The organism is Solidesulfovibrio sp. C21, assembly GCF_047785625.1.
In the GTDB taxonomy this organism is placed as follows: domain Bacteria; phylum Desulfobacterota; class Desulfovibrionia; order Desulfovibrionales; family Desulfovibrionaceae; genus Solidesulfovibrio.
Window position 1 is genome coordinate 1 of record NZ_JBLODY010000004.1, and the last position, 57,317, is coordinate 57,317.

Here is a 57,317-nt window from a genome sequence, read left to right on the forward strand (position 1 = left end):
TAATTTTTTCCCCCCGGCCCCCCCTTCCAAAGACTTTAACGGTTACTGTGGGATACTATCGCCACATCCGTAACCGATAAAAGTTTTGGGGAGGGGAGAGCGCGAGAGGGGAACCCTTTTTTCAAAAAGGGTTCCCCTCTCGCACCCTCTTTTCCCTCCCTTTTCTACAACTCCACCTGGACGCCAAGTTCCACCACGCGTCCCGGCGGCAGGCCGAAGTAGGCCGTGGCCGGGCGGGCGTTGCGGGACATGAGCGCGAAAAGCGACTTGCGAAAACCCGCCATCCGGGCCTTGCCCGTGGTGAGCAGGCTTTCGCGGCCGAGGAAAAACGTGGTGTCCGACGGCGGGTCGATGGGAATGCCCGTGGCCCGGGCCCGGGTCATGATCTTGGGGACGTCCGGGGTTTCCATGAAGCCGTAGCGGGCCAGGATGCGGAAAAAGCCCATGCCCAGTTCCTGGATTTCCAGCCGGTTGTCCTCGGGCACGTAGGGCGTGTCGGAGGCGGTGATGGTGAGGATGACCACGCTTTGGTGGAAGACCTTGTTGTGCTTGTAGTGGTGCAGCAGCGTCACGGGCGTGCCCTGGGGAGAGAGCGACATGAACACGGCGGTGCCCGGAACCCGCAGGGGCTCCTTGGCCGTCACCTCGCCGAGAAAGGTCCGAAGCGGCACTGTCGCGGCCAGAGATATCTGGCGTAGCGCCAGCCTGCCGTCGCGCCAGGTGGCCATGCACATGACCACCAAGGCGGCGATGACCAGCGGGAGCCAGCCGCCGTCGGCTATCTTGAGCAGGTTGGCCCCGAAAAAGGCCAGGTCGAAGACCAGAAAGACGAGAACCGGCGGCAGGACCCGCCAAAGGGGCTGGTTCCAGGTCCAGCGGGCCACGAAGAAATAGAGAACCGAGGTGATGCCCATGGTGGCCGTGACCGCGATGCCGTAGGCGGCGGCCAGGCGGCTGGATTCCTCGAAGGCCAGGGTCAGGCCGATGCAGGCCCACATGAGGGCGAAATTGACCTCGGGGATGTAGATCTGGCCTTCCATGGCGCTCGAGGTGTGCACGATGCGAAGCCTGGGGCACCAGCCGAGCTGGATGGCCTGCCGGGTCAGGGAAAAAACGCCGGATATGAGCGCCTGGGAGGCAATGACCGTGGCCACGGTGGACAGCGCGGCCATGGGGTAGAGCAGGACGTCGGGCACGAGGGTGTAAAACGGGTTGGCGGCATTGGCCGGATCGAGGAGCAGGCCGGCTCCCTGGCCGAAATAGTTGATGAGCAGGCAGGGGAAGACGATGACCAGCCAGGACAACTGGATGGGCCGACGGCCGAAATGGCCGAGGTCGGCGTAGAGCGCCTCGCCGCCGGTGATGCAAAGGACCACCGCGCCGAGGACCAGCACGCCGTGCAGCTGGTTGCGCTCGAAAAATTGGACGGCGTGCCAGGGATTGACGGCGGCCAGGACTTCCGGCGCGTTCAGGATTTCCTTGATGCCGAGGACGGCCAGGACCACGAACCACACCAGCATGACCGGACCGAAGATCTTGGCGATGCCGGCCGTGCCGTGGCGCTGGGCCATGAACAGGCCGAAAAGGATCACGCAGGTGATGGGCACGACCAGGGGCTGGGCGGCCGTTGTGGCCACGTTTAAGCCTTCCACGGCCGACAGCACGGAGATGGCCGGGGTGATGACGCCGTCGCCGTAGAGCAGCCCCGCGCCGCAAAGGGCCAGAAAGGTCAGCAAGGCCCGCACTTGCCGATGCCCCCGTTCCTTGGGCAGAAGCTCGCCCAGGGCGAAAATGCCGCCCTCGCCCTTGTTGTCGGCGGCCAGGATGAAGAGCACGTACTTGATGGTGATGACCATGGTCAGGGACCAGAAAAAAAGGGACAGCACGCCGAAGATGTTTTCCCGTGTCACGGCGATGGCGTGTATGCCGTAGAAGCACTCCTTCATGGCGTACAGCGGGCTTGTGCCGATGTCGCCGTACACCACGCCGAGCGCCCCGAAAGCCAGGACTGCGGTATGGGACAGGGGTTTGCCGGATTGCGGCCCGTGCTGGCTCATGCGGCCGGTCCTCGTCGTTGCCGGCTGGATGGCGGGAAAAACGCGTATGGCATGGAACTGGGGATCCTTGTTGCCGCAGTTGTTTGTCCGGCGGCGCGAATTCAGGAGCGTACGCCGAAGGTAACCTCAAGCCGTCGTGGCGGCAAGGTTGGTTCGGCGCGCGGGCGGACCATCTTGCCGCAAAACGGGCGGTTGGTGCACCCTGGCGCGCCGATGTTGCAAAAATGTCATTTGTGGCCGGAGGGGATGACGTCCCGGCCGGGACCGTCCAGGTACAGCAGGGTGGCGCCGCAGATGGCGCAGGGGAAAAGAAGGATGTTGAGCACCGGCACGAGCAGCGGCAGCCCGAAGCCGAGCAGGGTCAGGGGACGGGCGGCCATGGCCTTTAGCCGCACGGCGAAGCGGGGTTCGTCGCGGGCGTAGGCGAAATCGATGAACTCGAAGGCCAGCAGGGCCGCCGCGACCAGGGGCGCGAGGATCTGTCCGATGACGGGCACGAAGACGAGGAGCACGGGAACGGCGGCCACGAACACGGCCTGCTTGGCCTGCTCGAGCATCACCCGCCACCAGGGCAGGGTGTTTTCGTGGCTGGCCCCGTTGCCGCGCAGCTTGCGGACCATGCTCCCGGCGATGGCGTCGTAGATGGGCGAGGCCAGGATGGTGGCCACGACCATGAAGAGGAAATAGGACAGGACGAAGACCAGGGCGTAAAGCACCGCCTTGGCCACATGGACGTACAGCCAGTACAGCACGCCAAGCGCCTGGCCGGCGTCGACCGCCCGGGGCGACCAGATCAGGGCCAGCAGCTTGTCGTCATTGGCCGCGAAAACCCAGACACCGGCCGCGAACAGGACCAGGGTCAGGCCGAAGGGGATGGCCGTAAGGGCCAGGTAGCCTTTGTGGGCCAGGGCAAACCGGAAGCCTCGGGCATGGGCGAAGAGTCCCTTGGGAAAGGCGCTGAGCATGGCTGTGTTCTCCCTCTTGGTGGCATCGCGCATGGTCTGGGCATGGCCCGGGCACGTCCCGGCCGGGAGCCGCGCCGCGACCGGTTGCGCTGCGGTAAGCTATGGAAAACAATCAGTTGGGTGTATTGCGCTCAAGCTCGTCGGTTTCCTGCGGCGCTTCCTTGGCGGCAGGTTCCATCAGGCCCAGGGAGCCATGGCGTCCCTCGACTTCGTCGTCTGCGGCGGGGGTGATATTCGTTACTTGAAAAGGCATGCCCAGGGAATCCATATCGACATATCGCTTGGCTTCCTTATGGGCATGAGCCTCGTTATGGGCCAACACGACAACGTAATCCGTTTCGGATACGTCTTTTTTACGCCGAAACCAGCTATTTGTTACATGGACCTTGGTGGCGAAGTAGACACGGAATTTTTTCATGATGCGGGGATCTCCAAAAACGCTCGGAATAAGGGCGGTCAATGCCTGTTTCTTTCAGGCTCGTTCCGAGCTTCCAACAAAAATTATACTACGCCAATGTGCTCGTGGCGGCAAGCCTTTCCAGGGGCGTGCGGCGGCGGTCGGCCGGCTTGACCTCGTCGCATCCGTCCCACTAGCGTGCCGGATCGAGTGCAACCGTGACGGGAGGATAGCATGAAACGCATTGTTGCGGTGATGTTTTTTAATGTCCTGGTGATCGCCCTCGCGGCCGGGCCGGCCCGGTGCGCCGAGAAAAAAAACGAAGACGCCGGGGAGGTCCTTTTTGCCGCCAAACGGCTGGCCTGCGCCTTTACCCATGGGGTGGTGGCGGGATTCACGCCCCAGGGGTCGGTCAGTATCAAGCCGCCGCTCGATCCCAATGCCCCGGGCCTGAGTATCAACATCGTGGATCGCAAGGCCAAGCGGGTGGTGCTGGAGGAGGACGCCCTGGAAACGCCGGGCGTCTACATGACGAGCCCCGCGGGTCTGACCGCCATGGCGCGCTATCCCGACGGCGGCCTGACCGTGGTGACCGTCTATCCCCTGTATTCGGGGGCGTCGGACAATTTTCTCATGGTGGCCTCGCACCACGGCGCGGCCACCATGCCGCAGATGACCCAGCGCTACGGGTTGTGCCGGGTGGCCAGCGATGCGCCGTCCCCCGCGCCGACGCCGCCGCCCGCCGCCAAGGGGCACGGGGCGCATAAATGAACAGGCGCGGCGCGACGCTGCTGCTTGTCGCCTGTCTGCTCGCCCTGGCGTCGCCGGGGCTGGCCGATTACGACGACGCCTTGCGCGCTTTCGAGCGCGGCCAGGATGCCGTGGCCTTGCGCGAACTGGCCCCTCTGGTCAAGGCGGGCAGCCCTTCGGCGCTTTTTCTCTTGGGGGCGATGCGCGAGACGGGGCGCGGCGGAGCCAAGGACCCGGCCGGTGCGGCCAGGCTCTATCGCCAGGCGGCCGAGCGCGGCAACACGCCCGCCATGACCGCCCTGGGGCTGCTCTACTATCGGGGGGAAGGCGTTGCCCAAAGCGACGCCATGGCGTCGACGTATTTCCGGAAAGCGGCCGGCAAGGGCTCGGCCCGGGCGCTGTACCTGCTGGGGCTCATGCGGCTTTCCGGGCGCGGCGGACCGACGGCGGACGCGGTGGGGTATCTGCGCCGGGCGGTGCGGGCCGGCTCGCCCGAGGCGGCGGCCGTGCTCGGCGAGCTGCTGCTTGCCGGTCGGGGCGTGGTCGGAAATCCCGCCGCGGCCTACGCCATGGCCTTGGATGCCCTGGCCGGGGACCGGATCGATGCGGCCACGCGGGATCGTCTGACCGCCTTGGCCGAGCGCGCCGGAAAGGCCCTCGACCCGACCGTGGCCCTGCGCATCAAGGGCAAGGCCCGGGGACAGCAGGGGTCGCGCCGACGGGGACATGACGACGGGCCCGGGGGCGCGCCGGAAGGCCATGTGATCTCCGGCACGGGGTTTGTGGTCAGCCGGCTTGGCCATGTGCTGACCAACGCCCATGTGGCGGCGCACTGTCGTCGCCTCATGGCCGTGGTGGACGGCAGGCGCATGGCGGCGAGCCTGTTGCGGACGGATCCGGGCCATGACCTGGCCTTGCTGCGGCTGGCCGCATCCCCGCCCGAGGCGCTGGTTTTTCGCGAGGGCGACGCGCTCCCGGCCGGCACGCCCGTCTATGCCGCCGGGTATCCGGGGCGGGCGGCCCTCTCCGGCCGCCTGCGGGTCTCCGCTGGCCGGACCCGGGAACTGGCCCCGGGCGCGGGCCCGCGTCGGGAGCAGGCCGTGACGGCCGAGGTGTTGCCCGGCAACAGCGGCGGTCCGCTCCTCGACGCCGCCGGCCATGTGGCCGGCGTGGTGGCGGCCCGACGCGATACCGAAGGCGCGAGGCGATTGGCCGGGGACGCGCCGCCCGACATGGGATTCGTGGTGCCGCTGGGTGCGGTCAAGGTGTTTCTGGCCCGGGGGCAGGTGCCCATCGCCTCGGCCCCGTCGGCGCGAACCCTGGATGCGGCCGGGATCGCCCGGGCGGTATCCGGCAAGGTGGTGCCGCTTTTCTGTCAGACGGCCACCTCCGAACACGCGCCATAAAAAAGCCGGGGCCCGAAGGCCCCGGCCTGCGCCCGGTTTCCGATCGACCGCGTTTAGAACTTGTAGGTCAGGCCGCAGGCGACTTTCCAGGCGTCGCCCTCGCGGGACTTGGCGGCCAGACGGTGTCCCCAGACGCTGGTCTGGAACTGGCCGTGGGCCCAGCCGGTCTCGAGGACGGCGGCCAGGTTTTCATAGATCATGTACTTGGAGTCGAAGTTCACGCCCATGGCGAACTCGTTGGAGGTCAGGTCGCGTCCCATCTCGAAGTAGGGGTTGCTGCCCAGGGCCACGTTGACGGCGCGGATGGCCGCCGGGTTGTTGTTGCCGTGGATGTAGGTGTAGGTCAGGCGATGGGTCAGCTTCTCGATAAACGAGATGTTGTCCAGAGAAGCGCCGAGACCGTAGGCGCCGACCGGGTTCATGCCCATGTTCGAGTTCTTGGCCAGCACCTGGCTGTCGTCGAACAGGAAGCTGTTGCCGGGACCCCAGTTGCTGCGGATCTGCGGCATGCGTTCGGAGCCGTTGGAGTTGGAGTGATCCTCGCCGGTGGACCACCAGCCGAAGACCTTGGGCGTCAGGATATCCCAGCCGGTGTACTCGGCGCCGGCATCGAGGAACCAGCCCTCGCGCTTGCTCTTCTTGCGGTCGGACTGGGCGCCGGCGCCGTAGATCACGTCGGCGTAGAACTTCACCGGGTCAAGGGCGGTCACCTCGAACGCGCCGCCGGCCCACCAGTAGGCGTTCTGGTCGTTCTTCCACAGGGCCGGGGTCATGAAGGTGCCGGCGGAAACCAGGTTCTCGGCGAAGCTCTGCGAACTGAAGGTCGAGCTGCCGGCGGTGAAGTAGCCGGCGTTCTTGCCGGCCACGGTGATCACGCCCCACGGCGTGGCCTTGAAGCCGTCGAGGGTGATGGGCAGGGCCAGGAAGTAGGCGTCCAGCTCATCGGCCACCTGGGTGGTGGTGGTGTCGTAGGTGCGGTTGGTGTCGATCAGGCGGCCGAAGCCGGCGATCACGGCCAGGGTGTTGTCGATCAGCGGGGCCTTGACGGTCAGGGCGGCGATGCGGTCGCCGCCGAAGACCGGCGAGCCGTAGAACATGTTGCTGATCGGCAGGTCGATGTCCTGGAGGCCGGCGGTGATCTCGGCCGAGCAGCCCGGGAACTTGAATTGCAGGTAGGCCTGGTACACGGCGATGGCCACGGCCGGGTTGGCGGCGGTCAGGGTGCCGTGACCCCAGGTGTCCTCCACCTTGATGCCCAGTCTGAACTTCACGGCTTCATTGGCCACGAAGTCGGAACGCAGGCGGAAGCGTTCCCAGATCTCGAAGCGGTCTTCGGTCTTGGTGCCGGCGTGGGAGTAGGTCGGGGTGTTGGACGTCCAGGACGCGTTGTTCCAGCCGGTGTAGTTGTGTTCGGCGAAGAAGACGCCGTAGATGCGGGCGTCTCCGGTCATCTTCACCTCGGTGGACGCCTGGGCGCTGGCGAAGGCGCTCAGAGCGAACACCGCCGCAAGTGCGATGGTCCAAATGCGTTTCATGGTTCCTTCCTCCGGAAAAGCGGTTTTTATCGGAAAACCGTAGAGCGTATGAACCGGAAGATGGCGAGTCCTCCGGCGATCACGATTTTTGATTACAGGGTGTTTTGTGACTGTGCAATGGGGGTTCCGTATATATTGCTGGCAAAAGTTTAAAAATTTTTACTTGTTACTAAAAAGTAATGTTATAGTATGAATTATATCTCAAATGAAATAATCCACGCCGGACATTTGTCTTGCAGATGGATTTCGTGAGGGGATATGCAACAGGTCGGTACTATGAAATGTCCCATCTTTGGCGTCTGCCGGACTTGATTCCAATGCCGTTGCATCGTCTCCGGAAGAGACCGCAAATTCCCGCTCAAGCGTAAACGATGCAAAAAGATCGGCGGGGTGCTGCGGCGGAGATATTGGGAGGGACCGGCTTGTCGCGCCGCGTAGCAGTGGTGGAAATTCCTAAAAAAATACGCAATCCTTGAAATGAAAAGGCCGGGACCCAAAGGTCCCGGCCTTCGCGCCGGACGCCACGGACAAGGGGGCTAGAACTTGTAGTTCAAGCCGAAGGCGACCTTCCAGCTGTCGGCGCTGCGGGCGCGTTCGGCCAGGCGATGGCCCCAGACGCTGGTCTGGAATTGGCCGTGGGCCCAGCCGGTCTCCAGAACGGCGGCCAGGTTTTCGTAGATCATGTACTTGGAGTCGAGGTTGACGCCCATGACGTATTCCTCGGCCGTCAGGTCACGCCCCATCTGGAAGTAGGGGTTATCGCCGAGATAGGTGTTGAGGTAGCGTATGGCCTTGGCCGAGTTGGTGCCGCGCACGTAGGTGTAGGTCACGCGGCTGGTCAGCTTTTCCACGAAGGAAATGTTGTCGAGCGACGCGCCGATGCCCCAGTTGCCGACAGGGCTGACGCCCATGTTGGATTCCTTGCCGAGGATCTGGGTGTCGTCGAACAGGAAGCTGTTGCCCGCGCCCCAGCTGGAGTGGATGTAGGCCATGCGCTCGGAACCGTTGCGCGTGGAGCCGTCCTCGCCAGAGGACCACCAACCGAAGGCCTTGGGCGTCAGGACGTCCCAGCCGGTGTACTCCAGGCCGCCGTCGATGAACCAGCCTTCGCGCCTGTTCTTTTTGCGATCGGACTGGGCGCCGGCGCCGTAGATCACGTCGGCGTAGAGCTTGACCGGATCAAGGGCGGTCACCTCGAAGGAGCCGCCGATCCACCAGTAGGCGTTCTGGGCGTTCTTCCAACCGGCCGTCGTCACGAAGTCGCCGGCGGAAACCAGGTTCTGGCCGAAACCGGTGCTCCAGTAGTTGGCGTCGGCGCCGGCCACGCCCACCATGCCCCACGGGGTGACCTTGAAGCCGTCGACCGTGACGGGCAGGGCCAGGAAGTAGGCGTCGAACTCGTCGGCCACCTGGGTGGTGGTGGTGTCGTAGGTGCGGTTGGTGTCGATGGCGCGGCCGAAACCGGCGAGCAGCCCCAGGGTGTTGTCGATCAGCGGGGCCTTGATGGTCAGCGCGGCCATGCGGTCGCCGCCGAAGACCGGCGAAGTGTTAAACAGCGAGGAGTGGGGCAGGTCGAGGTCCTGCAACCCGGCGGTCACCTCGACGGCGCAGTTCGGCAACTTGAACTGCAGGTAGGCCTGGTACACGGAGATGGCCACGGCCGGGTTGGCGGCGGTCAGGGTGCCATGCCCCCAGGTGTCCTCCACCTTGATGCCGAGCCTGAACTTCACGGCCTCGTTGGCCACGAAGTCGGAGCGCAGGCGGAACCGTTCCCAAAGCTGAAAACGGTCTTCGGTTTTGGTTCCGGATTTGCTCCAGCTGGCCGGATTGGATCCGGACCAGGAGGCGGTATTCCAGCCCGTGAAGTTGTGATTGGCAAAATACACGCCGTAGATACGGGAGTCGCCCGTCATTTTGACTTCCGTCGTCGCGTTGGCCGCAGCCGCGGCCCCGAGCAACAGCGTGGCGAAGCACACCAGCAAGACAAGACGCTTCATGAATCCTTCCTCTTCGTTCATTCGTTGGCAATACATCCGGCGACAGTTCCGGCGGCGCGGAACATGACGCCCGTGTAATTCATTTTAGATCTGAAATGTTTGGATACGCTGTTATTTCAGGATATTGTCATATAAGTCATGAAACGGACAAGAAATTGTGACGGTTAGCGGGGGTATTGGAAGCGGCGGCATAAAAAAAGGCCGGGACCCGAAGGTCCCGGCCAAGGCGTCGGGAGGAGCGTGGCGTGGCTCGAACTAGAACTTGTAGGTCAGACCGAAAGCAACCTTCCAGGAATCGCCTTCGCGAGCCTGCTGGGCCAAGCGATGACCCCAGATGCTGGTCTTGAATTCGCCGTGGGACCAACCGGTCTCCATGACGGCGGCCAAGTTCTCGTAGATCATGTACTTGGTGTCGAAGTTGACCGCGACGAGGTACTCGTCCGTGGCCAGGTCACGACCCATCTGGTAGTAGGAGTTGGTGCCAAGGGCGTAGTTGAGAGTGCGGAGGGCCTTGGCGCTGTTGTTGCCATGCAGGTAGGTGAAGGTGAGGATGTGGGTCATCTTCTCGATGAACGAGATGTTGTTCAAAGAAGCGCCCAAGCCCCAGGCTCCGACGGGGTTGACACCCATGTTGGATTCCTTGCCGAGCTCCTGCGAATCGTCGAACAGGAAGCTGTTGCCCGGGCCCCAGTTGGGCAGCACGGTGGGCATACGCTCGGAACCGTTGCGGGTGGACTTGTCCTCACCGGTGGACCACCAGCCGAAGACCTGCGGGGTCAGCACGTCCCAACCGGTGTACTCGATGCCGAGGTCGATGAACCAACCCTGGCGCTTGGCGAACTTGCGGTCGTTTTCGGCACCGGCGCCGTAGATCACGTCGGCGTAGAAGTTGACCGGATCAAGAGCGGTCACCTCGAAGGTGCCGCCAGCCCACCAGTAGGCGTTCTGGTCGTTCTTCCAGCCGTTCAGGTAGGAACCGGCGGAAACCAAGTACTCGAGGAAGCCGGCGTCGCCGTAGTCGGCGTCCTTACCGGCAACACCGATGACGCCGTACGGGGTCACCTTGAAACCATCCACCGTGATGGGCAGGGCCAGCAGGTAGACGTCGAACTCGTCGGCCACCTGGGTGGTGGTGGTGTCGTAGGTGCGATTGGTGTCGATCATGCGGGCGAAGCCGGCGGTCACGGCCAGGGTGTCCTTGATCAGCGGGGCGGACACGACCAGGGCCGCGGCGCGGTCGCCGCCGAACACGACGGAGTCGTTGAAAAACGAGCTCGTCGGGAACGACAGGTCCTGCAGACCGGCAGTCACCTGGACATCGCAATCCGGCAGCTTGAACTGCAGGTAGGCCTGGTAGACGGAGATGGCGACGGCCGGGTTGGCGGCGGTCAGGGTGCCATGACCCCAGACGTCCTCCACCTTGATGCCCAGGCGGAACTTCACGGCCTCGTTGGCCACGAAGTCGGAGCGCAGACGAAAACGTTCCCAGATCTGGAAACGGTCTTCGGTCTGGGTGGCATTAGCATTCCAGCCAGTATAGTTGTGGTTGGCGAAAAAAACGCCGTAGACGCGGGCGTCACCGGTCATTTTGACCTCGGTGGCGGCCGAGGCGACACTGGCAATGCCCAGGATCAGGGCGGCCAGCGTGGCCAGGATGGCAAAACGCTTCATAAGATTCCTTCCTCCTCAAAGTTGCGCGTAAAACGCTGCGCGTTCCCGACGCCAGCGAAACGGGTGGCGTCCCGTCTCGATTTTTCAACTAAGTAAAGAATTACAAAATTGCAACAAGGAAAAGGCGGTTTTCGGACAAAAGTTTAAATTTTTTTACGCGCCGTGCCAGAAGTGCCACTCCCGACTGTAATTTTTAAATAAAAAAAAGGCCGGGGTCTTGCGACCCCGGCCTTGTGGCCGTTGGTGGGATGCCTTTGCGCTAGAACTTGTAGCTGAGCCCGAAAGCGATCTTGAGCGGGTCGCCGACGCGAGACCGTTCAGCCAGGCGATGGCCCCAGACGCTGGTCTGGAACTGGCCGTGAGCCCAACCGGCTTCCAGGACGGCGGCCAGGTTCTCGTAGATCTGGTACTTGGTGTCGAAGCCGACGCTGATGATGCTTTCCTCGGTGGTCAGGTCACGCCCCATGGTGAAGTAGGGGTTGCTGCCCATGTAGGTGTTCAGGTACCGGATGGCGCGCGCCGAGTTGTTGCCGCGCAGGTAGATGAAGCTCAACCGGTGCGTGAGTTTCTCGACGAACGTAATGTTGTCGAGGGCGGCGCCGAGGCCCATGGAACCGATGGGGTTGACGCCGAGGTTGCTGTCCTTGCTGAGTTCCTGCGAGCTGTCGAAGAGGAAGTTGTTGCCCGGACCCCAGTTGGACAGGATTGAAGGCATGCGCTCGGAACCGTTGCCGGTCGACTTGTCCTCACCGGTGGACCACCAGGCGAACACCTGCGGGGTGACGACATCCAGGCCGGTGTACTCGGCGCCGAAGTCGATGAACCAGCCCTGGCGCTGATCCTTCTTGCGGTCGCCCTGGTTGCCGGCGCCGTAGATCACGTCGGCGTAGAACTTCACCGGATCAAGGGCGGTCACCTCGAAGGAGCCGCCGGCCCACCAGTAGGGATTCTGGGCGTTGCGCATCCCGGTGGGGGTCAGGAAGGTGCCGGCAGACAGCAGGCTGTCGGCGTCGGTCGAGTTGGGACCGTAGGAACCGGCGGTGAAGTAGTCGGCCTCACGCCCGGCGACGGCGATGGCACCGTACGGGGTCACCTTGAAGCCCGGCACGGTGATGGGCAGGGCCAGCATGTACAGGTCCATCTCATCGGCCACCTGGGTGGTGGTGGTGTCATACGTCCGGTTGCTGTCCAGCATGCGGGCGTAGGCCGCGACGACCGAGAAGGTGTCCGGCACCACCGGCGCATTGATCACCAGGGCGGCGGCGCGGTCGCCGCCGAAGATCACCGAGTCGCTGAAGAAGGCGTTGGCCGGCAGGGAGAAGTCCTGCAGACCGGCGCTCACCTGGATGTCGCAATCCGGCAGCTTGAACTGCAGGTAGGCCTGGTAGACGGAAACGGCCGTGGTGGGGTTGGCGGCGGTGAAGGTGCCATGACCCCAAACATCCTCGACCTTGATGCCCAGACGGAATTTCACGGCCTCGTTGGCCACGAAATCGGTACGCAGGCGGAAGCGTTCCCAAATCTGGAACCGGTCCTCGGTCTGGGTGCCGGCGCCGGTGTAGCTGCCGGAATTGTTGTTCCAGCTGCCCGTGCTCCAACCCGTGAAGTTATGGTTTTGAAAATAGTTGCCATAAACGTACGCGTCGCCCGTCATCTTCACTTCGGTGGCGGCGGACGCGGCCACGACGCTGCCCGCCACAAGGGCGAACGCGATGGCCAACAGGCCTAAACGTTTCATAAATCCTTCCTCCTTTGCGGAAATGCGGTCCGCACCGAACGGCCTCCACGCTGGACCCGACTGGCGAAGCCGACTCTAGCGTGGCGCGTTGGAGGCTACGCCTAAGTTACAAAAGGGTGCAAGAAAGGGTGGATCGTTAACTTATTGAAATGATTGGGTACAATATTACAAATCGGTAACATGTTCTGAAGGGGCACCGCCGAAGTCACGCAATCGTAACTCGATTTCGGGAACGCCGGAAAAATAGGTGATCTTCGGCGAGTAGGCGATGCGCACCGTGGAGCCCTTCGACTGCGTGCCCACCTCGCCGGCCATGCCCCAGCCCTTGCCGCGCAGGGTGATGCCGGCTGCCGGGTCGCGCAGGGTCAGCGCGACATGGTTTTGCCCGAAGGGCCGCCTGGTGACCACCGACACCGGCGGCGAGGCGAAGACCGGCTCGGGGTTGCCGCAGCCGAAAGGCTCCATCAGCCCGATTTCCCGGATAAAGGTGGCCGTGACGCCGTCAAAGGCCAGCTCGGCGTCCACGGTCAGCGAGGGCGTCGGCGGGGTTCCTCCGAGGGCCTTGGCCGCCGCCTCGTCGAAGCGGCGGGTCAGGAGCGGCAGGTTGTCCGGTGTGATGGACAGGCCCGCCGCCTGCCGGTGGCCGCCGAAGGAGCGCAGCACGTCCTGGATTTCGGTCAAGAGGCCATGCAGGTCGCACTCCGGGATGGAACGGCCCGAGCCCTTGAGCACGCCCTTGGCCTCGTCGGCGGTGAGGATCAGCGTCGGGCGGTAGCGGCGCTCGGCCACCCGCGAGGCCACGATGCCGATGACCCCCTGGTGCCAGTGGGGGGCGAACAGGGTCAGGCCGTGGCCGTTCGGGCAGGCGTCGGCCTGGGCCAGCGCCTCGGCCAGGATGGCGTCCTCCTCGGCCCGGCGTCGGGTATTTTCCGCATCGAGGTCGGCGGCCAGCGGCCGGGCGACGTCGAGGTCCGGGGCGAGGAGCAGGTCGAGGGCCGTGTCGGGGCGGCCCATGCGGCCGGCGGCGTTGATGCGCGGGGCCAGGCCGAAGGTCACCTGGGACGCGCCGAGGGTCGCCTTGGGGTTATGGCCGCTGACTTCCTTTAGGGCATGGATGCCGGGTCGGCGCGCTTCGGCCAGAAGAAGCAGGCCGTTTTTGGCCAGGATGCGGTTGGGGCCGCGAAGGGGCACCACGTCGGCCAGGGTGCCGAGCGCCACCAGGTCGAGCAGGCGGCGCACGTCGCTTGGCTCGCCGGGCAAAAGGCGGTTCACGGCGGCGGCCAGGAAAAAGGCCACGCCCACCCCGGCCAGGTCGGTGCCCGGGCAGTCGGCCAGCTTGGGATCGACCACGGCGTCGGCCGGCGGCAGTTCGGGGCCGGGCAGGTGGTGGTCGGTGACGATGACGGCAAGGCCCAGTTCCTTGGCCCGGGCCACGGCCTCCACGCCGCCGATGCCGCAGTCCACGGTGACGAGGACCTGCGCGCCGTCGCGGGCGAGTTCCTCGATGCCGGGGATGTTGAGGCCGTAGCCTTCGGCCGCCCGTTCGGGCAGCCGCCACAAGGGGGCGTGGCCGCGCCCGCGCAGGAACTCCAGCAGCAGGGCCGTGGCCGTGATGCCATCCACGTCGTAATCGCCCCATACGGCCACTTTCTTGCCGTGGGCGAGGCTTTGGGCCAAAAGCGCGGCCGCCGCGTCCATGCCCGGAATCGTGCCGGGGTGCATGAGGCGGCGCAGGCCCGGGGACAGGTAGGCGTCCATGGTTTCGGCCGTGGTCAGGCCACGCGTGTAAAGCAGGGCGGCCAGGGTCGGGGAGACGCCGAGGGCGTCGGCCAGGACGTCGGCCGTCTGGGGCGCGACGTCGGCGGCGGGGAAAATCCAGCGTTTGGGCACGATCACTCCGAAGGGAAAGAAACAGGATGCCCGGGCGGACCCGGCAAGGCAAGTGGAACTCAGCCGATGGCCGCGGCCAGCAGTCCGGGGTTGCGCGCGGCTAGGGCCGAGGCGGTGGCCTCCCGGGCCGTGTCCGGCCGGAGCCCCACGCCGGGAGCCAGGGGGGAAATCAGGTCTCCGTCGGGCAAGGGCGCTCCCGCGCGCTCGTGCACACAGGCGTCGGCCAGGCTCAAAAGCCGGCAGGGTTCGGGGTTTTCCGGGGCGGCGTCCGGGGCATGGTGCCAGTTGACGGGCTCGGTGAGGCGTTGCGGCAGATTCCAGGACGCGAGCACCATGGCCCCGATCAGGCCATGGTCCAGGCCCCAGTGGCGCTCCTCGGCCTCGTGCCAGGGCAGGTCCTGGGCCGCGGCCAGCTGCGCCTCGGCCAGCCAGTCGCCCGGCCGGTACAGGGCGGTGATAAGCTTGCCGAGGTCATGGAGCAGGCCGGCGGTGAAGGCATCGTCTGGGTCCATGACGCCGCTTTCCCGGGCCAGTTCCATGGCCGCCACGGCCACGGACAGCTGGTGCTCGAGATAGGGGGAAAGCACAAAACCCGGGGGGAGGGGGCGGGCTGCGGCCAGCCCGCGCATGCCGAGCGCCAGCACCAGCCCGCGCACCTCGCGAAGCCCCAACACGGCCACGGCCCGGGCGACGTTGCCGACCTCGGCCTGCAACCCGTAAAACGCGGAATTGGCGAGCCCCAGCACCCGGGCCGAAAGCCCCTGGTCCTCGGCGATGGCGCAGGCGATGGCTTCGAGGGGCGAAGCGCCGTCTTCTTCGGTCAGGCGGAAAAGCCGGGTGAGCAGGGCGGGGGAGAAGGGCAGGTCATCGCGGACGGCGGGCAGTTCGAGTAAAAACCGCTGCGCCCGTTCCTGATTCATGAGGGGTCGTCCGCCGGGGTCTCGGCATCGGAGGCCTTGGGGGCGGAGGCTTTGGCGGCGGGGGCCTCGGCAAGGGGTTGCGACGGCAGGTCGCCCACCTTGGCCAGGCCCTTTTCCTCGAGAAAGGCGGCAAAGCGCCGCGATTCGCTGTGGTCGGGGTTTAGGGCCAGGGCTTTTTGCAGGTACTCCATGGTCCTGGCATAGTCTTTCTTGTCGAAGAAAGCCCGGGCAATGTTGAACATCAGGTTGTCGTCGCGGAGGGCCAGTTCCTCGGCCCGCTGGTAGTAGGTGAGCGCCTGGTCGAGCATCTTGTTTTTGCGCAGGTTGATGCCGAACTCGTTGAAGAGGTGTTTGTGGTCCTTGTCAAAGGCGGCGTCGAGGCGCACCAGGCGCTGAAAGATGTCGTCGGCCTTGTTGGCCTCGCCCCGGTCGAGGTAGGTGAGCCCCAGGCCGAAATTCGCCCGGATGTTCTCCTCGTCCACGGCCAGTGCCTGGCCGAATTCCAGCTCGGCGCTGAAGTTCTCGCCCTTTTCCCGGTGTCGCTCCCCTTTCTGGATGACCATGTTGAGTTCGCGCAGCCTCGGATAGACCGTGGACACGTAGAATTCCGGCTCCGGGGAAAATTTTTCCAGCAGCTCTTCCAGCCCGACGCGGCGCTTGGGGCCGGAAGGGACGTAATTCTTGTTGAGCGGCTGGATTTCCAGGGAACCGGCCGTGTCCTCCTCCACGAACCAGTACATCTTCTGGATGGTGCGGCGGGTGGTGGTGCCCGTGCCCACCTTTTGGATGGCCTGGGTGGAGAAGATGCCCTTGATGCGTTCGCGGGGCTTGCCGGCGGAATTCGCGGCCGGCGCGGCGCCCGGGGTGTGGTTATTGTGGCGTTGTTCGGTCATGGCGTTTGGGGCGATACGGCTGAAATTTTTTTCGATTTAACCGGAAAGAGCCCGCCTGGTCAACGCGCAATACGAAAAAGCAGGCGTCAGATGGCCGCCTCCCATTGGGCCAGCAGTTCGGGAATCAGGTGCGGATGACAGCGGGGCCGGCGGCGTTCGGCCATGTAAACGGCTCGCAGGTCGGCGTACGCCGTCTCCAGTTCGGCGTTTTCCACCCAGTAGTCGAAAAGCGGGGCCTGGGCGATTTCCTTGGACGCGGCGGCCAGCCTGCCCGCCACCATTTCCGGCGAATCCGTGCCCCGGCCGGACAGGCGGCGGGTCAGTTCGGCCCGGGAGGGCGGCAGGATGAAGACGTAGGCCCCTTGCCCGAGGCTTTGGCGCAGTTGGGCCGCGCCCTGGACGTCCACGTCGAAGAGCACGTCGCGGCCGGCGGCCAGGGCCTGGCGCACGGGGGCAAGGGGCGTGCCGTAGAAATTGCCGTGGACCTCGGCCCATTCGGCCAGTTTCCCGGCGTCGCGCCAGGCGGCGAAGTCCTCCCGGGAAAGGAAATGGTAGTGCACCCCGTCCACCTCGCCATGGCGCGGCGGACGGGTGGTGGCGGACACGGAAAAGGACAGGACGGGAAATTCGGTGCACAGCTTTTGGATCAGCGTGGATTTGCCCGCGCCGGACGGGGCGCAGATGACCATGAAAAGTCCCAGTCGCTTAGACGGCATTGGTGTCCTCCTCCACGGCGAAACGGGCGCCGAGCGTTTCGGCCTGGATGCCCGAGAGGATCACGTGGTTGGAATCGGTGATGATGATGGCGCGGGTCTTGCGGCCCTGGGTCGCGTCGATGAGGCGTTTTTCGGCCCGGGCGTCCTCGCGCAGGCGGCGCATGGGCGAGGACGCGGGGTTGACGATGGCCGTGACGCGTGACGCCGCGACATAGTTGCCGAAACCGATATTGAGCAGCGTTTGGCGCATGGCCTCCCCTCGGGCACAAAGATAACGGGCGACGGCCCCGCCGATTCGGGTGAGCATACCGGAAAACACGGGCAATGCCAAAGCCCGTGGCTTATTCCAGGTTTTGCACCTGTTCGCGGACCTTCTCCAGTTCGGCCTTGAAATCCACCACCAGCCGGCTGATGTCCAGGTTCTGGGCCTTGTTGCCGCAGGTGTTGATCTCGCGGAAGGCCTCCTGGATCAGGAAATCGAGCTTCTTGCCGATCTCGCCGCCCTCGCGCACGAGCCCCTCCAGCCGGTCCAGATGGCCGGCCAGGCGCGTCATCTCCTCGGAGACGTCGAGCTTGTCGGCCAAAATGGCCGTTTCCTGGAGGAGCCGGTCCTGGGTCGGCTCCACGCCGGCTTTTTCCAGCACGGCCGTGATCCGGGCCACGAGCTGGTCCAGCTTCTCGGCCTTGACCGCCGGGGTCAGGGCGTTGATGGACTCGCGCCAGGATTTGAGCGTGGCGAACCGGGCGAGCAGATCCTCGGCCAAGGCCGCGCCCTCCCTGCCCCGGGCGTCGTTGAAATCGGCCAGGGCCAGGCGCAGGCCGTCGGCCAGGGTGACGAACAGGTTCGGGTCCGGGTCCACGGTCTCTTCCTGCCACAAATGGGACAGGGAGAGCAGGCGGTTGAGGTCGGGCGCGTAGGGTACCTCGCGCTCCTTGGCCAAGGCGGCCAGTTCGTCGAGCATGGCCCCGGCCAGTCCCGTGTCGAGCCGGGCCTTCCACATATCCGTGCGCTTGGGCGTGAATTCCAGATGGATTTCCAGCCGGCCCCGGGCCACGGCCTCGCGCACCACTTTTTCCAGCGCCGGTTCGCTCGGGCGCAGGAACAGCGGCAGCCGCCACTTGAGGTCCAGAAAACGGCTGTTGACGGCGCGCACTTCCCATACCTGGGTGAAGGCGTCGGAATCCAAACGGCTTTTGCCATATCCGGTCATGCTGTTGGGCATGGAGGCTCCTTGCTTATGGTGTGCTCTTGGAAAATACGTCGGCATTTTTCAAGAGAAAAATCATGTGGATAGTGTCTTGTTCGTGAGGGCGTCCGCCCGGCCCTCCCGGAGGTCCCGGCGGTAGCGGCGGCGGATGTCGGTCAGTTGCGCCAGCATTTCCGGGGAAGCGTAGTCGGGAAATGTCCAGGGCAGGGTTTGCCAGGAGCCTGCCTGAAAGACAAGGGTCAGATCGCCGAAAATGCCGTCCCCGAGATAGATGCGGTGGGTGAAATTCTTGCCCGTGGCCAGGACCAGCCGTTCGTTGGTCACGAGTCCCGGGTCGAAGTTGACCCGGCGTCGGCCGTCGGCGCGGGCCAGCGCCCGTTCCAGGCCGTTGGTGAAACGCTTGGCCGCGCGCAGTTCCCCCTGGGGGAGAAGGTTGGCGAAGACCAGCATGCGCCGCGACAGCGGCCCGCCCATCTCGGCGTCGTAATACCCGGTGAAGGTGAAGGGGGCAGCCGGCGTGGCCATTTCCACCGGGCCGAAGCGGGCTTCCAAGGCCGGTCCGTAGTGCGGCCACAAGGCGTCGTGGTCGCTTGTCAGCACCGAGCAGACGAGCTTTCCCGGCAAGGGCTCGTGGGGCGTGCTCACGGCATCTCCCCATCCTTGATCGGGGCCACCAGCAACAGGTCGCCGTCGCGGCCGACCGGACGGGCGCGCACGAGCGCGCCAAGAGGGGCGGCGACCGCCGCCTCGAAGCGGCAATCGACATACTGGCCGCAGGTGCCGGCGGCCGGATCCTGGCGCTCCAGGGCCACGACGACCTCGGCTTCCCGGGCCAGCCGGGCGCGAAAGGCGTCTTTTTTGCCGGCGGCCAGTTCCCGCAGTTCCCTGGCCCGCTCGGTCTTGACCTGCTTGGGCAGCTGTCCGGGCATGGCCGCCGCCCGGGTGCCCGGCCGGCGGGAATAGGGAAAGACATGGGCGTAGGTCAGCGGCAGACGGGCGAGATAGTCCCTGGTGCGGCCGAAGGCGGCCTCGGATTCTCCCGGAAAACCGGTCAGCACGTCGCAGCCCAGGCCGAAGATCGGCCATTCCATACTTATTGCGTCCACAAAAGAGGACACCCGGTCCGCATCGTCCGGCCGGCGACCCATGGCGCCGAGAATTTCCGGATCGGCGCTTTGCAGGGAAATGTGCAGGTGCGGGCAGACCAACCGGGATGCGGTGAGGACGGCAAGCCCCGCGTCGGTCAGCATGGCCGGGTCGAGGGACCCCAGGCGCAGCCGCACCGTGTCGCCGCAGCGCGGGGCCAGGGCCTCGTCCAGGGCGGCGAGCAGGTCCCAGAAGGACGCCGGCGCATCCAGGTCGCGGCCGTAATGGCCGAGGTTGATGCCGGTCAGGCCGACTTCCCGGTGCCCGGCCTCGACCAGGCGCAGCACCTCGTCCCGGATGTCGGGGAAGGGGCGGGAAACCGAGGCTCCCCGGCCGGAAGGCACGATGCAGTAGGAACAACCGTGGGAGCAGCCGTCCTGGATTTTGACCAGCCCGCGCGCCCGGTCGTAGCCGGTGACGGCCAGATCGGGAAAAACCGCGTCGGCCCGGGGAGCGGGGTCGTCCGGGCCAAAGGGACGTCGGGCCAGACCAGCCTTGTCCGGGACGACGATGACGCCAAGCGCCGCAAAGGCGTCCGGCGCGACCACGGCGGCGCAGCCGGTGACCACGGCCCGGGCTCCCGGGCGCGCCTGTGGGTTGATCTGGCGGGCGAGATTGCGGGCCAGCCGGCGGCTTTCGGCCTCGGCCCGGGCGGTGACGGTGCAGGTGACCAGCACGGCCACATCGGCCGCCGCCGGGTCGTCCACGCGCGAAAGCCCCGCTTTTTCCCAGGCTTCGGCCAGGGCGCGGCTTTCGTATTGGTTCACCTTGCAGCCCAAGGTGGCAAGCGAGAAGTATTTGGTGTTGTCGGAAGGACGCGTTGGCATGTCCGGGCGCATAACAAAGCCGGTGGCCGCAGTCCATGGCGCCGGGGAACGGCTCTTGCTCTGGGGAGGGGCAAGGGGAAAAACGTTCCCCCGGGAGGACGCCATGCGCAAGCGATTGATAATAGCCTATGATATCTTTGTGTTGGCCGGTTTTGGCGCGTATATGGCCCTGACCGTGTGGCGCTTGCCGGAGGCGTTGCGCCACCGGCTTTTTACGGCTTCGATGGGTTTTTTGACCCAGTTGACTGGCATGCCGGGATAGTTGTGTATGGAAATTGTCCTGGAAAATGGATGAAAATGGAATCAATCCTGGTTGTGTCTTGAAAAGAGGACTATTTGTTCCACGTATTATACTGAATTTAATAATGAAATAGTTGGACCGCTTTTTGAAAGAGCGTGCGGCTAAGGAATAACAAAAGCCATGGCACGCACTTTCGACACCCCCGCGCTTTATGCACCGACCGTCTGCCCCGGAGGTGACGTCGCTCTTCCCTTGTCCTGGGGGGCCGGCATATTTTTCCGGACCCTCGTGGATCTGGGCACCGGCGACGTTGCCGGCATTGAATCCGTCGAGGCGCAAAACCCCTGGAAGGATCTGCTGGACCGTCGCCTTGACGGACCGATCGAATGGCTGGCCTCCCGGGACGCGGACCTGACCGGCCTCCAGGACGCGGCCGCCTATCTGGTGCGCTGCGATCTGACGCTGCAGCCGCGGCGAATCGCCGCCTCCCTTGGCCTCGACCCCGGGCGCGCCATTTTGATGTTCGACGTGGCCGGGCTTTACGGCGATCCGGGCCGGGCCCTGAATCTGCTGCTCGACTGCAAGCGGGCCGGGGCGCGCATCCTGCTCGACGGTTTCGACCTCGAGAACCCGCCGGCGCGTTTCATGGAGATGCTGCCGGCCGATATCCTGCGTGTGGCCCCCCGGCGCATGCCGTGGCACTGGGATACGGCCAAGCGTCGGGAGTTGCTGGCCTCGGTGCTGTCCTTCGCCGACAACCTGCTGATGGATGTGGCGGTCGAGGACGTGAGCTCCGGTGGACAGCGCCAGGAATACAAGCGCCTTGGCGTCCGCTATGCCCAGGGCTGCTGGCGCAAGGATATTGCAGGCAGTACACCCGAGCCTGTCCGGCGATAACCGACGCGCCGCAAACGTTTTGCCTCATCGGCTGCGATGGCTCACGACACGTCGCATCCAGCCAGACGCTATCTTGTAAGTTCTTGCCGGCCGAGGCAACCCATCCCGTAGCAGGCGTCTCCGGACGCGTGCCTTAGTGTATTGTTCAAATGTCGCTGGAGCGCATTTCAGCGTCTGTCTTTTTTTTTGCAGAGGCTGTGGTGTCGACAGAGAAGTCGTGACAAAGTCTGTATTTTTTTTAACTTGCCTTGCATGATGTTGTATTATATGTATAGAGAAATGGCATGGAGATGCCGTTAACATATATCGTATGAAGGAGAGGCTATGGAAGACTTTTTGAAAGAAGCGTTGGAGATCGTCAAGGCTCAGGCCAGTGTTCGCAACATGACCGAGGAGGAGATCACCTCCATGGTGCGGCGGCTCTCTGATGATATTCGTGGTATTGTCTCCGCCGGCACCGCCTTGCCGGGCGGCACCGAAGCCGTGGCCCCCACGCCGCCCGTCGATCCGAAAAAGGCCGTGCGCGAGCGCAGCATCATTTGCCTGGAATCGGGCAAGTCGTTCAAGATCCTCACCAAGAAGCATTTGGGCAAGTTCGGGCTTACGCCGGACACCTACCGCGAGAAGTGGGGATATCCCAAGGGCATGCCGCTTGTGTGCAAGGAACTGCAACGAGAACGCCGCAAGAAGATGAAAGAGATGAAGCTGTGGGAAAAGCGCGTGAAAAAATAGCGCCCCGCCATGCCGCATCCGTAAAAGCCCGGAAAACATCCGGGCTTTTTTTTGCGCGAGCGGCGGTGCGCGGCCTTGTTCCCGCGCCTGTGTGGCATTGGCGTGTTTTCCCCGGCCGCGCCGTTTCGGTTGCGGCGGGCCGGGGCAGGGGGGCTGGCGTGCTGCGTTTACCGCAGTTTGGCCGCGGCGGTTTCCACGTCCTTGGCGAATCCTTCGCGGGCGGCCGTGATGCGGCCGACCAGGGTCGGATCGCCAAGAGCCAAAATGGAGGCGGCCAGCCAGGCGGCGTTTTTCGCGCCGGCGCCGTCGAGGGCGACCGTGGCCACTGGAAAGCCCGGGGGCATCTGCACTGTGGACAGCATGGCGTCCATGCCGCCAAGGGCCGAGCCCGAGGCGGAAAGCGGCACGCCGATGACGGGCTTGACCGTGCGCGCCGCCACGGCTCCGGCCAGATGGGCGGCCAGTCCGGCGGCGCAGATGAACACCTGGCAGCCGGCTTCCTCGCATTCGCGGATGAGGCGCTCGGTGCGCTCCACGGTGCGATGGGCCGAGGTGACGGTGAAGCGGTGCTCGATGCCCAGCGAATCGAGCACCTTGGAACAGGGCCGCATTTTTTCCTCGTCGGAAATCGAGCCGATGAATATGGCCACGCGCATTTACCGTTCCTCCCGTTTGAGGCCCTTGTCGCCGATGTCGCGGCGGTAAAAGGCTCCCTTGAAATCGATTTTGGCGCAGGCGGCGTAGGCGGCGTCCTTGGCCGCGGCCAGGGTGTCGCCGAGGGCCGTGACGCCGAGCACCCGGCCACCGGAGGTGACGATGGTCTTCCCCTCGCGCCTGGTGCCGGCCTGATAGACGGTGACGGCCGGGTCGGCCTCGGCCGCCTCGATGCCGGTTATGGTCATGCCCTTGGGGTAGCTGCCGGGATAGCCCGGCGCGGCCATGACCACGCACAGGGCGCTTTGGCGCGACCAGCGCACGAGTTCCGGCGTCAGCGTCCCGGCCCGGCAGGCGGCCAGGATGGGCGGCAGCGGGCTGTCGAGACGCGCCAGAAGCGGCTGGCATTCCGGATCGCCGAAGCGCACGTTGTATTCGAGCACCTTGGGGCCGGCCTCGGTCATCATCAGCCCGGCATAGAGGATGCCGGTGAAGGGATGGCCGCGCTTTTCCATCTCGCGCAAAATGGGGTCGATGACCAGCGCGCAGGTCGCGGCGTAGTCCTTCGCCGGCAGCACCGGAGCCGGGCAGTAGGCCCCCATGCCGCCGGTATTGGGGCCGCGATCGCCGTCGAAGACGGCCTTGTGGTCCTGGCAGGCGGTCATGGGCACGGCCGTCCTGCCGTCGCAAAAGGCCAAAAACGAGGCCTCCTCGCCGACGAGCAACTCCTCGACCACCACCTTGGCCCCGGCCTGGCCGAAGGCGCCTTTGACAAGGGCCTCGTCCACGGCGGCCAGGGCTTCGGCCGTGTCCCGGGCCACGGTGACGCCCTTGCCGGCGGCCAGACCGTCGGCCTTGACCACCACATGCCTTCCCAGGTCCTCGATGTAGGCCCTGGCGGCCTTGGCGTCGGTAAAGGTCTCGTAGGCGGCGGTGGGGACGCCGGCGGCCTCCATGATCTCCTTGGCAAAGGCCTTGCTGCCCTCGAGCCCGGCCGCGTAGGCGTCCGGACCGAAGCAGGCCACCCCGGCTGATTCCATGGCTTCCCGCAACCCCGCCACCAGCGGCGCTTCCGGCCCGGTCACCACGAAATCCACGCCCCGATCCTTGGCCAGGGCCACCAGCCCCGGCACGTCCGTGTCGGCGACCGGAACGTTTTCGCCGATGGCGGCCGTGCCGCCGTTGCCCGGAGCGGCCAGAACCGCCGAAACGTCGGGACTTTTGACAAGCGTGCGGGCCAGAGCGTGCTCGCGCCCGCCCGAGCCGACCACCAGTATGCGCATGCCGCGCCTCCTTGATACCTGAGGAAGGAAGATGGCTCCGGCGGCCCCAAGGGGCGACGCACCCGTGCGGGATACGCCTGCCGGGGCCCGATGCCCTCGTGTCCGGCCGCTTTTCAGGCCGCGCCAGGCCGGAAAACGCGAATCCGTTCCCGTGCTGTCGCGGAAAACGATGGCGTCTTGCCGTCTGCGCGACGCCTGCGGTCGGCAGCGGAAAACTAGCCGCAATGCCCGTAAAATGCAAACCGCCGCCAGGGACGGTCGCATCCCCGGCGGCGGTTTCCTTTACGGCGCGGGCTCCGGTCAGGCCGGCAGGGCGGTCTGGGCGCTTGAACCACTGATCTCGGCCACCAGGGCGCTCAGGCTTTCGGCCTGGGCGGCCATTTCGGCGATGGCCTGGGCGGACTGTCCCATGGCGTCGGCGGTTTCCGCGGCGATGCGGCTTATGGCCTCGATGGAGCGGTTGATCTCCTCCGAGGTGGCGGATTGCTGTTCGGCGGCGGTGGCGATGGCCCGGACCTGATCGCCGGCGGACTCGACCACGGAGACGATCTCGGTGAGCGCCGCGCCCGAACGTTCGGCCAGGGCGGTGGCCTGCCCGACCGCTGCGGCCGCCTCGTCCATCATGCGTTCCGTCTCGGACGTGCCGTGCTGGATGCCGGTGATGGCCTCGCCGACCTCCTTGGTGGCGTGCATGGTCTTTTCGGCCAGTTTGCGCACTTCATCGGCCACCACGGCGAAGCCGCGTCCGGCCTCGCCGGCCCGGGCGGCCTCGATGGCGGCATTGAGCGCGAGCAGGTTCGTCTGGTCGGCGATGTCGGAGATGACGCCGAGTACCGCGCCGATGCCGTGGGCCTGTTCGCCAAGCTCGCGCATGTTGACCTTGAGCTTGGCCGAGGCCTCGCTGACCGTGCCCACGGCCGCGACCACCTGGACCACGAGGTCGGCGCCTTCACGGGCCTTGTCCCGGGCGGTCTGGGCGCCCTGGGCGGTGTCGCCGGCGTTTTTGGCCACTTCCAGGATGGTGGCGTTCATTTCTTCCACGGCCGTGACCGTGTCCTGGACGCGGTTGTTTTGCTCCTGGGCTCCCTGGTTGGCCTGTTCGATCTGGGCCGAGAGTTCCTGCGAGGCCGAGGCCATGCGGTCCGAGGTGACGGCCGCCCTGGAAGCGGCGTCGGAGATGGCGGCATTTTGCGCTTCGATCTGTTGTTGCTGAAGCTTGATGGCGGTCATATCGGTCCAAAAGACCATGCCGCCAAGAAAGTTCCCATCCATGTCGTAGATAGGCGAGGCGTCCACCGCGATATGATAGGTCTTTCCGGAAGGGGCGGCCAAGTCCGTGGTCGTGGCGATCTTGATTTTTTCCGTGACGACTTTGTCGACGATCGGGCTTTTCTGGCTGTCGCCCAGAATAAACTGCCCCGAGGTCATGCCCACGTAAGACGCCGGCGGGTCCTTTTTCTCCAACAGGTCGCAGGAATGCTGGTTGACCCAGAGAATTTTGCGATCCGCATCGAGAATGGTGGCCGGGAGGGGCAAACTGTTGAGGACGCCTTCGGCGAAGCCGAGCTTGTTTTTCAGCTCCGCCACCATGCCGCGCAGATTGGCGGCCAGATGGGCCAGCTCAAAGCGGAAGGTGCCGTCGAGAGTGGCCTGCAGATTCCCCCCCGTGACCGCTTCCGTGAACCGTTCCACAGCGGCCAGCGGCCGCAGCACCAGAGCCCGGTTGGCCAGGGAGATGCCGATGACCACCGCCACCAGGACGAGGCCGCCGATGAGCAGCAGCATGTTGCGTTGGCTGGTGGCCAGGGCCGTCATCTCGGATTCGTAGGCGGTCATGCACACCAGCCAGCCCGTCGCCGGCACCTGGCTTACGGCCATGTATTTGCGTTCGCCTTTCCATTCGTAGGAGACGAGGCCGTTTTTTTGCTCCAGGGCCTGCCGGATGAAGGGCTGGTCCGACAGGTTTTGCAGCAGGACGCTCTTGTCCGTGGCATGGGCGATGATGACGCCCGAGGCGTCGACGACGAATCCGTAGCCGCGATGCCCGAAGCGCAGGGGATCGATGAAATCCTTGGTGAAGAAGTTCCATTTGGGGCATACGGCCACGCCGCCGAGGAGTTTCCCATCCTTGGCGCGCACGGCCTTGGCCACGACGAAGATCAGCGTATCGCCGCTACGGGCGCTCAGGATCTTGTTGGTGAAGACCATGTCCTTGCCGCCGAGCACGCCCCGCACATAGCTGCGGTCGGCCCGGTTGCCGCCGGCCATGTCCTTGCCGGCGGCGTTGAACCCGGCCACGATCATGCCCTTGGCGTCGAAGGCGAAGATGGCCCAATAGTTGCCGTAACTTTCGATGTAGTTGCGGAAGCGTTCCTTGGCTCGATTCGGATCACCGGACAGCCCGGCCACCACCGCGTCCTGGGTGGCCAGCGCCCCGGCCACATCGGCCGCGTCCTGGAGATAGAGTTCCAGGGTCCGGGTCGAGGACTTGGCCATCTGGATCAGGGAAGCCTGCTCAAGGTCGGTGGCCATGCGGTGGGAGGAACGGGAAACATAGATCACCAGAATCAGGACGGCGGTCAGCACAAAGCCGGCCACAAGCAAGGTGAGAACCGTATTGACGCTGCCCCTGCGCATGGATGCCTCCCGGAACTGAAGTCGTGAGGACTTGTGCCACGTTCTTGGAACGGGATCGTTCCTCGTTGCAAAACGAATGGAAATGTATCCGAAAACAGTGAACCGTGGCAATGGGGGCAATGGTAAACGGAATAATGACACGGAAAGACAAGCTCGCGTGCGGCAGCCCGGCCCGGGAAAGGAAAACGCCCGCGCGATCCGTGCGAACCGGACCGCGCGGGCGTCGTGAGCGGCGTCCGATCGCGTTATCCTGGCAGGGCGGCCGTTTCGCCGGAACCGCCGATCTCGGCCACCAGGGCGCTCAGGCTTTCAGCCTGGGCGGCCATTTCGGTGATGGCCTGGGCGGACTGTCCCATGGCGTCGGCTGTTTCCGCGGCGATGCGGCTTATGGCCTCGATGGAGCGGTTGATCTCCTCCGAGGTGGCCGACTGCTGTTCGGCGGCGGTGGCGATGGCCCGGACCTGATCGCCGGCGGACTCGACCACGGAGACGATCTCGGTGAGCGCCGTGCCCGAGCGTTCGGCCAGGGCGGTGGCCTGCCCGACCGCCTTGGCCGCCTCGTCCATCATGTGTTCCGTCTCGGAGGTGCCGTGCTGGATGCCGATGATGGCCTCGCCGACCTCCTTGGTGGCGTGCATGGTCTTTTCGGCCAGCTTGCGCACTTCGTCGGCGACCACGGCGAAGCCGCGTCCGGCCTCGCCGGCCCGGGCGGCCTCGATGGCGGCATTGAGGGCGAGCAGGTTCGTCTGGTCGGCGATGTCGGAGATGACGCCGAGCACGGCGCCGATGCCGTGGGCCTGTTCGCCAAGCTCGCGCATGTTGATCTTGAGCTTGGCCGAGGCCTCGCTGACCGTGCCCACGGCGGCGACCACCTGGACCACGAGGTCGGCGCCTTCGCGGGCCTTGTCCCGGGCGGTCTGGGCGCCCTGGGCGGTGTCGCCGGCGTTTTTGGCCACTTCTAGGATGGTGGCGTTCATTTCTTCCACGGCCGTGACCGTGTCCTGGACGCGGTTGTTTTGCTCCTGGGCTCCCTGGTTGGCCTGTTCGATCTGGGCCGAGAGTTCCTGCGAGGCCGAGGCCATGCGGTCCGAGGTGACGGCCGCCCTGGAAGCGGCGTCGGCCATCAGCGCGTTTTGGGCGGCGATGCGCTGCTGCTGCTCGTAGGTTTCGGTCTGGTCGGCCCAAAAGGAGATGGAGCCGAGTATGTTGCCGTCCATGTCGTAAAAGGGCGTGCTGATGACATTGATGTGCAGCTTCTTGCCCGAAGGGGTGACGTACTCGTTTTCGGAGGCGATGACGCGGCGATCGTGAATGGCTCTGTCGGAGCAGGTCTCCTTGGCGGCGTCGTTTAAAAAGAACAGCCCCGAGCGCTGTCCCTTGTAGCTTTCGGGCGTCCCGGGTTTTTCCAGCAGCCGGCACAGGTGGTCGTTGACCCAGAGGACGTTGCAGTCCGGGGCCACGATGCCGCAGGGGGTAGGAATGCCCTTCATGACGCCCTCGGAGAAGCCGAGTTTGTTTTTGAGTTCCGCCACCATGCCCTCGAGGTTTTGGGCCAGTTCGGCCAGCTCGAACCGGAATTTTCCGGAGAGACGCGCGGTCAGATCGCCCTTGGCGACCTTTTCGGTGAACCGGCCGATGGCCGTCAGCGGCGAGAGCACCACCAGCTTGTTGAAGACGATGATGACGGCCGCGACGACAAGCAGCACGATCGCGCCGACCAAAATCAGGATGTTGCGCTGTCCGGCGGCCAGGTTCGACATCTCGGATTCCGCGGCGGACATGCAGACCGTCCAGCCCGTCTGGGGAACCTCGGCTACGGCCATGTACTTTGTTTCGCCCTTGTACTTGTAATCGATGATGCCGTTTTTAAGCCGCGCCGCTTGCTGTCCCCGGTTCCGATCGATCGTCGTGGAAAGAATCCGTGATTTGTCCAGGGCATGGGCGATGGTATAGCCCTCGGAGTCGTAAATGAATCCGTAACCGGTTTTCCCGAATCGGACGGGATCGATGTATTTCTTGGTGAATTTCAGCCAATCCGGGCACAGGATGACCACACCCACGGTCTTGCCACTGGCATCCTTCACGGCGTGGGCCACAACGAAGATCATGGCCTCGCTGCTCTTCCCCTTGACGATCTTATTGCTGACGAACTCCTTCTGGCCCGCCATGACGGCCTTGAAGTAGTTTCTGTCGGCATACGAGGAGGCCAGGGCACTGCCGCCCTTGATCTCGCCGGCCACGGGCTTGCCGTCGGTTCCGATGAGTATGGATGCGTTCAACGTATCGGAATTGTTGATATAAATTTTAAACAAATTGCGGGCGCGTTCCGGAGAACCGTTCAGGGCCTCGATCATGACGGGCAGGATGGCGAGATTCTCAGTGGCATCCTTCGTGTTTTCGATAAACATCCCGAGGACATCGGCCGTGCTTTTCGCCGATTGCTGGAGGGCGTTTTTTTCCAATGTTGTTGAAATGGAAAACGTCGATACGGAGACGTACACGATCAATGCGGCGATGCCGGCAAAAAGCGAAAGAATGACGGCAACGGTCAGGACAGCGTTGATGCCGATGCGGCGCATGGCCGACCTCCTTGGATTAGCAGGGGGAATATCAATTCCTAATCGGTTGCAAAGGAAAAAAAATTATGGGGACATGTCGTGGGGCCTCACACTGCGTGTGGCACTGGTATATAGTGCATTCTATAAATGTGGATGTCCTAGCGAAACGCTCTTTGGGTAAAGTATTGTCTTCCAATTACCGGAAGTCCTTCGAAGATTAAAGCCCAAAGTTCCGTATGGATTTTTCCCAGTGTGCTGTCATGGTGGCGTAAGACACCCAAAGAAGAATGATTGAACAAAAATGACAGTAATTTCGCCTGCGGCAGGGAGAAATATCACATCGGGCGGGTGGGGACTGGCGCGATGGTCCGGGGAAGAGTGCGTTGGTCCGGCTTCTGGACAAGGGCGGCTACGTCCGCATGGCGCTGAGCGCGTCGGGCTGTACAGGGGGGGCGGGCTGCGCTAGAAAATGACAAACACATGCCTCACGCGCGACCTGTCCCCTCATCCAGGAGGCCCTCATGAGCAACGGCGCTTTCCTGCTCGTCTTTATTGCCCTCGGCTTCGTCATTCTGCTGTATTTCAACAGGCGGGCCAAGAATTACCGGGACCGCCATCCGGGCAAGAGCAATCCCATCGACTATTGGATGACCGGAAAGACCGACAAGGACGACAAGGACGACAAGGACGATCTGTAACCCGGCGGGTCGGTTGCCCGGTCCGATCGGAGGACGGGGCAACTTGGCGGGTGCGCCACGGAGGCGCGGAGGGAACGATGCATATCGATGCGGCGAAGTTATTTTCTTTCTCGCCGACCGGGACCACACAAAAGGTTCTGGAGGGTATTGCCCAGGGCCTTGGCTGGCCCGAGGCCGAAAGATTTGATCTGACGCGGCCGAAGGCCCAGGCGCAGGGAGTCTGCGGCAGCGGCGTGCTGACCGTCATCGGCTCGCCGGTCTATGCCGGCCGGCTGCCGGCCGAGGCGGTGCGGCGTCTGCGCCCGTTGCAGGGCAAGGGCGGCCCGGCCGTGCTGGTCGTTGTCTACGGCAACAGGGCCTATGAGGACGCGCTGTTGGAACTGTCCAACCTGGCCGTGGAACTCGGCTTTTTTCCGGTCGGGGCCGGCGCGTTCATTGGCGAGCATTCCTTCTCGACCCCGGCCGCGCCGGTTGCCGTGGGACGCCCGGACGCGGCCGATCTGGGCCTGGCCCGGGAATTCGGCCAGGCCGTGGCCGCCAAGCTGGCCGCCGCGCCAGGAACTGCGGCCATGGACCCGCTGCTCGTGCCGGGAAACATGCCGTACCGGGATGGCGCGACAACGGGCGGCCTTGCCCCGGAGACCGTGGCCGACGAATGCGAGCGCTGCGGCCAGTGCGTCACGGCCTGCCCCGTGGGCTGTGTGCATCTGGAAGACAGCGGCGTGGTCACGGACAAGGCGGCCTGCATCCGCTGCTGCGCCTGCGTGAAGGGCTGTCCGACCGGAGCCCGGGTGATGACCGACGCATCCATACAGGCCATCGCCACGCGTCTGGCCACCAACTGCAAGGACAGGAAAGAGCCGGAGTATTTTGTTTAGGAAGGGGAAAGAGAATGCGAGAGGGGAACCCTTTTTGAAAAAAGGGTTCCCCTCTCGCGCTCTCCCTTCCTAAAAACTTTTAACGGTGACAGGCTGTTATCGGTAAAAGTCTTTGGAAAGGGGGCTTGGGGGGAGAACCTTTCTTCAGAAAGGTTTCCCCCCATTTTTTTATTTTCCACCCGGCAGGAATCTGCCGGTCACCGATTCCGGGTTGGCCATGAGTTCCTCGGGCGTGCCCTGGGCCACGATGCGTCCGCCGGCCTCGCCGCCGCCGGGACCGAGGTCGATGACGTGGTCCGCCGCCGCCACGACGTCGGTGTTGTGCTCGATGACCACCACGCTCGCGCCCTTGTCCACCAGCTTGTGCAGCACCAGGATCAGCTTGCCCACCTCCTGCATGTGCAGGCCGGTGGTCGGCTCGTCGAGGATGTAGAGCGCCCCGGGCAGGCTGCGCTTGCCGAGTTCGCGCGAAATCTTGATGCGCTGGGCCTCGCCGCCGGAAAGGGTGGTGGCCGGCTGGCCCAGGCGCAGGTATTCCAGCCCCACCTCTTCGAGCACGGCCAACCGCCGGTCGAGCACCGGATAGTTCTCGAAAAACTCCCGCGCCTGGCGCACGGTCAGGTCCAGCACCTCGGCGATGTTGAGGCCCTTGTAGCGGACGTCAAGGGTCTCGCGGTTGTAGCGCAGGCCGCCGCAGACCTCGCAGGTGACGTAGATGTCCGGCAGAAAGTGCATTTCCACCCGGATCTGGCCGTCGCCGCCGCAGGCCTCGCAGCGTCCGCCCTTGACGTTGAAGCTGAAGCGGCCGGGCTTGAAGCCGCGCCGTTTGGCGTCCGGGGTGGTGGAAAAGATGTTCCGGATCTCGTCGAAGACCTTGGTGTAGGTGGCTGGGTTGGAACGCGGCGTGCGGCCGATGGGCGTCTGGTCGATGCTGACGATCTTCTCCACCAGCTCGGCCCCCTCGATGCCGCCGATGCTCCCGGGCGCGTCCACCTTGATGCCCTTGGCCAGGGCCAGGTGCTTATAGAGCGTGTCCATGACCAGCGAGCTTTTGCCCGAACCGGAAACGCCGGTGACGCAGACCAGACAGCCCAGCGGGATTTCCGCGTCGATGCCTTTGAGGTTGTTGGTGGTCACCCCGCGCAGGACAAGGGCGTCCTTGCCCTTGCGCCGCGTCTCGGGCCGGGGCGAGACGGCGTCGCCGCGCAGGTACTTGCCGGTAAGCGATTCCTTGTCGGCCAGCATGCCGGCGACGGACCCCTGGTAGACGATCTCGCCGCCAAGCCGCCCCGATCCCGGGCCAAGCTCGATGATGTGGTCGGCACTCCGGATGGTGGCCTCGTCGTGCTCCACCACGAGCACGGTGTTGCCGCGTCCCTGGAGTTGGCGCAGCGTGCCGAGCAGGCGGTCGTTGTCGCGGGGATGGAGCCCGATGCTCGGTTCGTCGAGGACGTAGGTGACGCCGACGAGGCCCGAGCCGAGCTGGCCGGCCAGACGGATGCGCTGGGCCTCGCCGCCGGAGAGCGTGGCCATGTTGCGCGACAGTGACAGGTACTCGAGCCCCACGCCGGAAAGAAATTTCAAGCGATGGTTGAGCTCCTTGAGCAGCGGTTCGGCAATGAGCGCTTCCGAGCCGGTAAAAGCCAGGCCCGTCAGCCATTGAAGCGCCCGGTCGATGGGCATGGCGCAGAATTCGGCGATGTTTTTTTCGTCCACCCGCACGGCCAGGGATTCCGGCCGCAGCCGCGCCCCGGAGCAGGTGGGGCAGGGCATGGACTGGCGGTAGCGGGCCAGCTCGTCGCGCCAGACCGAGCCGAAGGACTGGCCGTGCTCCAGCAGATGGACCACGCCGTCCCAACCGAATTCCTTGTCGCCGTAGAAAAGCGCCTGCCGGGCTTCGGGGGAGAACTCGCCGAGCTTCGTTTGCAGGGTGAAGCCGTGGCGCGCCCCCAGGTTCTCCAGACGGCGGGCGTAGCGGGCCAGGGCGCGTTCGCTTTTCCAGGGCAGGATGCCGCCTTCGGCCAGGGACAGGCCCTTGTTGGGGGCGAGCAGGGCCGGTTCGAAATAGTCCACCGTGCCGAGGCCCGAGCAGGCCGGACAGGCCCCCTGGGGACTGTTGAAGGAAAAGAGTTGGGGCGAGGGCTTGGGCACGCTGATCTTGCAGTCGGCGCAGGACGAGGCCGTGGAAAAAATCCGGTCGGCCGCCTTGCCCTCGTGGTCGGCCACGATGAGCCGGCCGTCGCCCTGAGCCAGGGCCAGCTCCACCGAATCCGACAGGCGTGAGCGGATGCCGTCTTTCACCACCAGCCGGTCCACCACCAGGTCGATGGTGTGCCGCTTGTTTTTCTCCAGCTCCGGCAACGGCTCCAGCGGCACCACCGTGCCGCCGATACGCACCCGGGCGAATCCCTGGCTCTTGAGCTTTCCCAGCCGATCGGCGTGGGTGCCTTTCTGGTGCTCGACCAGGGGGGCCAGAAGCAGGATCTTCGAACCCTCGGGAAAGGCCAGCACATCGCTTATGATCTCGTCGGCGGTGCGGGCGGTGATGGGCTTGCCGCACTTGGGGCAATGGGACTTGCCTAGACGCGCGAAAAAAACGCGCAGAAAATCGTAAATTTCTGTTACCGTGCCCACGGTGGAGCGGGGATTGCGCGTGGCGGTCTGCTGCTCCAGCGAGATGGCCGGGGACAGCCCCTCGATCTTGTCCACCTGCGGCTTGTCCATCTGGGGCAGAAATTGCCGGGCGTAGGCGGAAAGCGATTCCACGTAGCGCCGCTGGCCCTCGGCGTAGACGATGTCGAAAGCCAGGGTGGATTTGCCGGACCCCGACGGGCCGCACACCACCACCAGCTTGTCGCGGGGGATATCGAGGGTAAGGTTCTTGAGATTGTGTTGGCGGGCGCCTTCAATGTGGATACGGGGAGCCTCGGTCATCATGCCTCCAAAAGCCGTCGCGGCAAGCAGGCAACATAAGCCCGAATGGGACAAAGGCAAGGCCTGCGAGGCGCGCCGGGGGAAACCTTTTTCAAGAAAGGTTTTGCCCCGACCCCCTTTGCAAAGACTTCCGATGGAAAATGGATTGTTGCTTAATTTTCACTTTAACTAATTTAAGAAATTGAGGAAAAGGAACTTGTGAGAGAGGGAGCCTTCCCGTTTTAAAGGATTTTCCCTCCCGCTTGTTCTTTTCATAACGAATTGGGTTGCCGTTAACGACTGTTCACATTATAGCGAAATTGTCGCGCCCGGGGCGGGCTATGAGGCGCGGCAAGGAGTGCCCCATGCGTTTCGAGGTTCCCTTTCTGCCTGATCCGGCATACGCGGCCCTGCTCGCCGCCAATGCGCCGTCCATTTCCGCCGTCTATTTTCGTCTTGGTCAGGATACGCCGGATGCCCGCTTGCCCGGGGCGGGGGAGGTCACGCCGGAGGGTCTGGCCGAGGGGCTGCGGGCGCTGCCCGACGTGCCGCGCCTGGGGCTTTTGAATGCCAGCTTCCACGCGCCGGAGCTCTTGGCCGGTGACGGGCTGCGCGATCTGGTCATGCTGCTCGAAGGGTACCTGGCGGCCGGGGCCATCACGGGCATCGTCTACGCCGACCAGTATCTGCTCACGGCCCTTTCCGACATGGCCCCTGACGTGGCCGGGGCGCTTACCGCCATCCCGAGCATCAATTTTCGCCTGGACCGGTTCGAGCGGCTGGGCACGGTGCTCGACGCCGCGACGGATACCCACTTTCGCCCGACCGGCACGGTGATCCTCGACCGGGACATCAACCGCGATACGGCTCGTCTGGCCGAAGTGGCCGGGGAGGCCCGGCAGCGCTATCCCGGCCTGCGCATCGGGCTTATGGCCAACGAGGGCTGCCTGTTCGCCTGTCCGTACAAAAATGCCCACGACGCCCACATCGCCCTGTCGCGGCTGGCTTCCTGCCCGGCCGGACCGGACCTCAACCGCAAGCTCGGCTGCCTGCGCGCTTTTTTCGAGCATCCGGAGCGCCTGCTCGCCTCGCCGTTCGTCCGGCCGGAGGATGTGCATCAGGTGGAGGGCGTGGCCGATTATCTGAAGATTTGCGGTCGCACCCGGCCGGCGGCGGATCTGGCCGCCATTGTGCGGGCCTATCTGGAAGGCCGCTTCGACGGAAATCTGCTGTGGCTGCTCGATACCCAGGAAGTGCTCTCAGGGCGGTTCCTGTTGCCCAATAGCGGCTTGCCCGAGGATTTTTTCGACCGCACCAACGGCTGCCGCCACCAGTGCCGGGAATGCGGTTACTGCGGCGAACTGGCCGCGCGGCTCCTCACCGAGCGCGATCTGGCCCTGCCGCGTTATGGGAATGGGAATTATTGAGGGAAAAGAGGGGCGAGAGGGGGACCCTTTTTGAAAAAAAGGTCCCCCTCTCGCGCTCTCCCCTCCGAAAAACTTTTACGGTGACAGGTAGTTATCGTTGAAAGTCTTTGGAAGGGGGGCCTGGGGGGAGAACCTTTCTCCAGAAAGGTTTCCCCCCAGGTTCACTCTTCAAAAGGTTTCTCTTACGGATGCGGCGGGGCGGGGTGGCCCGGGCCGGGATGGGGCAGGGCCGCGCCCGGCGGTGCGGGCGGGACCGGGTGGTGGTGGCGGCGCGGGGGCGGACACCCCATGGCCGTCACGACAAAGGCCAAAAGGGCCAGCAGGCAGAGCAGGCGTTTCATGGGACCTCCGTCTGGTGACGTTGCGAGCGCGTCCGGATTACGCCGGAGGCGCTTTTTCCGTCTTGTAACCGGAAGCCGCCCTCCCTGCCAAGGCACGCGGGCCTGTTCCGCCAGCGGGATATTTTAGAGGAGTGAGCGCCGGCAGAACGCCTCGAAATCCTCGTCCGCGAATGCGCATTCCTGACCGGTTTCGGGGCGGGACGGAACCTTGACGGTCTCCTCGCGCCACACGTCTTCGTCTGGAATATAAAAGCTGATGTATTCCAACTGGATGCTTGGTGCGAACATGATCATCCTCCCTGATGGCTTTTTTCAAAGCAGCTTTCATGCCACAGGGAGCACGCGCTTTGCAGACGTGTCGATACAGGCTATTGAGGCTCCATGAAAATCCGTTTTTCCCTGCTGCTGGCCCTTGTTCTCGCCTGTGCCGCGCCCGTTTGGGCGGCCAGGGACGCGTCTGGACCGGTACTCAGCCTGGACGCGCCGGCCGGGAAAATTCTGCCGCGTCATTTCCGCACCTGTGTGTTTCCGTTTCGCCAGGAAGCCGGCCCCGTGCCGTCCCGGGCCGGACTGGACGGCCTGCGCATTTTCGGCAGCGCCGAATTTTCCCCCGGCCGGGGCAATCCCTGAAAACCGGCCGACGGGAGGTCATTTCCGGGCGTAGTGGGCCGCGACCGTGATGGTGATGCCGCCCCGGGCGGCGAATTCGCCCGTGACCTCCATCTCCAGCGGATCGCAGGCCGCCACCAGGTCGTCCAGGATGCGGTTGGTCAGCGTCTCCATGAACGTGCCCTCGTCGCGGTAGCTGAACAGGTAGAGCTTGAGCGATTTCGACTCGATGCAGCGCGCGCCCGGCACGTAGCGGATGCTGATGCGGCCGAAGTCGGGCTGGCCGGTCTTGGGGCACAGGCTCGTGAATTCCTCGCTGGAAAAGGTCACCTCGTAGCGCCGGTCGGGGTAGGCGTTGGGAAAGGTCTCCAGCAGGGACGCGGTAACGGTGCGGGGGTAACGCGTCGCCCCCTGGCCGAGGGTTTTAAGCGTGCTTACATCGTCTTTCGGTGCGGGCATCGGGGACTCCTTGACGGCCGGGTCGGGCCGGGATCGGTCATTGCGGGATTGACAGGAAAGGAAGGCCTTCCTACCGTGCCTGCCCTTCATGTTCAACGTCTTGGGGGAGAACGTCCATGCCCGGTACCTACGCCATCACCGTTTCCGGTTCCTTCAGCGCCGCCCACAGGCTCCCCGGCTATCCCGGACCCTGCGCGTCCATGCACGGCCACAACTTCGCGGTCACGCTCCACCTTGTCGCGACACGCCTTGAGCACGGCATGGTGGCCGATTTCCTGGACGTTCGCGCCGCGTTGGACGCGGTTTTCGCCCGGCTCGACCACGCCTGCTTGAACGACATTCCCGAACTTTCGCCGCCCACGGCCGAGGTCATCGCGGCCTGGATATTCGGAGAAGTGCGCCCCCGGCTGGAAGACGACCGGGTGCATCTGGCGCGGGTGACAGTGGAGGAAAGCAAGGGGCTTGTGGCCAGCTATACGGAAGACGTCTGATGCTCAAGGTCCACGAAATTTTCGCCAGCATCCAGGGCGAGTCGAGCCATGCCGGCTATCCCTGCGCCTTTTTGCGCCTGTCCGGCTGCAATCTGGACTGTTCCTGGTGCGACACGCGCTACGCGTCCGCCTCGTTTACGACCATGTCCCTGGACGAGGCGCGGCAAAAGCTTCTGGCCCTCGGGCTGCCGCTCGTGGAGCTGACCGGCGGGGAGCCGCTTCTGGACCCGCAAACGCCGGTGCTGGCCGCCGCTCTGGCCGACGTCGGGGCGACCGTACTGGTCGAGACCAACGGCAGCCTGGACATCGGCGTTCTCGATCCCCGGGTGATCGCGGTCATGGACGTCAAATGTCCGGGCAGCGGTATGGAGGGGAAAAACGACTACGCCAACCTGGACCGGCTGCGGCCCCGCGACGAGGTCAAGTTCGTGTTGGCCGGGCGCGAGGATTACTGTTTTGCCCGGGAAGTGGCCCGCCGCGTGCCGGCCGGCAACATCGTCCATTTTTCACCCGTTTCCGGCCGGCTCGATCCCGCCGAACTGGCTGCCTGGCTGGTGGCCGACGCGTCCCGGGCAAGGCTGGCCTTGCAACTGCACAAATACATCTGGAGCCCCGACGCCCGGGGCGTATGAGGAACGCGATATGACGACGCCGGGAAAAAAGGCGGTGGTGCTTTTTTCGGGCGGGCTCGATTCCACGACCTGCCTGGCCGTGGCCCGCGAACAGGGGTTTTCGCCCTGCGCCCTAAGCTTTGCCTACGGCCAGCGCCACGAAGTGGAACTTCAGGCGGCAAAACGCGTGGCCGAGGCCATGAACGTCACCGCCCATCTCGTTTTGCCCCTGCCGCTCGGGGCCATAGGCGGCTCGGCGCTGACGGCCGATATCGCCGTGCCCAAGGACCGCGACGTGGCCGCCATGGAGGCGGAGATCCCGGTCACCTACGTGCCGGCGCGCAATACCATCTTCCTGTCCATGGCCCTGGGCTGGGCCGAGGTGCTCGGCGCGCAGGACATCTATATCGGCGTCAACGCCCTGGATTATTCCGGCTATCCGGACTGCCGGCCGGAATTCGTGGCCGCTTTCGAGGCCATGGCCAACCTGGCCGTCAAGGAGGCGGTGGAAGGGCACCTGCACATCACCATCCACACGCCGCTTCTGCACCTGACCAAGGCCGACATCGTGCGCCTGGGCACGCGGCTCGGCGTGGATTACGGGCTCACCCACTCCTGCTACGACCCCGATCCTTCGGGCCTTGCCTGCGGGCGTTGCGACAGCTGCCTTTTGCGCAAGAAGGGCTTTGCCGAGGCCGGCGTTCCCGACCCCACGCGATATCGGTGAGCGGGGAATGAACCCTGGGGAAACCTTGCCCTTCGAAAGGTTCTCCGAAAACGAGCGGGACGGCGTGTCGGAACCGGGCGCGGGGATCGACGTTGTCGGCGGCGAGCGCACGCAACTATCGCGTTTCCGCTTCTGGCGCGTGAATCGCCGCATCCCCGGCTGCCGTCGCATCTCCGCCGGCCGCGTCAGCTCCGTTCGCCGCCTGCCGGGTCTCGGCCGTCATCACCGACATGGTAAACCACCCCCTGCCGTCTTGCTGCTCGAACCGCAACGCCCCGCCCATGCTGCGCATGAGACGGAAGCAGACCGGTAGCCCGATCGTGTCCCCGCCCGCGTCGAACGGCAAAAAGACCTTTTCCGCATCCGCCACGGGGTGGGCCTGATCCCCGCCGATCTCCAGATGGACGAACCCCTCGCCGCAACGGGCGGTCAGCCACATGCTCCCCCGGGGCGGCAAGGCGGTCACGGTGCAGCGGATGAGGTTTATCACCACTTGGGACAGGATGTCCGGGTCCTCCCGGACCACGACGGCCGCCGCCTCCAGGTCGAGACGGGGCGTCACGCCAGCCCCCGTCAGTTCCGGCGCCAGCAGCGCCAGACAGTCGCGCACCACGTCGGCCACGACCACCGGCACCGGATGCTGGCGCACCGGATTGAGATAGTCCCGGATGCGATTGACGAAACGCTCCAGCCGGCCTGCTTCCTCCAGGATGATGGCGGCTTCCTTGAGCTCCGGCATTTTTCGCGTCAGCCGCTTGGCGAACCCGCCGATGGCCATGAGGGGATTGCGGATCTCATGGGCCACTTCGGCGGAAATGGCCCCCAGGGTGTGGATCTTTTCTTTTTGGACGAGCACCTTCTCCAGAAGCATACGGTCGCCGATGTCCATGATGCAGCCTTCGACCCGCAACCGGGGCTCGTGGCCGGCGCAACTGGAAACCGGGATGGATTTGAGCACGCCGTGCACGGTCCGGCCGCTTTTGTGGCGCAGCTTGCACTGGCGGGAAAAGGACCGGGAACAATCGCCCAGACATTCTTCGAGCTTTCCGCGCACCCAGTCGCGCTGTTCGGGATCGATGCGCCGCAGCAGCCAGTCCGGTTCGGCCAGGGCCTCCTCCTGGGTGTAGCCCAAAAGCGTCCGGCAGCCCTGGTTGACGAATTCCAGGCGCAGTCCCTCGGTCAGACTGAAGATGAGCAGCGGGATGTTTTGCACCAGACTGGAGTAGCGCTGTTCGGCCTGGCGCACGGCCCGCTTCAGGTCGGCCCGTTCCAGGGCCTTGTCCACGGCCAGCCCCAGGATGGCCATGTCCTGGATGGGTTTGACGATGTAATCCCAGGCCCCGCGTTTGACGGCCTCGACGGCGTCTTGCAGGACCCCGGTGCCGGAAACCACGATGGTCGGCGTGTCCGGCGCGATGTCCCGGAGTCTGGCCAGGACTTCCAGCCCGTCCATTTCCGGCATGCGCAGATCGACCAGGACCAGATCGGGCCGCTTTTCCAGAAACATCTCCAGCCCACGGCGGCCGTCCGGGGCCTCGAACACGGTGAACCCCCGGTTTTCCATATAGACGGCGATGGTCTCGCGGATCATGTCCTCGTCGTCGATGGTCAGAAGCGTCGGCCGCCGCGCGCTCATGGCCACCGCTCCACAGGCAGTTCGATGATGAAGGTGGCGCCCTTGCCTGGCTCGGATTCCACGCGGATGGCCCCGCCGTGATTGGCGGTGATGATGAAGTAGGACACGGCCAGCCCGAGCCCGGTGCCGAGCCCCGGCTCCTTGGTGGTGAAAAACGGCTCGAACACCCGGCGGCGCACCGGATCGGCCATGCCCGGGCCGTTGTCGGTCACCTCGATGCGCACCCCCGTATCGGTCCGCGACGTCCCGAGAACGATGGTCGGCGCGCCCCCGGCCGGTGGATGGCCGGCCATGGCCTGGGCGGCGTTTTTCAAGAGGTTCAGGATCACCTGCTCGATCTCGGTGCGCGTGCAGGTGACTTCGGGCAGGCCCTCGGCATAGCGGCGTATGATGTTGATATGGCGGAAATCGTAGTTCTTTTTCAGATCGTAATCCGTGGAGGCCAGCTCCACGCTTCTCTCCAGGACGGCGTTGATGTCGGCCGGGGCCCGCCGGGATTCGCTTTTGCGGGAGAACTCCAGCATGCTGGCGACGATGGTTGCCGCGCGTTTGCCGGCCTCCTGGATGCCCGCGAGAAATTTGAACACGCGGCGTTTCTCGAGGTAACAGCGCACGGCCTCGATGCTGCAACCGCACGCAACCGCACCTTCCTGGTTGGCGGGCAGGGCGGGATCGAGCTGCATGAGGCAGACCTGGGCCGCCTGGAGGATGGAGCTGAGGGGGTTGTTGATCTCGTGGGCCATGCCGGCGGCCAGCCCCCCCACCGAGGCCATCTTTTCCGACTGGATCATCATTTCCTGCAGCCGCAGGCGCTCGGTGACGTCGAGGATATCCACGACAACGGCGTCCGGGCCGGTGCGAAAGACGCGGACGTCATGGTGTCCCGACAGGCGGTTGTCCTGATACGGGGCTTCGTAGGCCTGGGCGCCGAGGCTTCCCCGGGCCACCTGCCGGTACAGGGCGGGGTAGGGCGTGCGGGCGAGGCCTGGAAACACGTCTTCCAGGGGCCTGCCGATAAAGGTCTGGTGCTGGAGGCCCATAAGGGCGTCGGCCGCCGGGTTGGCCCCGGTCAGAAGCAGCCTGTCGTCCGGTTCCAGGTGGTAAAAAAACATGGCCGTGGGCGAGGATTCCACGATGTTGCGGAATTTCTCCTCCGAGGCTTCGAGGCTGCGCTCCATCCGCTTGCGTTCGGTGATGTCGCGGATGACGCCGACCACGCTTTTCTGGCCCAGCGCATCGACATAGCGTGTTTTCTTGGTGACAATGGTCCGGATTTCCCCGCCTCCGGCGGTGATGACCTCTTCGCTGACGTTTTCCAGGCCGGTGGCGAGCAGCAGATCGTCCACCTTCCAGAAGGTCTCCACCTGATCCTGGGGAAAGAAATCCGTGTCCGTACGGCCCAGGATTTCCTCCCGGGGACGTCCGATGAGCGCGCACAGGGCGTCGTTGGCCAGCATGAAACGATGTTGCTCGTTTTTCACGAATATCGGATCACCGATGGTGTTGACGATGCTGTTGAGGTATTCCCTGGCCTCCCGGATTTCCTGCACGGCTTTCTTGCGCTCGGTGATGTCGATGCAAAATCCTTCGATGTGCCCCTCCCCGTCATCCGAAGTCCGGCCCAGCTGGGCCCAGACGGCGATCCAGATGATGGAGCCGTCTTTTTTCCTGTGCCGGGTTTCGAAGCTTTCCACCGCGCCGTCGCGCTTGAGCCGTTCCAGGAATTCCTTGCGTTCGTCGGGATCGGCATAGAGGCTGACGACCTCCTCTCCGATGGCCTGCTGGAACGCCTCCGGGGAATCGTAGCCATGGATGCGCGCGTTGGCCGCATTGGAAAACAGGTGGCGTCCCGACGTCGTGGTGGTGAAGATGCCGACCGGCGCGGTCTCGAAAAACGTCCGCAGCTGTTGTTCCCGGTGGCGCAGGGCGCATTCGGTCTCCTTGCGCGTGGTGATGTCGCGGGCCACGCCCACGGTGTAGCGATGGTCGTCGATGCGCATGGTGCTGAGCGTCAGCTCGAACAACCGCCTGACGCCCGACCGGTCGGTGTAGGCGACTTCGTGGGTTTCCCCTTCGGGAACGTCGTCGAGCCCCTGGGACAGCGGGGCGTGCCGGACCACGCTGAAGTTTTGGAGCAGGGATCTCCAGGCCTGGTCCACCTTGCTGAGCCCCAGCAGATCGATGGCGGCCTGATTGGCCTCGAGCAGCACCCCGGAATGGGTATCCACCAGGAAGATGGGATCGTTGGCGCGATCCAGCAGGGCGTGGAAAAGCGCCAGTTCGTCCCGAACGTAGGGGGACGACGCGGCGGGTGCGCCCGTTTCCCGGCCGGACGGGACGCCGAGGGGCTGCGGTCGGCCTGCGTCTTTTTTTTCGGTCATGCTCCCTTCTCCTCCTCGTCCTTCCACTTGTTGCGGATGTCCCGGATGGCCTCGAGATGCGCGAAAAAGACCTCCACGATCTGCGGATCGAACTGGGTCCCGGCCCCCCGGCGCAGAATTTCCAGGCTTGCCTCCACCGAAAAGGCTTCTTTGTAGGCCCGAGAGCTTCGCAGGGCATCGTAGACGTCCACCACGGCCACAATGCGCGCTTCGAGGGGGATGTCCTCCCCGTGCAGGCCAAAGGGATACCCCTGGCCGTCCCAGCGTTCGTGATGCAGCAGGGCCAGGGTCCTGGCCAGGTTGAGCAGTGGATTGTGGTCCATGCCGCGCGTCGGCGCCAGAGGGTCCGAGCACCAGGCCTTGGCATCCTTCAGGCTGCCGAGCGGACCGAGAATTTCGCAGCCGAACAGGCAGTGGCGTTTCATGACTTCCCACTCCTCGGACGTCAGCGGGCCGGGTTTGAGCAGGATGGCGTCGGGGATGCCGATCTTGCCGAGGTCGTGTAGGGGGGCACATTCCCGCAGCATGTCGCATTCTATCGGGGAAAGGCCCACGGCCCGCCCGATCAGGGCGCTGATCTCGCCCACGCGAACGACATGCCGGCCGGTCTCGTTGTCCTTGAACTCGGCGGCGCGGCTGAGGCGCTGCATGATCTGGCGGCGGGTGTTTTCCACCTCGGCCGTTCGCTCGTGCACCAGGGCCTCGAGATTCTCCTGGTAGGCCTTGTTTTCGCGCAACAGCCTGGCCCGTTCCAGGGCCTTGTCCATGGCCAGCCCCAGGACCGCCATGTCCTGGATGGGTTTGGTCACATAGTCCCAGGCGCCGCGCTTGATGGCCTCGATGGCGTCCTTTAAAATCCCCGTGCCCGAGACCACGATGGTCGGGGTGTCCGGGGAGATGTCCCGTATCCTGGCCAGGACGTCCAGGCCGTCCATTTCCGGCATGCGCAAATCCACCAGGACCAGATCGGGGCGCTCGACGAGAAACCGTTCCAGCCCTTCCCGGCCGTTGGCGGCCTCGAAGACGGTAAACCCCCTGTTTTCCAGGTAGACGGCAATGGTCTCCCGGATCATGTCCTCGTCGTCGATGGTCAGGATGCGGACGGAGGCGGCGGTCATGGGCGATGTCCTTTATCGCAGCAGCTGCTCGAGTCGGTCCGCGAGCAGCCCCATATCGGCGACGGGTTTGGTGAAAACGTCCTGCGCCGTCACGCCAACGGCGGTCAGTTCGGGCCCGGGGGCGAATTCCATGGAGCCGGTGCAGATGACCCATTTCACGGCGGGATAGCGCGGGGAGGCGGCGAGGATCATGGCGTCGCCGCTTTGGCCCGGCAGGCGGATGTCCACGATGGCGGCGTCCAAGGGCCGGCTGGCCAGGACCTCCAGGGCCTGCTCCGCGCTTGCCGCCGTCAGCACGTCCCATCCCCGGGCCTCCAGGAAAATCTGCAGGCTGTCGCGGATGGTCTCCTCGTCGTCGACGACGAGAATGGTGATGGGATGGCCGGTCATGCGCGCCCCGCAAGCGGCAGTTCGATGATGAAGGTGGCGCCCTGCCCCGGTTGGGAGTCCACCCGGATCGTGCCGCCGTGGTTGGTGGTGATAATGAAATAGGAAACGGACAGCCCGAGCCCCGTGCCCTCGCCAGGCTCCTTGGTGGTGAAGAAGGGTTCGAAAACCCGGGTGCGGACGAATTCCTCCATACCTGGGCCGTTGTCGCCCACCTCGATGCGCACATGGTCGTCCCGAAGCCGGGTCCGCACGGTGATGGCCGGCTTGCGGCCGGGGGCGGGATTGGCGGACATGGCCTGGGCGGCGTTTTTGAACAGGTTGAGCAGGACCTGCTCGACTTCGGTCCGGATGCATTGGATTTCCGGGAGGTCGGGGGCATAGTCCCGGATGATGTCGATGTGCCGGAAATCGTATTTCTTTTTCAGATCGTAATCCGTGGCGGCCAGGGCCAGGCTGTGCTCCAGCACGGCGTTTATGTCCGCAGGGCTTCGGCGCGAGTCGCTCTTGCGGGAGAATTCCAGCATGCTGGACACGATCTGGGCCGCCCGTTTGCCCGCGTCCCGGATGCCTTCCAGGAATTTCACGATGCGCCGCCGCTCCATGTAGCAACCCACGGCCTCGATGGTGCAGTCGCACTCCATTGCGGCCTTGCGGTTGGCCTCGATGGCGGGGTCGCACTGCATGAGGCAGACCTGGGCCGCCTGGAGGATGGAACTGAGCGGGTTGTTGATCTCGTGGGCCATGCCGGCGGCCAGTCCCCCGACCGAAGCCATCTTTTCCGATTGGATCATCATTTCGCGCAGGCGTTCGCGTTCCGTGACGTCGTCGAGGCGGATGACCGCGCCGTTTACGCCATTGGCCACGAGCGGATAGAACTGGAGGTCGAAGAGGTGCTCCACACCGTCGACACGCAGGCGCTCGTGCTCCACGCGCTGGACTTGCCGCTGGCGCAGGGCCAGTTGCAGCTTGTCCAGATGGGCCGACAGCAGCGGCAGGACATCGGTCGGCGGGCGGCCCATGGCCTTTTCCGGCGACAGGGCGCACATGGCCTGGGCGCTGCCGTTGAAATGGGTCACGAGCCCTTCTTCGTCCAGGGCGATGATGGCCGAGGGCATGGATTCGAGGATGTTGTTGAGCAGATTTTGTATTTTGGCCAGTTCCCGGTCGCGCAGCCGCAACTGCTCCGCCCGCGTCTCGAGGCCCTGGGCCATGCCGTTAAATGTCGCGGCAAGCCGCCGGATCTCCAGACTGCCGGAATCGGCCTGGGCCCGGGCGGCCAGGTCCCCCTTGCCCAGGCGGTCCGACGCGTCCATGAGGCTGTCGAGGCCGGCCAGAACCGCCACCCGGCCCATGCGCCAAGCCACGAGCAGCGTCACCGCCACCACCAGGGCCATCAGCGCCATGGAGCGGATAAAACGATTGCGCGCCTCCCGGAAGGCATCCTGCCAGTCCATGGAAACGACGATGGTCGCGTAGGGCGGCTCCGTGGATCGCAGACGCAGCCGGGCATAGGCCACCAGGTCCCGTTGTCCGTCCTGCCGGTGGTCGTCGAGTATCCCTTCGTCCGCGGGCGCATCGGCAATGCGCCGCCACAGGTCCGCATCCAGGGGGGCCCCCAGGGGGCGCGCCTTGTCGGACGGATAGGACAGCATGCGCAGGCCGTTGCGGTCATAAAGGCCCACCCGGGCCTGGGGCGGCACATCCAGCCTGTCGAGGAACTTGTGATAGAATTGCAGCTTGAAGGAATCGCCGATGACGCCGACATACCGCGATTCCCCGTCCCCGACGGGGAGGGTGAAGACTTGGATGGGCAGACCCGAGGCCCGTCCGACATTGAAAACTCCCGCGCTGAAGTTCCGGCTGGCCATGGCTTCCTTGAAATAAAACCGGTCTGAGAGGTCCTTGCCGAGAAAGGCAGGCAGGCCCGAAGCGATGACGATGCCGGCCTGGTTGGTCAGAAAGATGTTGGACAACTCGGGATGCTCACCGAGCAGCACGGTGAAACGCTGGTTGCAGGCTGCCCGGTAGCCGATTTCCACTTCGGGGAGATGCCCCAGGGTCGTGAGCAGCAGCTTGGCCTCGCTGACGATGCCGGTCTGCATGGACGTCAGGCTGCGCAGGAGGTTCATCGTATTTTGCCGGGCGTCCCGCTCGGCGTGCAGGCGGCTTTCGAACATGGTGTAGGCGCCGAGCGCCATGGCCGGCAGGGCGACCAGCAAGACGAGGAAGGTCAGGTTTTTGTGAATGGAGCCGGAGAAAAAGGCTTTCATGGGTAATCCTCATTACGGCCCGAGCCCAGGATTGGGCGTATTTGTCACGCCTCCGCATGTCCATCGCTTCCGGGCGACGGAGGGCGCCGGGAGCGCCATCCATCCTTGTATCCTCCAAGGAGAAGCAACCATGGGGGAGGATACGGGAAATACCATATCGCCAAGGAAGATGTCCATGTGACGGGGCTTATATGGTTTTCCCCTCCCGTAGCCGCTTTTGAAAAAAACGGTTTCGAAGCGCCTCCCATCCCTGGCGGCGTGTGGGTGCGTCCTGCGGCGCGTCGAAATAGACGATCTGGGGCGTCCTGGCCGAGGCGGCCTGCATCCGGGCGGCGGCAACGGCCAGGGCGGGACGCGGCGTCCGGCCCCGGGTGACGACCAGAAGTACGGCGTCGGCCGACCGGGCCAGGCGCAAGGCGTCGCCCGAGGCTGCCACAGGCGCGGCGCAAAGGACCACGGCCTCGAAGGTTTCGGCCAGTCGGGAAAGCGCTGTGTCCAGTCGCGGGCCATCAATTAGACGGTCGGCGGCTTGCGGGGAGGGCGGCGGCGTGCCGGACGGCAGCACGAACAGGTTTTTTTGGGCCTGGGGCGCGAGGGCTTCCTCGAGGGACGTTTCCCCGGCCAGCGCGGCGGCCAGTCCCGGCCCCGGGCCGACGCCGGCCAGCCGTCCCGAGGCGTCGTTGCCCAGGCGAGTATCCGCCAGCACGGTCCGCCGGCCGCTTCGGGCCAGGGCCGTGGCCAGCCCCAGCGCCAGTTCCAGGGACGTTTCGCCGTCCGTCTGGGACGGCGCGGTGACCAGGAGGCAACGCGGGTCGGTGCCTTTCCCGGAAAACAGGGCCTCGCGCAGGCGGCGCAATGCCTGGGTCCGAGGCCCAAGGTCGCCCCGGGGCACGGCGGGGAGGCGGAAGCCTCCGGCCATGGCCAGCGACTTCGGACGCGTCACGGCCGCATCGACGTACTCGGCCACAAGCGCTGCGGCCAGGGCCAGAAACACGCCCAGGGCAAGGCCCAGGGCCAGCATGAACGAGAGCCTCGGTCGTATGTGCTCGTCGATCTTGTCCGGCATGGCGGCCGGTTCGGCCATGCGGGCCAGGGACAGGTTCAGGTGTTGGCCGAGGGCGGCTGCACTGTGCAATTGGCTGAGGCTCGACAGAAAGGTCTGGGCCGCCTTGACCTGGTTGCCGGCCAGGGCCACGGCGGCCGCACGGCCGGGATAGGCCCGGACGGTTTTGTCCAGTTCGGCCAGGAGCGTGGCATAGGCCGCGTCCTGGGACTCGTAACCGGCGAGGTCGGCCGTGTATTCGGCCAGACGCTCGTGCAGATAGCGGGATGTCTGGCCCTGGGACGCGGTTTCGGAGCCGAAAACCCGCAGCGCCTCGTTTTTGAGCAGGCGCTTGGCCTCGGCGATCTTGGCCTCGATTTCCTTGACGGCCGGATGGGCGGCGGTCAGCCGCGTCAGGGCCGAGGCCCTGTCCAGGTACAGGTCGCGCAGGGTCGTCTTGAGGCTGTCGACGGTCTCCGAGCGCTGGCTGACGGTCGTGGCCTTTTTCAGCTGCGGCTGGCCTGCCAGCTGCGCGGCCACGCTCTCCGCCATGGCCCGGGCCTTGAGCAGGGCGAGGCGGTTGGCGTCGCGATCGCCGGTCAGGAGGAAGGAGCGGGTGACGATCTGTTTGGCTTCCTGGGACAGGTCCACGGCCTTTTCCCGGCGGCGTATCGCGCTTTCCGCGGCCAGACGTTTCGCGTACTCGGCCCGGGCCCGGGGCAGGGCGTTTGCCGCCGCCTGGGCCATGGCGCGGCATTCTTCCTGGCGCATGGCGTTTTCGCGGGCCGTAAACGACCGGGCGGCGGCGTTGGCCAGGGCGATGGAGCGCTCCATGGACCCGGCCGAGGCGGTAAATTCCAGAATGTCGGCATCCTCCGCCATGGCCGCCGTGATGGAGGGCCGGGGGAACAGCATGTGGACAAGCGATTTGTTGGCCAGTTCCTCATAGGTCAGGTCGCGCCGGCCGAGCCGGGGCCAAAAGCGGTCGATGAGCCCGCGCACGAAGGGCACGAGCTCGAGAATCTGCAAGGACTTGCGCTTGCGGGTCAGGTGCTCTTCGTCGATCAGCGGGCGCAACACCAGCGCGGTGTTGGCCAGGGTTTCGTAGCTGTCGCGCTCGGTGTCGGTGAGGGATGCGGCGTTTTGCGTCGTCGAGTTCAGGGTCAACTGGGCCAGCAGGCTGGCCTTGTTGGGGGAATGGCCGAGGAAGACCTTGGCCGTGGCGACGTATTGGGGTTCGGCGAGCAGGGCGAGGGTGGCCAGGACGAGGAAGAGGGGCGCGAAGGCCCAAAACATCGGCCGTCGACGTCGCCAGAGCAGGCGCAGGAAGTGGCGCAGTTCCATGGGTCAGCCCGTCGGGATGCCGCGTTGGGCGACTGCTGGCGGGCATGTCCGTATCAGGCCGATGCGCATAATGTGTCTTTAGGGAATTCGAGCGGGTTCGGCAAGGCGAGCCCCGGCAGGGGACGTGCCGATGGAGCTTGTCCCCGCGTCGTCAGGCGATCCCGGTCAAGCCAGTTTTCCCGTGACACGACCTCGTTTTGGCTTTAAAAAAAGAGCATGCCTGATACGAAAACCAACGTGAACGTGGATGCCCAGACTGTCGGGCTCTTCACGAACAGCGCCTTTTCCGACGCCGGGCTGACCCTTTATGGCACCATGCTCGGCTATGGCACGTATCTGATCGACAACCAGGGACGGGTCGTCAATGCCTGGACCAGCGACTATACCTCGGCCGGGCCGGCCTATCTTCTGGCCAACGGCGACCTGTTGCGCACCGGCATCGCCTATCTCAACGAATACAGTATTTCGCTCCACGCCTCTTCGGGAGGCGTGATCGAGGAGTACGACTGGGCCGGCAATCCCGTCTGGAGCTACGAATACATCGGCGACGACTACAGCCAGCATCATGACGTCTGCGTCATGCCAAGCGGCAACCTGCTCATCATTTCCTGGGAACACAAATCGAGGGCCGAAGCCATGGCCGCCGGCCGCGACTCGGCGGCGTTCTCCTCGGACGGGCTGCTCGTCGACAGCATCGTGGAGATCCAGAAGACGGGCCCCACCTCCGGCGTGAAGGTGTGGGAATGGCACGCCTTCGACCATCTGATCCAGGACATCAATCCCGGCCTGTCCAACTACGGCGCGGTCGCGGACCATCCGGAGCGTATAGACATCAATTACACCGGCACGCCGGTCAAGGGCACCGGCGGGGCCGACCCGGACTGGACCCACGTCAACGCCGTGGACTACGATGCGCAAACCGACCAGATCCTCATCAGCGTGCATACCTTAAACGAGGTCTGGATCATCGACCACAGCACCACCACGGCCGAAGCCGCCGGGCATACCGGCGGGAATTCCAGCCACGGCGGCGACCTGCTCTACCGTTTCGGCAATCCCCAGGCCGCAGGCGCCGGCGACGCCTCGGAGCAGCTTCTCTACGGCCAGCACGACGCCCAGTGGATTGCCGGGGGCCTGCCCGGGGCCGGCAATATCCTGGTGTTCGACAACGGCTGGCAGTGCCCGGACGGCGAATATTCCCACGTGCTCGAGCTGCGCCTGCCCGTGGACGAGAAGGGGAATTACCTGAAGAAGGCGGATGGCTCCTTTGCCGACCCGGAAATCGTCTGGACCTATCCCCAATACGACGACCCGGATTTCTATTCCGCCTACGTTTCCGGAGCCCAGCGCCTGCCGAGCGGCAATACGCTTATTACCCTCGGCGCATCCGGCACCTTCGAGGAAGTGGATTCGGGCGGCAACGTGGTCTGGAAATACGTCAATCCCGACACCGATAGAGGCCTGCTCAACCAGGGACAGGCGATCCCCGGCGACGGGCAGGGCAGCGCCAACAACGTGTTTCGGGCCGTGTGGTATGGCTACGATTTTGCCGGCTTTTTGGGCAAGGACCTGACGGCGGGGCGGGAACTCGTTTCGAGCGGCTCTCCGGGCTCACTGGCTTTTTCGACCTCGGTCCCCCTGGAACAGCAGCTCGCCGTTGCCGTGGGCTAAACCGCCGTATCAGGGGTTGTGTGCCCCTTGCAAAACACGAACGTGTTGTCCTCGCAAATGACTGGGATGGCGTTCGAGGACATGACGCCAGCCGGGAACCGTTCTTGGGACCGGTTCGGAGGAGCGTGATGCGCACGAGGTTTTTTCATATCCTGTTGGCCGTGGCGGCGTTGTCCTGCCTGGGGCTTGGCGCGCCCGGCGGGAGTCTGGCGGCGGACAGCGCCGTGCGCGTCGTAAACGGCCTGCCCCAACTGGTCGTGGGCGGCCGGGAAGCTCCCGCGTCGGGATTTTACGAGGTCTACTACTATCCCTCCAAGGGGCATCCGATTCCCAACCAGCCGGATTACCGGGCCCCCCGCTGGGTCGCGGCCATGCGGCGCGTGGTCGATACGGCCGTTTCCCAAGGAGTGCGGGTGGTCATGGCGAGCATCTGGTGGGGCGATGTGGACGGCGCGGCCAAGCGTCCGGCCAATCCCGCCAAGGTCTACGATTTCGCCCCCTTCGATGCCTTCATGGACTACGCCCGGTCGCGCGGGGTCGGGGTGGTGGTCAAGACCTCCCTCAACCACTTCCTGCCCGGGTGGTGGCTGGCCGAACAGGGATTTCCCGCCAACGCGGGCTATCAGGAACATTCCCGTTGCGCCCTGTGCGAGACCGACGCCTACGGCACGGCCTACGGCAACCCCAGCATGGGCAGCCTGGCCGTGCGCCGCGATTACACGCCGTTTCTTTCGGCCCTGGTCGCGCGTTACCGGACGCATCCGGCCCTTATTGGCTGGGCCTTCGGCCTGGGACCCACCGGCGAGGATGCCTATGGTCCCAACTACATCGTCGTCGACGCGCCCGGCGGCGGCCGTGGCCTTGGCCGCAAGCCCATGATGTTCACCGATTATTCGCCGGATTTTACCGCCCGTTTCCGGGATTGGTTGAAGCGCAAGTACGGCTCCGACGCGGCCCTGCGCCGGGCCTGGAACGATCCCGGCGTGTCCCTGGCCAGCTTCCGCACGCCGCCTCCGCAAGAGCTTGTGCGCGACCCGGCCGCCTTTTCCCGGGAGCCCTTTCCGGACCCGGCCATCGATCGCGGCATCGACCCGGCCACGGTGCTGACGGCCAAGGGCATGGATTTCTACGCCTTCCGCGTCCACGCCCGGGACTCGGACACGGCCTATTACGCCGGACTGATCAAAAAGCTCGATGGGGCGCACGTGCTCCTTTTCAATGCCCGGGCCCGGGCCAGCGCCCGGCAACAGCCGGACATCGACGGTATTTTCTTCAACCCGCATCCGCTCTTCGGAAGGCCGCTTTTTCACGAGGTCAACCAGTTCTACACCATTCTCCATTCCGTGGAGGGCATCGTCCGGCAGGGTAAGCTGGCCCTGGTGGCGGCGGAAAACAGTCCCCAGCGCACGCCGGTAAACGGCCGCTGGGAGACCCCGGAGCAAATCAACTACATCACCGCCCTGGGCTATAGCGTCAAAAGCCTTGGCGGCATCATGGGCTACGCCGTGGACCTGCTCGATTCGGGGACGAGCGACCATTGGCTGCCCACTTGGTTCTCGGGGGAAGCCAAGGCGGCCGAGCGGGCCATCGCGGCCTACAAACCCGCGCCCGGGGCCGGCCCCTGCGACCCGATCCGCGAGCTGCGCCGGCAAAATCGTTGCGACGCCGGCCCGTCCCGGCCTGAGGGCTGCGGCCTGATCGATCTGGCCTATTTCAATTATTGCCACACCGGCGGCGAATGCGACGCCAACGGCGACGGCACGGTGACCCCAGAAGAGCTGGCCGCCTGCCGGGGACACGCGCCCCAAGGCGCGCCTGCCGCTCCCCTGGTGCCATCGGGCCGGGGGAAGGGCCTGTCCGGCAAGCCGGCCGGTAAATGCGGCGACGGCGTGTGCGACGATTTCGAACGTTCCAAGGACGTGTGCCCGCAGGACTGCGGGGCTACGACGGGCCAACCGTCCGGGGGAAGCTCGCACGCGCCCGCGGCCCCCATGGGCGCGTCCGGCGGCGGGGCGGGCCTGTCCGGCAAGCCGGCCGGCAAGTGCGGCGACGGGGTCTGCGACGACTTCGAGCGGTCCCATGGCGTGTGCGCGCAGGACTGCGGGAGTACGACGGGTCAACCATCCGGGGGAAGTTCGTATGCACCCGCTGCCCCCATGAGTGCGTCCGGCGGCGGGGGGGGCGTGTCCGGCAAGCCGGCCGGCAAATGTGGCGACGGCATCTGCGACGATTTCGAGCGTTCCAAGGGCGTGTGTCCGCAGGACTGCGGGGGGACCGCGCCGGGCGCGACGACCCCGTAGTGAGGGCATGGCCGCAGCGGTAAAAATTTGAGGAAGGGGAGCGCGCGAGAGGGGAGAACCCATTTTGAAAAGGGTTTCCCCTCTCGCATCCCTTTTGCATTACAATATTGGCAACATACCCGCAAACATCGATCCAACGGACGTGCATTGCGCTGAGCGCGGCGCTGCTGCTGCTTGTCGCGGCGGCGCTGTGTGAGGTTCCCTGGTGGGCCAGCCTTTCCGGTCTGGCCGTGCTGGCGCTGGGGGTAGCCTCCATGGTCAGCCCACTGTTCGGGCTGATGGTGACGGTGTTCACCCTGATCATCGCGACCGCCAACGCCTTTTACCTGGTGGTCAACACCTTACAGATCCATTTTTATCCCTATTACATACCGCTTGGCTGCACCTGCCTGGGGATACTGGGCCAGGCGGCCCTGCACAAGCAGCGCCTGAAGGTGGCTTCATCGTTTCTGCCGGTCATATTGCTTATTTTCTGCGTCGAGACCCTCACCTTGCTCTGGACGCCGCATTTCTACTGGGGCCTGGCCAATGTGTTCCGGCTCGTTCTCAATGTCGCCCTGTACTATTGCCTGGTCCTGCTTGTGGATACCGAGTGCAAGGCCGACATCCTTTTTAAAACGATCATGGCCAGCGCCCTGATGACCTCGGCGGGCGTCATCGCCGCCACGACGTACAGCTATGACCTGCATCGCTACTTCACCTCGAAGTTCGCCCTCGAACTGCATTTCTACACGATCCGGGCCGGCGGGATCGAATCCTGGAACCAGAGCGCCGGCCTTCTCGCCGTGGCCAGCATCCTGGCCGCCGGCTATGCCGTGCTGGCCCGGACCAGGGGGCGTCGCATCGTGTGGGCCCTGGCCGCGATGTATTTTTTCTGCACCATGCTGCTGCCGGCCAGTCGTGGGGCGCTGCTCGGCTTTCTCGGCGCGGCGGTGCTCTTTTTGCTGGTCCATCCCCTGACCCGCCGGCGGTTCCTCAAGAAAACGACGCTCTTTGTCGGGGTGCTGGTGATCGGCATCCTCGTGACCTCGCCCGAGTACATCGACCGGCTCATGGTGGGCTTCGGCTATACCGGCGAACTGCTTTTCAGCAAGAAGAAGGCCTCGTCGAGCAGCGACAGCGACGCCACCGGCCTGTCCACGCGCTTCAAGATCTGGAAGGCGGGGTTTCGCGATATGGGCGAGGAGCCGGGCACGCTTTTAGGCGGACTTGGCGCGGGCGGATTTACCTATGACGTCAAGGTTTTTGAGGTGCACAACCTCTATTTGGCTTTTTTCTTCGACATGGGCGTGTTCGGCCTGTTTCTGCTCGCCTTTTGGATCGTTACCTTCGTTTGGCGGAGCAGGCCGGTGTTTGACCGCTATGAAGTCTGGCTGTTGCGGCCGCCGGACGGTTTTCGCGCCTCCAGGGATTTCACCCTGGTCATGTTCTTCGCCACGCTGACGGCCGTGGTGTCGGAGTTGGCCATCCACGGTCTGGTGGACTACGACCTGACCTCGTTTGTCTCCCGGTATGTCTTTTTGTATCTGGCGGCCTACGATGTGGTCTTGCGGCTGGCCGAGGCGCAGGGCGGCTCGGTTGTCAGTCGGCTTCCGTCCGAAGGGCGTTTTTTGAAAGGCATGGCCTAACCTTGCCCGGAACCGGAGACTTGCCCCGGTTCCCGCACGGCGGCAGGGGGATGGCGGTCACGAAGAGACCTCTATTTCGTTTTCGAAGCCGCCGCGAAAGGCGTTCGCCAAGGCCGATCTGATGGAATCGGGAAGGCTGCCTGTATGTTGCCGGATTATTTCTCCCTGGCCTCGGCAAGGCAGCGAATCAGGTCTTCGAGCTGGGCCGTCAGGTCGGCGGAGCTTGCCTCGGCCAGTCCCGGCAGGGCGATGATCTGGCGCATGAGCTGGAAGCCGGCGATGATCGACAGCAGCATGGCGGTCCGCATTTCGGGCATGGCCCCCTGGAACTGGTCGGCCACCGGCTTGAGGTAGCGCAAGGCGTTTTCCCGCAGAATCGTCGCTGCCTGCTTGTTCGCCGCCGAGCGCAGCAGGATCAGGATGCCGTCCGGGGTTAGCCCCGGTACGGATTTGGCGATGAGGCGGGCGGCCACATTCCGGCTCAATGTCGCGGGATCGTCCCCGGGCTTGATGATCTCGCTTAAGACGCCGGGCCCGGACAGCGTCACTTCGACGACCTCCTGGAACAGCAATTCCTTCGAGCCGAAATAGCGATTGACGAGCATCGCCGTCACACCGGCGTCCTTGGCGATTTCCCGCACCCCGACGCCGTCGTAGCCGAAACGGGTAAAGGCCAGGCGCGCCGAGTCCAAAATCGCCTGGCGCGTGGCCTGGGCGTTGCGATGCCGTTGGGGGGATTGTTTCGGTGTGTTTTTTCCTGTGCTTTCCACGACTTTTCCCGGCAGCCTGGAAACGGCCTGGCCGTTTAGTTGGCTGTGGTGTGCGCGGGGCTCCTGGCCTTGCCGCCGGGAGCCTTGGCGGTGTGCGGTGCTCGCGGTGCGGCCCCGTGCGTTGGTACCCGGTTGCGTAGCAGATTTTTAATGTATACGATCGTAGACATTCCGTCAAAAGAGGTCTACACCTGTAGAAGAAGTTGACCCACAGCCTTATGCCATTCGGAATCGATCTCGTACTATCTGACAAGACCCACCGATTTTACAAAGGAAAAGGCCACAAGGGCAAAAAGGGAACACGCCGTGGGGCGTGCGTGCATCGTGCGTGCGTGTTGCCACGCGGGGGGCGTTCCCTGGGACATGCGGCGGCCCGGCCCGCCCGGTCCCTGGCATGAACCGTTATCCCGGCAGGCTGGCGTCCGGACAAAGCCACTCGCCGGTTGAGGCACGAATACGTATGTCGCAGCTTTCGCTTCCGTTTCGCGAAGCCGTCAAAACCGGTCTGGCGCTCAGCATCGCCTGCGGCCTGGCCATGGGCATGGGATGGACCAATCCGTATTGGGCCGGACTCGCCGTGGCGGTGGTCAGCATGCCAACTGTCGGTGAATCCATCAACAAGGGCGTGCACCGTTTGCTCGGGACCCTGTTCGGCGGCATTCTCGGCATATTGTGCGTGAGCCTTTTTCCACAAGAGCGGTGGGCTTTCATCGGTTTTCTGTCGCTGGTTATGGGGTTTTGCGCCTACCGCATCACCCTCTCCCGTTACGTGTATTTCTGGTTCATCACCAGCTACGTCGCCATTCTTGTCGGGGCCAATGTGGCCGGCGGATCACAGCATGTCTTTTATACGGCCACGGTTCGCATGGAGGAGACGGCGCTCGGCATCATCGTGTATGCGCTCGTCTCGGTTTTCATCTGGCCGCAGCAGTGCGCCTCCGATGTCCATCGCTTGGTCAAAAGCCTTTTTGGCGTACAGGCGAAAGTAGCGGACCACCATTTTTCCAGAATGCTGTATCCGGATGCCTTAAACGGCGCGGAGAACTGGTACAGCCTGGAGGCGCAGCTTCTCAGCCAATGGAAGCGGCGGCTTTATGCGGCCGAGACGGAGCAATTCGAAATCCATGAGGCCAAGGGGTGGTGGTGGCAACTGGTCGCCTTGTGCCAGGAAATGATGGAGTCCCTGGAGCTGTGGCGGGAGGAGCTGCCCGACTTGGCCGGGTGCGATATCGTCGCCCTGGTGCCGGCCCTGCCGGACTTTCGCCGGGCGTTGCGGCAGCGTCTGGCGAAACTGACCGTGTTCGAGGAAAACGACAATCCGCCGGCGGTTCCTCCCCGGGTGGAACTGGTCATCGACCAGGACTTGTTCGCGGCCTTGCCTCATTTCCAGCAGACGGCCCTGCGCGATGTCGTCCATACCCTGTTACGGGTCGAGCGCCTCAGCTTCGACATCGGCGATTGCCTGCGGATCATCAGGCTGCCGCCGCGCGAACGCATCAAGCCGCCACAGCTCCCCGCGGCCGTGGCGCGCCGGCCCGACGGCGACAGCTTCGCGGCCGCCATACGCATCATGGCCAGCCTCTGGCTGGGCGCGCTGGCCTGGATCTACGTCGATCCGCCGGGCGATATGATGTTTGTGGTGTTTGTGGGCGTGCACGCTTTGATCGGGTTGATGACGCCGCAAATGAACTGGCCGAAGTTCGTCCTTGCCAACAGTATCGGCGTCGTCCTGGCCAGTGTGCTTTATATCTTCGTCATGCCGCGGCTTTCCGGCTATTTCGAGCTGTCCGTACTGCTCTTTATTTTTACGGTCCTCATTTATTACGCCTTTTGGGACCCCCGCGCGACCATGTTGAAGATGGCCGCCATCGTTCCATTTATCATGCTGACCAATATGCAGTCGCAGCAACAGTACGATTTTGCTGTCTTTGCCAACAACGCCGTGGCCATGCTGGGCAGCATGATTTTTGCCGGGGCGGTTTCCGTCATTCCGTTTTCCTTGCGCCCGGAAAAGATGTTCGTGCGCGTCACGACACGTTTCTTCCGCCAGGCCGAGCGGGTCGCCTCCCTTTTCGGGCATTTTTCCGGCCGTGATGCCGGGAAGCGGAACGCTTCGCCTTTGCTCGGGGCCATGCAGACCTCGGTCGGCAAGGTCGGCGGTTGGGCCGCGGGTATCGATTACGGGCTGATGCCCGCCAATCCGCCGGAAAAGGCCGCCGCTTTGGTTTCGAGCCTCAATACCATCACCTATCGCTTTAAGATGCTTGCCGATGCCGGAAAACGCCCCCAACCGCTCTGGCGATATTGCGCCGACGAAGTGGGGCAATGGACCACGGCCATTGGGGAATTGCTCGGGCCCTGGGCGCGGGGGCGCTTCGACGTCGACTCCCCGGGCATGCTGCGGTTGCGGCTGGCGGCGATGGAGGCGCAGTTGGAAGGAACCTTGCGCGCGCTCCCGGACGGTTTCGCGGAAGATGATTACACCAACGCCTACC

The 57,317-nt window shown here is 64.6% G+C and carries 46 protein-coding genes (1 of these 46 running past the window's edge); 16 read left to right on the forward strand and 30 right to left on the reverse strand.

Translation table 11 applies throughout. The annotated features are described in order from the left end of the window. Positions 1-164 precede the first annotated feature (164 nt). From ACMZ6R_RS02135 to ACMZ6R_RS02145, 3 genes are all read right to left on the reverse strand, one after another. Positions 165-2,057: a potassium transporter Kup gene (locus ACMZ6R_RS02135; RefSeq protein WP_416109142.1), complete on the reverse strand. Its 1,893-nt coding sequence runs from the start codon at positions 2,055-2,057 to the stop codon at positions 165-167. Between the two features lie 227 nt (positions 2,058-2,284). Beyond that, positions 2,285-3,022: an EI24 domain-containing protein gene (locus ACMZ6R_RS02140; protein WP_416109144.1), complete on the reverse strand. Its 738-nt coding sequence runs from the start codon at positions 3,020-3,022 to the stop codon at positions 2,285-2,287. 112 nt (positions 3,023-3,134) lie between these two features. Beyond that, entirely contained in the window at positions 3,135-3,440 is a 306-nt protein-coding gene (locus ACMZ6R_RS02145; protein WP_416109145.1) for a hypothetical protein, read from the reverse strand. A 213-nt stretch (positions 3,441-3,653) separates the two neighbouring features. On the opposite strand from ACMZ6R_RS02145, the gene ACMZ6R_RS02150 reads away from it, so the two are divergent. Both ACMZ6R_RS02150 and ACMZ6R_RS02155 read left to right on the forward strand, forming a co-directional pair. Beyond that, on the forward strand, positions 3,654-4,190 hold the full coding sequence (locus tag ACMZ6R_RS02150; protein ID WP_416109147.1) for a hypothetical protein: 537 nt from the start codon (positions 3,654-3,656) through the stop codon (positions 4,188-4,190). Then, positions 4,187-5,575, forward strand: coding sequence for a tetratricopeptide repeat-containing serine protease family protein (locus ACMZ6R_RS02155; protein WP_416109148.1), 1,389 nt, complete (start codon positions 4,187-4,189; stop codon positions 5,573-5,575). Before ACMZ6R_RS02150 ends, ACMZ6R_RS02155 begins: the two co-directional genes overlap by 4 nt. 53 nt (positions 5,576-5,628) lie before the next feature. Here the strand turns inward: ACMZ6R_RS02155 and ACMZ6R_RS02160 are convergent, their stop codons facing one another. The 12 genes from ACMZ6R_RS02160 to ACMZ6R_RS02215 all read right to left on the reverse strand — a co-directional run bounded on the left by ACMZ6R_RS02160 (position 5,629) and on the right by ACMZ6R_RS02215 (position 20,116). Continuing rightward, on the reverse strand, positions 5,629-7,110 hold the full coding sequence (locus ACMZ6R_RS02160) for an outer membrane homotrimeric porin (RefSeq protein ID WP_416109149.1): 1,482 nt from the start codon (positions 7,108-7,110) through the stop codon (positions 5,629-5,631). A 536-nt stretch (positions 7,111-7,646) separates the two neighbouring features. After that, positions 7,647-9,107 carry an outer membrane homotrimeric porin gene (locus tag ACMZ6R_RS02165; protein WP_416109150.1) on the reverse strand — a complete coding sequence of 487 codons (1,461 nt, stop codon included), beginning with the start codon at positions 9,105-9,107 and terminating at the stop codon, positions 7,647-7,649. 255 nt (positions 9,108-9,362) lie between these two features. Further along, positions 9,363-10,778 carry an outer membrane homotrimeric porin gene (locus ACMZ6R_RS02170; RefSeq protein WP_416109152.1) on the reverse strand — a complete coding sequence of 472 codons (1,416 nt, stop codon included), beginning with the start codon at positions 10,776-10,778 and terminating at the stop codon, positions 9,363-9,365. Between the two features lie 259 nt (positions 10,779-11,037). Continuing rightward, complete coding sequence (locus tag ACMZ6R_RS02175; RefSeq protein WP_416109153.1) at positions 11,038-12,516, reverse strand: outer membrane homotrimeric porin; 1,479 nt, start codon at positions 12,514-12,516, stop codon at positions 11,038-11,040. A gap of 165 nt (positions 12,517-12,681) precedes the next feature. Beyond that, on the reverse strand, positions 12,682-14,406 hold the full coding sequence (recJ, locus tag ACMZ6R_RS02180) for a single-stranded-DNA-specific exonuclease RecJ (protein WP_416109154.1): 1,725 nt from the start codon (positions 14,404-14,406) through the stop codon (positions 12,682-12,684). A 59-nt stretch (positions 14,407-14,465) separates the two neighbouring features. Then, a complete protein-coding gene (locus ACMZ6R_RS02185) occupies positions 14,466-15,326 on the reverse strand; it encodes an HDOD domain-containing protein (protein ID WP_416109156.1) in 861 nt (286 codons plus the stop codon). Beyond that, positions 15,323-16,219: a tetratricopeptide repeat protein gene (locus ACMZ6R_RS02190; RefSeq protein ID WP_416109158.1), complete on the reverse strand. Its 897-nt coding sequence runs from the start codon at positions 16,217-16,219 to the stop codon at positions 15,323-15,325. The genes ACMZ6R_RS02185 and ACMZ6R_RS02190 overlap by 4 nt, the downstream gene beginning before the upstream one ends. 86 nt (positions 16,220-16,305) lie before the next feature. Continuing rightward, complete coding sequence (gene gmk, locus ACMZ6R_RS02195; RefSeq protein ID WP_416109159.1) at positions 16,306-16,935, reverse strand: guanylate kinase; 630 nt, start codon at positions 16,933-16,935, stop codon at positions 16,306-16,308. Then, positions 16,925-17,185, reverse strand: a complete 261-nt coding sequence (locus ACMZ6R_RS02200; protein ID WP_416109161.1) for a DUF370 domain-containing protein — start codon at positions 17,183-17,185, stop codon at positions 16,925-16,927. Before ACMZ6R_RS02200 ends, gmk begins: the two co-directional genes overlap by 11 nt. A gap of 91 nt (positions 17,186-17,276) precedes the next feature. Further along, positions 17,277-18,158 (reverse strand): YicC/YloC family endoribonuclease, encoded by an 882-nt coding sequence (locus tag ACMZ6R_RS02205; protein ID WP_416109162.1) that lies wholly within the window; start codon positions 18,156-18,158, stop codon positions 17,277-17,279. A 60-nt stretch (positions 18,159-18,218) separates the two neighbouring features. Beyond that, positions 18,219-18,788 carry a DUF4416 family protein gene (locus ACMZ6R_RS02210; RefSeq protein WP_416109163.1) on the reverse strand — a complete coding sequence of 190 codons (570 nt, stop codon included), beginning with the start codon at positions 18,786-18,788 and terminating at the stop codon, positions 18,219-18,221. Continuing rightward, a complete protein-coding gene (locus ACMZ6R_RS02215; RefSeq protein WP_416109165.1) occupies positions 18,785-20,116 on the reverse strand; it encodes a MiaB/RimO family radical SAM methylthiotransferase in 1,332 nt (443 codons plus the stop codon). The genes ACMZ6R_RS02210 and ACMZ6R_RS02215 overlap by 4 nt, the downstream gene beginning before the upstream one ends. Positions 20,117-20,219: 103 nt before the next feature. Here ACMZ6R_RS02215 and ACMZ6R_RS02220 point away from each other — a divergent pair, with 103 nt between their 5' ends. The 3 genes from ACMZ6R_RS02220 (at position 20,220) to ACMZ6R_RS02230 (ending at position 21,986) form a co-directional block, all read left to right on the forward strand. Next, a complete protein-coding gene (locus tag ACMZ6R_RS02220) occupies positions 20,220-20,378 on the forward strand; it encodes a hypothetical protein (protein WP_416109167.1) in 159 nt (52 codons plus the stop codon). A gap of 159 nt (positions 20,379-20,537) precedes the next feature. Continuing rightward, positions 20,538-21,254 carry an EAL domain-containing protein gene (locus ACMZ6R_RS02225; RefSeq protein ID WP_416109168.1) on the forward strand — a complete coding sequence of 239 codons (717 nt, stop codon included), beginning with the start codon at positions 20,538-20,540 and terminating at the stop codon, positions 21,252-21,254. Between the two features lie 324 nt (positions 21,255-21,578). Next, positions 21,579-21,986 (forward strand): MucR family transcriptional regulator, encoded by a 408-nt coding sequence (locus ACMZ6R_RS02230; RefSeq protein WP_416109170.1) that lies wholly within the window; start codon positions 21,579-21,581, stop codon positions 21,984-21,986. 167 nt (positions 21,987-22,153) lie between these two features. Here the strand turns inward: ACMZ6R_RS02230 and purE are convergent, their stop codons facing one another. The 4 genes from purE to ACMZ6R_RS02250 form a co-directional block, all read right to left on the reverse strand. Then, a complete protein-coding gene (gene purE / locus ACMZ6R_RS02235) occupies positions 22,154-22,642 on the reverse strand; it encodes a 5-(carboxyamino)imidazole ribonucleotide mutase (RefSeq protein WP_416109172.1) in 489 nt (162 codons plus the stop codon). Next, positions 22,643-23,923 carry a phosphoribosylamine--glycine ligase gene (gene purD, locus ACMZ6R_RS02240; RefSeq protein WP_416109174.1) on the reverse strand — a complete coding sequence of 427 codons (1,281 nt, stop codon included), beginning with the start codon at positions 23,921-23,923 and terminating at the stop codon, positions 22,643-22,645. A gap of 300 nt (positions 23,924-24,223) precedes the next feature. Next, the gene (locus ACMZ6R_RS02245; protein WP_416109175.1) at positions 24,224-26,560 is read right to left on the reverse strand and encodes a methyl-accepting chemotaxis protein; all 2,337 of its coding nucleotides are present in this window, start codon (positions 26,558-26,560) and stop codon (positions 24,224-24,226) included. A 245-nt stretch (positions 26,561-26,805) separates the two neighbouring features. Continuing rightward, positions 26,806-29,139 (reverse strand): methyl-accepting chemotaxis protein, encoded by a 2,334-nt coding sequence (locus ACMZ6R_RS02250; RefSeq protein ID WP_416109176.1) that lies wholly within the window; start codon positions 29,137-29,139, stop codon positions 26,806-26,808. Between the two features lie 500 nt (positions 29,140-29,639). Here ACMZ6R_RS02250 and ACMZ6R_RS02255 point away from each other — a divergent pair, with 500 nt between their 5' ends. Both ACMZ6R_RS02255 and ACMZ6R_RS02260 read left to right on the forward strand, forming a co-directional pair. Beyond that, a complete protein-coding gene (locus ACMZ6R_RS02255) occupies positions 29,640-29,816 on the forward strand; it encodes a nucleoside transporter (protein WP_416109177.1) in 177 nt (58 codons plus the stop codon). 77 nt (positions 29,817-29,893) lie between these two features. Further along, positions 29,894-30,694: a 4Fe-4S binding protein gene (locus tag ACMZ6R_RS02260; protein WP_416109179.1), complete on the forward strand. Its 801-nt coding sequence runs from the start codon at positions 29,894-29,896 to the stop codon at positions 30,692-30,694. A 168-nt stretch (positions 30,695-30,862) separates the two neighbouring features. Here ACMZ6R_RS02260 and uvrA read toward each other — a convergent pair whose 3' ends face one another. Next, entirely contained in the window at positions 30,863-33,628 is a 2,766-nt protein-coding gene (uvrA, locus tag ACMZ6R_RS02265) for an excinuclease ABC subunit UvrA (RefSeq protein WP_416109181.1), read from the reverse strand. Between the two features lie 344 nt (positions 33,629-33,972). On the opposite strand from uvrA, the gene ACMZ6R_RS02270 reads away from it, so the two are divergent. Next, the gene (locus ACMZ6R_RS02270; RefSeq protein WP_416109182.1) at positions 33,973-35,034 is read left to right on the forward strand and encodes a hypothetical protein; all 1,062 of its coding nucleotides are present in this window, start codon (positions 33,973-33,975) and stop codon (positions 35,032-35,034) included. 182 nt (positions 35,035-35,216) lie between these two features. Here the strand turns inward: ACMZ6R_RS02270 and ACMZ6R_RS02275 are convergent, their stop codons facing one another. After that, on the reverse strand, positions 35,217-35,375 hold the full coding sequence (locus ACMZ6R_RS02275) for a hypothetical protein (RefSeq protein ID WP_416109184.1): 159 nt from the start codon (positions 35,373-35,375) through the stop codon (positions 35,217-35,219). A 123-nt stretch (positions 35,376-35,498) separates the two neighbouring features. Beyond that, positions 35,499-35,663, reverse strand: coding sequence for a hypothetical protein (locus ACMZ6R_RS02280; protein WP_416109186.1), 165 nt, complete (start codon positions 35,661-35,663; stop codon positions 35,499-35,501). Positions 35,664-35,756: 93 nt separating this feature from the next. Here ACMZ6R_RS02280 and ACMZ6R_RS02285 point away from each other — a divergent pair, with 93 nt between their 5' ends. Further along, positions 35,757-36,005, forward strand: a complete 249-nt coding sequence (locus ACMZ6R_RS02285) for a hypothetical protein (protein WP_416109187.1) — start codon at positions 35,757-35,759, stop codon at positions 36,003-36,005. Between the two features lie 18 nt (positions 36,006-36,023). Here ACMZ6R_RS02285 and queF read toward each other — a convergent pair whose 3' ends face one another. After that, entirely contained in the window at positions 36,024-36,443 is a 420-nt protein-coding gene (queF, locus tag ACMZ6R_RS02290; protein ID WP_416109188.1) for a preQ(1) synthase, read from the reverse strand. A gap of 116 nt (positions 36,444-36,559) precedes the next feature. On the opposite strand from queF, the gene ACMZ6R_RS02295 reads away from it, so the two are divergent. Genes ACMZ6R_RS02295 through queC form a run of 3 tightly spaced genes read left to right on the forward strand, consistent with a single transcriptional unit; the run spans position 36,560 to position 38,272 of the window. Continuing rightward, the gene (locus ACMZ6R_RS02295; protein ID WP_416109190.1) at positions 36,560-36,934 is read left to right on the forward strand and encodes a 6-pyruvoyl trahydropterin synthase family protein; all 375 of its coding nucleotides are present in this window, start codon (positions 36,560-36,562) and stop codon (positions 36,932-36,934) included. Continuing rightward, complete coding sequence (locus tag ACMZ6R_RS02300) at positions 36,934-37,566, forward strand: 7-carboxy-7-deazaguanine synthase QueE (protein WP_416109191.1); 633 nt, start codon at positions 36,934-36,936, stop codon at positions 37,564-37,566. Before ACMZ6R_RS02295 ends, ACMZ6R_RS02300 begins: the two co-directional genes overlap by 1 nt. 10 nt (positions 37,567-37,576) lie before the next feature. Further along, a complete protein-coding gene (queC, locus tag ACMZ6R_RS02305) occupies positions 37,577-38,272 on the forward strand; it encodes a 7-cyano-7-deazaguanine synthase QueC (protein WP_416109193.1) in 696 nt (231 codons plus the stop codon). Positions 38,273-38,387: 115 nt separating this feature from the next. On the opposite strand, the gene ACMZ6R_RS02310 is transcribed toward queC, so the two are convergent. From ACMZ6R_RS02310 to ACMZ6R_RS02335, 6 genes are all read right to left on the reverse strand, one after another. Beyond that, the gene (locus tag ACMZ6R_RS02310) at positions 38,388-39,908 is read right to left on the reverse strand and encodes a response regulator (protein WP_416109195.1); all 1,521 of its coding nucleotides are present in this window, start codon (positions 39,906-39,908) and stop codon (positions 38,388-38,390) included. Beyond that, positions 39,905-42,289, reverse strand: coding sequence for a PAS domain S-box protein (locus ACMZ6R_RS02315; protein WP_416109197.1), 2,385 nt, complete (start codon positions 42,287-42,289; stop codon positions 39,905-39,907). The genes ACMZ6R_RS02310 and ACMZ6R_RS02315 overlap by 4 nt, the downstream gene beginning before the upstream one ends. After that, on the reverse strand, positions 42,286-43,407 hold the full coding sequence (locus ACMZ6R_RS02320) for an HD-GYP domain-containing protein (RefSeq protein WP_416109198.1): 1,122 nt from the start codon (positions 43,405-43,407) through the stop codon (positions 42,286-42,288). Before ACMZ6R_RS02320 ends, ACMZ6R_RS02315 begins: the two co-directional genes overlap by 4 nt. Positions 43,408-43,419: 12 nt before the next feature. Further along, complete coding sequence (locus ACMZ6R_RS02325; protein WP_416109200.1) at positions 43,420-43,797, reverse strand: response regulator; 378 nt, start codon at positions 43,795-43,797, stop codon at positions 43,420-43,422. Then, positions 43,794-46,067, reverse strand: coding sequence for an ATP-binding protein (locus ACMZ6R_RS02330; RefSeq protein ID WP_416109201.1), 2,274 nt, complete (start codon positions 46,065-46,067; stop codon positions 43,794-43,796). The genes ACMZ6R_RS02325 and ACMZ6R_RS02330 overlap by 4 nt, the downstream gene beginning before the upstream one ends. Before the next feature lie 187 nt (positions 46,068-46,254). Then, on the reverse strand, positions 46,255-48,453 hold the full coding sequence (locus tag ACMZ6R_RS02335; RefSeq protein ID WP_416109203.1) for a polysaccharide biosynthesis protein: 2,199 nt from the start codon (positions 48,451-48,453) through the stop codon (positions 46,255-46,257). A 216-nt stretch (positions 48,454-48,669) separates the two neighbouring features. On the opposite strand from ACMZ6R_RS02335, the gene ACMZ6R_RS02340 reads away from it, so the two are divergent. The 3 genes from ACMZ6R_RS02340 to ACMZ6R_RS02350 all read left to right on the forward strand — a co-directional run bounded on the left by ACMZ6R_RS02340 (position 48,670) and on the right by ACMZ6R_RS02350 (position 54,052). Further along, positions 48,670-50,124, forward strand: a complete 1,455-nt coding sequence (locus tag ACMZ6R_RS02340; RefSeq protein ID WP_416109205.1) for an aryl-sulfate sulfotransferase — start codon at positions 48,670-48,672, stop codon at positions 50,122-50,124. Positions 50,125-50,252: 128 nt separating this feature from the next. Further along, positions 50,253-52,424, forward strand: coding sequence for a hypothetical protein (locus tag ACMZ6R_RS02345; RefSeq protein ID WP_416109207.1), 2,172 nt, complete (start codon positions 50,253-50,255; stop codon positions 52,422-52,424). 107 nt (positions 52,425-52,531) lie between these two features. Beyond that, on the forward strand, positions 52,532-54,052 hold the full coding sequence (locus tag ACMZ6R_RS02350) for an O-antigen ligase family protein (RefSeq protein WP_416109209.1): 1,521 nt from the start codon (positions 52,532-52,534) through the stop codon (positions 54,050-54,052). 155 nt (positions 54,053-54,207) lie between these two features. On the opposite strand, the gene ACMZ6R_RS02355 is transcribed toward ACMZ6R_RS02350, so the two are convergent. Then, positions 54,208-54,822 carry a TetR/AcrR family transcriptional regulator gene (locus ACMZ6R_RS02355; protein WP_416109211.1) on the reverse strand — a complete coding sequence of 205 codons (615 nt, stop codon included), beginning with the start codon at positions 54,820-54,822 and terminating at the stop codon, positions 54,208-54,210. Positions 54,823-55,282: 460 nt separating this feature from the next. Here ACMZ6R_RS02355 and ACMZ6R_RS02360 point away from each other — a divergent pair, with 460 nt between their 5' ends. Further along, on the forward strand, positions 55,283-57,317 hold the 5' portion of the coding sequence (locus ACMZ6R_RS02360; RefSeq protein ID WP_416109212.1) for an FUSC family protein. 101 nt of this gene lie beyond the right edge of the window; only the first 2,035 of its 2,136 coding nucleotides appear in the window; its start codon is at positions 55,283-55,285; its stop codon lies beyond the right edge, outside the window.

Coding starts and splice junctions, on each gene's coding strand:
- ACMZ6R_RS02270 (WP_416109182.1), top strand. CDS start 33,973: ATGCGTTTCGAGGTTCCCTTTCTGCCTGATCCGGCATACGCGGCCCTG.
- ACMZ6R_RS02200 (WP_416109161.1), bottom strand. CDS start 17,185: ATGCGCCAAACGCTGCTCAATATCGGTTTCGGCAACTATGTCGCGGCG.
- ACMZ6R_RS02140 (WP_416109144.1), bottom strand. CDS start 3,022: ATGCTCAGCGCCTTTCCCAAGGGACTCTTCGCCCATGCCCGAGGCTTC.
- ACMZ6R_RS02295 (WP_416109190.1), top strand. CDS start 36,560: ATGCCCGGTACCTACGCCATCACCGTTTCCGGTTCCTTCAGCGCCGCC.
- queC (WP_416109193.1), top strand. CDS start 37,577: ATGACGACGCCGGGAAAAAAGGCGGTGGTGCTTTTTTCGGGCGGGCTC.
- purE (WP_416109172.1), bottom strand. CDS start 22,642: ATGCGCGTGGCCATATTCATCGGCTCGATTTCCGACGAGGAAAAAATG.
- ACMZ6R_RS02135 (WP_416109142.1), bottom strand. CDS start 2,057: ATGAGCCAGCACGGGCCGCAATCCGGCAAACCCCTGTCCCATACCGCA.
- ACMZ6R_RS02310 (WP_416109195.1), bottom strand. CDS start 39,908: ATGAGCGCGCGGCGGCCGACGCTTCTGACCATCGACGACGAGGACATG.
- ACMZ6R_RS02215 (WP_416109165.1), bottom strand. CDS start 20,116: ATGCCAACGCGTCCTTCCGACAACACCAAATACTTCTCGCTTGCCACC.
- ACMZ6R_RS02260 (WP_416109179.1), top strand. CDS start 29,894: ATGCATATCGATGCGGCGAAGTTATTTTCTTTCTCGCCGACCGGGACC.
- uvrA (WP_416109181.1), bottom strand. CDS start 33,628: ATGACCGAGGCTCCCCGTATCCACATTGAAGGCGCCCGCCAACACAAT.
- ACMZ6R_RS02275 (WP_416109184.1), bottom strand. CDS start 35,375: ATGAAACGCCTGCTCTGCCTGCTGGCCCTTTTGGCCTTTGTCGTGACG.
- ACMZ6R_RS02165 (WP_416109150.1), bottom strand. CDS start 9,107: ATGAAGCGTCTTGTCTTGCTGGTGTGCTTCGCCACGCTGTTGCTCGGG.
- ACMZ6R_RS02170 (WP_416109152.1), bottom strand. CDS start 10,778: ATGAAGCGTTTTGCCATCCTGGCCACGCTGGCCGCCCTGATCCTGGGC.
- ACMZ6R_RS02160 (WP_416109149.1), bottom strand. CDS start 7,110: ATGAAACGCATTTGGACCATCGCACTTGCGGCGGTGTTCGCTCTGAGC.
- ACMZ6R_RS02285 (WP_416109187.1), top strand. CDS start 35,757: ATGAAAATCCGTTTTTCCCTGCTGCTGGCCCTTGTTCTCGCCTGTGCC.
- ACMZ6R_RS02335 (WP_416109203.1), bottom strand. CDS start 48,453: ATGGAACTGCGCCACTTCCTGCGCCTGCTCTGGCGACGTCGACGGCCG.
- ACMZ6R_RS02245 (WP_416109175.1), bottom strand. CDS start 26,560: ATGCGCAGGGGCAGCGTCAATACGGTTCTCACCTTGCTTGTGGCCGGC.
- ACMZ6R_RS02185 (WP_416109156.1), bottom strand. CDS start 15,326: ATGAATCAGGAACGGGCGCAGCGGTTTTTACTCGAACTGCCCGCCGTC.
- ACMZ6R_RS02230 (WP_416109170.1), top strand. CDS start 21,579: ATGGAAGACTTTTTGAAAGAAGCGTTGGAGATCGTCAAGGCTCAGGCC.
- ACMZ6R_RS02320 (WP_416109198.1), bottom strand. CDS start 43,407: ATGACCGCCGCCTCCGTCCGCATCCTGACCATCGACGACGAGGACATG.
- ACMZ6R_RS02340 (WP_416109205.1), top strand. CDS start 48,670: ATGCCTGATACGAAAACCAACGTGAACGTGGATGCCCAGACTGTCGGG.
- ACMZ6R_RS02325 (WP_416109200.1), bottom strand. CDS start 43,797: ATGACCGGCCATCCCATCACCATTCTCGTCGTCGACGACGAGGAGACC.
- ACMZ6R_RS02315 (WP_416109197.1), bottom strand. CDS start 42,289: ATGACCGAAAAAAAAGACGCAGGCCGACCGCAGCCCCTCGGCGTCCCG.
- ACMZ6R_RS02155 (WP_416109148.1), top strand. CDS start 4,187: ATGAACAGGCGCGGCGCGACGCTGCTGCTTGTCGCCTGTCTGCTCGCC.
- gmk (WP_416109159.1), bottom strand. CDS start 16,935: ATGCCGTCTAAGCGACTGGGACTTTTCATGGTCATCTGCGCCCCGTCC.
- ACMZ6R_RS02175 (WP_416109153.1), bottom strand. CDS start 12,516: ATGAAACGTTTAGGCCTGTTGGCCATCGCGTTCGCCCTTGTGGCGGGC.
- ACMZ6R_RS02250 (WP_416109176.1), bottom strand. CDS start 29,139: ATGCGCCGCATCGGCATCAACGCTGTCCTGACCGTTGCCGTCATTCTT.
- ACMZ6R_RS02345 (WP_416109207.1), top strand. CDS start 50,253: ATGCGCACGAGGTTTTTTCATATCCTGTTGGCCGTGGCGGCGTTGTCC.
- ACMZ6R_RS02150 (WP_416109147.1), top strand. CDS start 3,654: ATGAAACGCATTGTTGCGGTGATGTTTTTTAATGTCCTGGTGATCGCC.
- ACMZ6R_RS02205 (WP_416109162.1), bottom strand. CDS start 18,158: ATGCCCAACAGCATGACCGGATATGGCAAAAGCCGTTTGGATTCCGAC.
- queF (WP_416109188.1), bottom strand. CDS start 36,443: ATGCCCGCACCGAAAGACGATGTAAGCACGCTTAAAACCCTCGGCCAG.
- ACMZ6R_RS02280 (WP_416109186.1), bottom strand. CDS start 35,663: ATGTTCGCACCAAGCATCCAGTTGGAATACATCAGCTTTTATATTCCA.
- purD (WP_416109174.1), bottom strand. CDS start 23,923: ATGCGCATACTGGTGGTCGGCTCGGGCGGGCGCGAGCACGCTCTGGCC.
- ACMZ6R_RS02300 (WP_416109191.1), top strand. CDS start 36,934: ATGCTCAAGGTCCACGAAATTTTCGCCAGCATCCAGGGCGAGTCGAGC.
- ACMZ6R_RS02330 (WP_416109201.1), bottom strand. CDS start 46,067: ATGAAAGCCTTTTTCTCCGGCTCCATTCACAAAAACCTGACCTTCCTC.
- ACMZ6R_RS02220 (WP_416109167.1), top strand. CDS start 20,220: ATGCGCAAGCGATTGATAATAGCCTATGATATCTTTGTGTTGGCCGGT.
- ACMZ6R_RS02145 (WP_416109145.1), bottom strand. CDS start 3,440: ATGAAAAAATTCCGTGTCTACTTCGCCACCAAGGTCCATGTAACAAAT.
- ACMZ6R_RS02225 (WP_416109168.1), top strand. CDS start 20,538: ATGGCACGCACTTTCGACACCCCCGCGCTTTATGCACCGACCGTCTGC.
- ACMZ6R_RS02255 (WP_416109177.1), top strand. CDS start 29,640: ATGAGCAACGGCGCTTTCCTGCTCGTCTTTATTGCCCTCGGCTTCGTC.
- ACMZ6R_RS02190 (WP_416109158.1), bottom strand. CDS start 16,219: ATGACCGAACAACGCCACAATAACCACACCCCGGGCGCCGCGCCGGCC.